Source organism: Muricoccus nepalensis, assembly GCF_006438825.1.
Classification (GTDB): domain Bacteria; phylum Pseudomonadota; class Alphaproteobacteria; order Acetobacterales; family Acetobacteraceae; genus Roseomonas; species Roseomonas nepalensis.
This window is the reverse complement of record NZ_RCZP01000009.1, coordinates 56,149-113,239: the sequence shown is the minus strand read 5'-3', so window position 1 is coordinate 113,239 and position 57,091 is coordinate 56,149. Positions and strand designations below refer to the sequence as shown.

Sequence of the window (57,091 nt, the reverse complement as noted above, 5' to 3'; positions counted from 1 at the left end):
ACGGGCAGGAGGTTCGCGCCGTAGCGCGCGTCGCTGTCGCCGAGGGGGCGCGTGACGGGCTGCTCGTCCTGGTCGAGGTGCTCGGCGAAGGAGGCATCGAGGAACTGCACGAGCGGGACGTCGAGGCCGTCGAGCCAGAAGATCGGCCGGTCGCTCTCGTTGCCGTGGTCGTGCCAGGCCATGGGGGGCGTGATGATGAAGTCGCCCTCCTGCATGATCGTGCGCTCGCCGTTCACGGCGGTGTAGGCGCCGCCGCCCTCGAGCACGAAGCGTAGCGCCGTCTGCGAGTGACGGTGGGCGGGCGCGACCTCGCCGGGCAGGACGAGCTGCACGCCGGCGTAGAGGGAGGTGGTGATGCGGGACTGGCCGCGCAGACCCGGGTTCTCGAGCACGAGGACACGGCGCTCGGCCTCCTTGGCGGTGATGAGGGTTCCGGCCTCCATCATGGCCGCGCGGATCTCGTCGAAGCGCCAGCTCGCCGGGCGGCAGGCGCTGCGGGGCTCGGGGGTGACGAGCTCGGCGAGGGAGAGCCAGAGGGGGGTGAGGTTCTGGTGGCCGATGCGGCCGTAGAATTCCTGGCGCTTCGCCTCCACGGCCGCATCCTGCGTGCCGGGCGCGGCCTTCACGTTGGCGTCCATGGTCGCCCTCCTCTTTGTTGTTTGACCGTACACGGACAATCCGTGTAGGGTCAATTCCTTCCCGCCGGTCCCGCGGGCGGCGCAGCGCGCTCCGCCCGCGTCCTTCCGGACCGCGCCCGGGAACAACGCCCGGCGCCAGACCGCGGCGCGACCATGCACCCGGAGGACCCAGGATGACCACTCGCCCGGAGAAGCCGATCCTCGTCGCGGGCGGCGGCATCGGGGGCCTCGCGGCGGCGCTGGGCTTGGCGCGCGCGGGCTTCGCGGTCACGGTGCTGGAGCGGGCGGCGGCGCTGGGCGAGATCGGGGCGGGCATCCAGCTCGGCCCCAACGCCTTCCAGGCCTTCGACCACCTGGGCATCGGCGACGCCGCGCGCGCCATGGCCGTCTACGTCGACCAGCTGCGGCTGATGGACGCGCTGACCGCCGAGGACATCGCGACGATCGACGTGACGGAGCCCTTCCGGCGCCGCTTCGGCAATCCCTACGCCGTCGTGCACCGCGGCGACCTGCACGGCGTCTTCCTGCGCGCCTGCGAGGCCGACCCGCGCATCACCCTTCGCACCGGCTGCGCCGTGGTGGACTACGAGCAGGACGGGCGGGCCGTGACGGCGCTGCTGAAGTCGGGCGAGCGGGTGGAGGGGTCGGTCCTCATCGGCGCGGACGGGCTGTGGTCGCGCATCCGCGCCCGCGTCGTGGGCGACGGACCGCCGCGCGTGACGGGGCACACCACCTACCGCTCCGTCATCCCGACGGAGATGATGCCCGAGGACCTCCGCTGGAACGCGGCGACGCTCTGGGCCGGGCCGAAGTGCCACATCGTCCACTACCCGCTGTCCGGCTGGAAGCAGTTCAACCTCGTCGTCACCTACCACAACGACGCGCCCGAGCCGGTGGCGGGGCTGCCGGTGGAGGAGGAGGAGGTGATGCGCGGCTTCCAGCACGTCCACCCCAAGGCGCAGAGCATCATCCGCCACGGGCGCGACTGGAAGCTCTGGGTGCTCTGCGACCGCGACCCGACGGAGAAGTGGGTGGACGGCCGCGTCGCGCTGCTGGGCGACGCCGCCCATCCCACGCTGCAATACCTCGCCCAGGGCGCCTGCATGGCGATGGAGGACGGCGTCTGCCTGGCGCAGGAGATGGCGGCGCGCCCGGGCGAGGCGGAGGCGGCGCTGGAGGCCTATCGCCGCCGGCGCGTGCTGCGGACGGCGCGCGTGCAGCTGCAGTCCCGCGCGGTGGGGGACCACATCTACCACCCGAACGGGGCGCACGCGGCGCTGCGCAACAGCATCATGTCCGCGAAGAGCCGGGACGAGTGGTACGACGCGATCGCCTGGCTCTACGGCGAGACGGGGCTCGGGGATGCGCCGGCCGAGGCGCGGGTGGCGGCGGTGGCCTGAGGGTGGGCCTGGGTCGTGGCGCGGGCGACTCCGGGAGGCGCTGCCTCCCGGGCCCTCCGCCGGGGAGCCGGCGGGCTCCCCGGACCCCGCGATCTGTCTTTCGGGTGCTGTAGGCTGCGCCTTGAATAAACCTTTGGACCGCCTGGGCTGATCGGTCAGTCGCCGGAGGTCCATGACCTCCGGCGCGCAACCAACCAGCCGCGGGGTCCGGGGGGGCCGTTGCCACCCCGGCGGAGGGTTCGGGAGGCAGAGCCTCCCGAGGGCCACAGCGAGCCACCCATTACCCGAAGGCGCCGCATTCCAGCGACACCACCGCGCTCGCCTCGCGCACCATGGCGAAGAGCTCGCGCAGCGGCTCCATCAGCTCCGCGTGCTCGCGCCCGTAGCCGCCATGGCGCGGGGACGGCGGCTCGCCGTAGTCCAGCGAGGCGCTGGGCGGCTCGTGGGCCGGGAAGACCTGGTCGAGCAGCTTGGCGGCCTCCTCCACGTCCAGGCGCAGCAGGCGGCGGAGCAGGCTGTCGCGGGTGACGCCGTGGCGGGGGGAGAACTCCGGCATGTTCACCGCGCGCATCCAGATGCGGTGGACGAGCAGCAGGCGCACGGCGTGGACCGCGAAGAGGCGGTCCGACATGCGCGGCGCCTCCCCTTCCGACGGCCAGGCGCGGCGGAGCGCGGTGTGGTCGGCCAGCAGGCTGCGGAAGACGCGGCGCACGGGGTCGCCGAGGCCCTGTTCCTCCAGCGCGGTGGCCACGGCGGTGAGGGAGGCGGCGTTGGCGGGGCTGCGGGCGCTGGCCGCGCGGTCGAGCCACATGCCGGGGTCGAGCGTCGCGACGTAGCCGCGCAGCACGTCGGCGTCCGAGAGGGTGAGGCCGGCGCGGGCGAAGGCCATGGCGCCGGCGAAGCGCGGGGACTTGCGCAGCAGCTCCGCGAAGCCCTCCGGCTCGCGCGAGGCGCCGGCGCCGAGGCCGTGGGTGAGGTTGGCGAGGAAGCCGAGCTGCTGCAGCACGGCGTTGTTCGGGATCGCCCGCAGCTCGCGCGCGTGGCGGATGGTGGCGGGGCCGCCCGTGTCGCTCTGGCGGGCGGCGGGGCGCGATCCCGTGCGGTCCAGCAGCGCCGGGCCGAAGCCGCCAAGGAGGCCCGCGTAGCCCGGGTCCTCCACGAGGACGGCCATGGCGCTGCGCATGCCCGCGAAGAGGTCCGCGGCGAAGCCGGCCTCGGCGTAGACGGGGTCCGCGACCTCGCCCGGCGGGGGCGCGAAGGCGTGCTCGGCGATGCGGGCGATGGCGGCGTGGGCGAGGGCCGGCGTGCCGAAGAGCTGGTAGCCGTCGCCGCCCTGGAAGCTCGTCTCGATGCGGGTGGGGATGCGGGCGGCGGCGAAGGCGGCGCGGACGGCGGGCGGGTCGAGGTAGTCGAGGCGGGCGGCGAGCCCGTCCGGGTGGCCGCCGCGGCCGAGGCCCTCGCCGTGGGTCTCGAAGAGGACGACTTCCAGCGCGCCCAGGCCGTGGCGGGCGAGCAGGTCGGCGACGCGGAGCTTCAGACGCTCGATGAGGTGGCTGGCCGCGGGCTGGCCGACGTAGCGGCCGGAATCCGAGTAGCCGAACTGCAGGCAGAGCCGGCCGATGCCGCGGAGGTAGGTCCGCCAGTGCGGGGAGCGCAGCGCCTCCTCGATCACGCGCTCGCCGCGCCGTTCCAGGGCCTCGGCGGTCTCGAAGAGGGGGCTGATCTCGACGTGGCGCTCCACGCCGCAGAGGCGCGCGAGGAAGAGGGCGGCGAGGAGGGTGAAGCCGCTCTCGGTCTCGGCCACGAGGAAGCGCACGGGCTGGGAGGCGTCCACGTGCTTCGTGATCTGCGCGACCGTCATCATCAGCCGCATGGCGCTGGCCGATTCCGAGAGGAGGCCGCCGGTGTCGACGGGCTCGGGCTTCGCCTCGTCGAGCGCGGCGTTGATCGCGCCGAAGAGGGCGCGGCGGCGGGCGGCGTCGTCCGGCGCGCCGCCGAGGGCGGGCACGCGGAGGCGGGCGGCGTTGTGGAGCTGGGCCGAGTTCAGCCGCGTGTGGGTCTGGGCGAGGGAGAGGCCGTGGGCGGCGAGCCCCGCGCGGGCGACGCAGAGGGCGAGGCGCGCCTGGTCGTCGGGGGCCGCCTCGATCGCCTCGGCGAAAAGCTCGAGGAGCGGGCCGGGCGTGGTCAGCGCCTCCTCGCGCCGGTCGATGAGGACCCGGGCGAAGCGCTGCGCCGCCTCCGGGTCGGGGGTGCCCGGGGGCGGGCAGGCGGCGATCTGGGCGCGCACCGCGTCGAGCGCGCCGGCGAGGCGCCCCCGCAGCGGGCCGCTGCCCTCGGGCGGCAAGGCCTCGATCTGCGCCTCGAGGCGGGCGAGGCCGAGCTCCTTCATCCGCAGGCGCAGGCGCAGCGTGTCCTGCCAGCCGATGTCGGTGCGCCCGTCCGTGTCGTAGCCGACCCAGGAGGAGAGGAGGACCGGCGCGGGCATGAGGGTGCGCCAGCGGTCCCGCCAGGTGTCGCGGGCGACGGCGAGGAAGGCGGCGGCGAGGCGGTCCAGCGCGTCGCGCCCGTTGGCGATGGCGACGACAGCCTGGGTGAACTCCTCCTCGAGGTCCGGCGCGACGGGGCGGAGCGGCAGGCCGGGCGGCGGGGCCGTGCCGCCGGCGGCCTCGGCGAGGGCGCGGTTGGTCTCGCGCGGGAGCGAGAAGGTCGGGTGGGCCGTGAAGACCGCGGCGGCGCGCGGGCGCTCGCAGGCGGCGCGGAAGGCGGCGAAGGGCACGGGGCTGTCGGCCGGGTCGGGGCGGGCGACGCGGCCGGCGACCGCGATCAGCGCGGCGTCGGTGCCGGCGGCGTCCGTGGCGCCGAGCTTGCGGGCGAGCGACGCCGCGCGGTCGGCGAAGGCGAGATCGCCGATGTGGCGGAGCGCGGCGCGGAGGTCGTCGAGGGTGAGGTCGCCGTCGTCGAGGCGGCGGCTGAGGGCAAGGGCCATGGCCAGGGCGGGGGCGGCGAAGGGATCGCCCCGGCCCTGGGCGCGCGCGGCCTCCGCCAGGGCCAGCAGGTCCGGCGCCTGGGCGGCGCGGGGATCGGGGGGCGTCGCGGGCTGATGGTCCATCGCTGTCTCTCCCTCTGCGCCGGGTCCGATGCAAAATCGGGACACGCCGCGCGACAATAGGCCCCAGCTTGGGTGCCGGGGCCGTTCTGGCAAAGCCCTTGCGTGTGCAACGCAGCACGCCGGGATAGGCCGGCATGCTTCTGGGGGTCGAAGGGCTGCGGGTCCTGCTGGTGGATGCGGATGCCGGGCGCGCCGCCCTGGTCACGGCCGGGCTGGAGGCGGCGGGCTGCGAGGTGGTGGCGCTGGTCTCGGACACGGGCGACCTGACGCGGCTGGCGCGGGAATCCGGGGCGGAGGTGATCGTCTGCGACCTGGACGACCCCGGGCGCGACGCGCTGGAGAGCATGCGGGCGCTGAACCGGGACGAGCCGCGCCCGGTGGTGCTCTTCGCCGAGCGGGGGGAGCCGGAGCAGATCGAGGCGGCGCTGGAGGCGGGGGTGGCCGCCTACGTGGTGGAGGGGCTGGCGCCCGGGCGGGTTCGGCCGGTGATCGAGGTGGCGATCCGCCGTTTCCGGGCGCACCACGCGATGCGGATGGAGTTGGAGGCCACCCGCGCCACCCTGGCCTCGCGGGCCGTCATCGACCGTGCCAAGGCCCGGCTGATGGAGCGAGGGCGGCTGAGCGAGGAAGAGGCCTACCGGCGGTTGCGGCGGGCCGCGATGGACCAGGGCCGGCGGCTGGTCGATATCGCACAGGCCATTATGAGCGAAAAATAGGCAAATAGCCTGTTATGAGTTCATGAATGGAGGATAGTGGATTCTGTTGCCCCTATAGAGAGCATTTTTCCCTTGCCGTGCTGCGCTGCGGCATGATGAATGACGGCACGGGGATGGATCGCAATGGCGCGGTCCCCTGCACTCCCCGATCGGTCAACCGGCGGTCCAATGGCGGCCCGCCTCCCGGTTCCCCAGGGAACCCCGGAGCGCGCGCTTGTCGGCATCCCCTCTGCGCATCGGCTATGTCCCGCTCACCGACGCTGCGCCGCTGGTGGTGGCGGAGGCGCTCGGCCTCTTCGCGCAGCACGGGGTCCGGGTCGCGCTGTCCCGGGAATCCGCCTGGGCGGCGGTGCGGGACCGGGTGGCCCATGGGCTGCTCGACGGCGCGCACATGCTGGCGCCCATGCCGATCGCCCTCGCCTGCGGGCTGGGCGGCGTGCGCGCGACGGTGTCGGTCGGCGCGGGGATCGGGCGCAACGGCAACACGCTGACCCTCTCGCCCGCCCTGGCCGGGGAGGCGGGGCTGGACCCGGCGGGGTCGCCGCTCTCGGCGGAGGCCTTCGCGGCGGCGGTGCGGCGCCGTGCCGCGGCCGGGCGGCCGATGGTGCGGCTGGCGGCGGTGTTTCCCTTCTCGTCCCACCACTACCTGCTGCGGCACTGGCTCGCCTCGGGCGGGCTCGACCCTGACCGGGACCTGCGGCTGGTGGTGGTGCCGCCGCCGCGCACGGCCGCGGCGCTGGCGGGCGGCGAGGTCGACGGCTTTCTCTCGGGCGAGCCCTGGGGCAGCCACGCGGCGGCGCTCGGCGTCGGGCGGGTGGCGCTGACGGGCGGGGACGTCTGGCCCGACCATCCCGAGAAGGTGCTGGCCTTCCGCGCGGGGCTGCCGGCCGGGCAGGCCGTCGCGGTGACCGCCGCCGTGATCGCGGCCGCGCGCTGGCTGGACGATCCCGCGAACCGCGGGGACGCCGCCGCCCTGATGCACGAGCGGGTCTTCCCGACGCTGGACGCCGCGACGGTGCGCCTGGCGCTGGACGGGGTGGTCCCGACCGCAGCCGGCACCCGCGCGCTGCCCGCGCCGATGCGCTTCCGCGAGGCGACGCTGGCCCGCCCCGAGGCCGCCGCCTGGTGGCTGCGGCAGATGCGCCGCTGGGGGCACGTGCCCGAGGCCGTGCCCGATTCCGAGGCCCTGTCCGCCTATGGCGACGCCACCTGGCGCGCCGCGGCCGCCCTGCTGGGCGAGGCCGAGCCCGAGACCGTCACCCTTCCCGAGGAGATCGCCGCGTGACCGTTAACCGCAGGCAAGCCATCGCCGCCACCGCCGCCCTTCTCGCCGCCGCCCGCGCGGCCGCCCCGCGCGGGGCCTTCGCGCAGTCCTCCACCGTGCCGGAGGTGCGGAAGGCGGTGCTCGGCTACATCGCGCTGACGGACGCGGCGCCGTTGATCATCGCGAAGGAGAAGGGCTTCTTCGCCAAGCACGGCATGCCCGACGTGGAGGTCTCCAAGCAGGCGAGCTGGGGCGCGACCCGCGACAACCTCGTGCTCGGCGGCGGCTCGGGCGGGATCGACGGGGCGCATATCCTGACGCCCCTGCCCTACCTCATGCACACCGGCCGCATCACCCAGAACGGCCAGCCGGTGCCGATGGCGATCATGGCCCGGCTGAACACCAACGGGCAGGCGATCTCGGTGGCGGAGAAGCACAAGGCGCTCGGCGCCCGGCTCGACGCCGCGCCGCTCAAGCGCGTGCTGACGCAGGAGAGCAAGGTCGCCATGACCTTCCGCGGCGGCACGCACGACTTGTGGATCCGCTACTGGCTGGCCGCCGGCGGCATCGACCCGGACCGCGACGTGCAGACCATCGTCGTGCCGCCGCCGCAGATGGTGGCGAACATGAAGGTCGGCACCATGGACGCCTTCTGCGTCGGCGAGCCGTGGAACGACCAGCTCGTGAACCAGAAGCTCGGCTACTCGGCCCTGGTCACGGGCGAGCTGTGGCGCGACCACCCGGAGAAGTCCTTCGCCCTGCGCGCGGACTGGGTCGCGGCCAACCCGCGCGCGGCCGAGGCGCTGACGGCGGCCGTGATCGAGGCGCAGCGCTGGTGCGACACGGACGCGAACCGGCAGGAGATGTGCACGGTCATCGGCCGCCGCGCCTGGTTCAACGTGCCGGTGGCCGACATCATCGAGCGCACGCGCGGCAACATCGACTACGGCGACGGCCGGAAGGTCGAGGGCTCGCCGCTGCTGATGAAGTTCTGGCGCGACCACGCCTCCTACCCCTTCCGCAGCCACGAGCAGTGGTTCCTGACCGAGGACATCCGCTGGGGCGTGCTCCCGGAAGGCACCGACACGGCGAAGCTGATCGGCGAGGTGAACCGCGAGGGGATCTGGCGCGCGGCCGCGGCGCGCGCGGGCGTGCCGAACGCCGAGATGCCCTCGGGCACGTCGCGCGGGCGGGAGACCTTCTTCGACGGCAAGGTCTTCGACCCCGAGAACCCCGCCGCCTACCTCGCCTCGCTTTCCATCAAGAAGACCGGAGCGGCCTGAGCATGAACGCGACTGTCCAGACCCCGGTGGCGGCGCCGCCGTCCGTCACGCGGCCCGCGCCCAGCTCGATGCCGGCGCTCACCCTCGGCGCACGCCTGCGCCCCTACGCGGAGCGCGTGCTGCCGCCGCTGGCGGTCGTGCTGGCGCTGATGGGGCTGTGGGAGGTGGTGGCGAGCGGCCCGGGCGCGACCCTGCCGCCGCCCTCGAAGGTCTGGGCCGACGCGCACGACCTCATCGTCGATCCCTTCTTCGACCGCGGCGGGCTGGACAAGGGGCTGTTCTGGCACCTTCTGGCCAGCCTCCAGCGCGTGGCGGTGGGCTTCGCGCTCTCGGCCGTCATCGGCATCGCGGTGGGGCTGCTGATCGGCACCTCGAAGCTCGCGATGCGGGGCCTGGACCCGATCTTCCAGGTGCTGCGCACGGTGCCGCCGCTGGCCTGGCTGCCGCTCTCGCTCGCGGCCTTCCGTGAGGCGCAGCCCTCCGCCATCTTCGTCATCTTCATCACCTCGGTCTGGCCGATCATCATCAACACGGCGGTGGGCGTGCGGAACGTTCCCGCCGACTACCGCAACGTGGCCGCGGTGATCCGCCTGCGCGGGCCGGCCTACTGGTGGCGGATCATCCTGCCGGCGGCCGCCCCCTACATCTTCACGGGGCTTCGCATCGGCGTCGGCCTCTCCTGGCTCGCGATCATCGCGGCGGAGATGCTCATAGGCGGCGTCGGCATCGGCTTCTTCATCTGGGACGCGTGGAACTCTTCCAACTTGTCCGACATCATCGTGGCCCTCGCCTATGTCGGCCTCGTCGGCTTCGCGCTGGACCGGCTGATGGCGCTGGCCGGGCATCTCGTCACCCGCGGCACCGCGACGGTCTGAGGAACGGCCCCCATGGCAATGCAGCCCTTCCTCGACATCTCCGACGTCACCGTCGCCTTCGGGCGGTCGCGCGTGCCCGTGCTGAACGGCATCGACCTGAAGGTGGCGCGCGGCGAGTACGTCTCCGTCATCGGCCATTCCGGCTGCGGCAAGTCCACGCTGCTGAACGTGGTGGCGGGGCTGCTGCCGGCTTCAGGCGGCGGCGTGGTGCTGGACGGCAAGGAGGTGTCGGACCCCGGCCCCGACCGCGCCGTGGTGTTCCAGAACCATTCCCTGCTGCCCTGGCTCACCTGCTACGAGAACATCCGCCTCGCGGTGGACCAGACGCTGTCGAAGTCCTTGTCGCGCGCCGAGCGGCACGAGTGGACGATGGAGAACCTGGCCCTCGTGCGGATGACGCACGCGAAGGACCGGCGGCCGAACGAGATCTCGGGCGGGATGAAGCAGCGCATCGGCATCGGCCGGGCGCTGGCGATGAAGCCCAAGGTGCTGCTGCTGGACGAGCCCTTCGGCGCGCTGGACGCGCTGACGCGGGCGCATCTGCAAGACCAAGTCATGGCGATCCACGCGGAGCTCGGCACCACCGTGATGATGATCACCCACGACGTGGACGAGGCGGTGCTGCTGTCCGACCGGATCGTCATGCTGACCAACGGGCCGAACGCCCGCATCGGCGAGATCCTGGAGGTCGGGCTGGCGCGGCCGCGCGACCGGCTGGCGCTGGTGGCGGACCCGCGCTTCATCGCGGCGCGCGCGGCGGTGCTCGAGTTCCTGCACCACCGCCACGCCGCGCCCGGGCTGGCCGCGGCATGAAGGTCCTGGTCGTCGGCGCCGGCCCGGCCGGCACGCGCTGCGCGCTCCGCGTCGCCGGGCGCCTGCCCGGGGCCGAGGTGGTGCTGGCGGGCGCCGAGCCGGCCCTGCCCTATGACCGGGTCGCGCTGTCGAAGTACCTCGCCGGCGACGTCGAGCAGGCGGCGCTCGTGACGCACTCGCTCGCGGAGCTCCGGGCCGCGGGGGTGCGCTACCGGCCGGGAACGCCGGTCGCCGCGCTCGACCTCGCGGCGCGCGTGGCCGTTACGGCGCGTGGCGAACGGATCGGCTACGATTGGTGCGTGCTGGCCACCGGCAGCAAGTCCTTCCGCCTGCCGCTGCCCGGTGCGGAGCTGCCGGGGGTGATCGCGTGGCGGGACCTGGCGGAGACGCGGCAGATGATCGAGGCGGCGCGCGCGGGCGGGCCGGCGGTGGTGATCGGCGGCGGGCTGCTGGGGCTGGAGACGGCGGCGGGACTGGCCGCGCGCGGGATGAAGGTGACGGTGCTGCACGCGGTGGGATGGCCGATGGAGCGGCAGCTCGACTACGACGCCGGCACGCTGCTGGCCGGCCGGTTGCGCGCGCGCGGGCTGACGCTGCGCATGCCCGCGGAGACGGTCGCGATCGAGGGGGTGGACCGCGTGGAAGCGGTGCGGCTGGCAGGCGGCGAGCGCATCCCGGCGCGGCTGGTGGTGATGTCCGTCGGCGTGCGGCCGAACATCGACCTGGCGCGGGCGAGCGGCCTTTCGATCGCGCGCGGGATCGTGGCCGACGCGGCGCTGCGCACGAGCGACCCGCACGTCCTCGCCGTGGGCGAGTGCGCGGAGGTGGAGGGGCGGACCATCGGCCTCGTCGCCCCCGCGCTGGAGCAGGCGGAGATCGCGGCCGCGACGATCGCCGGCGAGGCGATGGCCTGGGCGCCACGCGCGGATTCGGCGGCGCTGAAGGTGTCGGGCACGCAGGTCTGGTCGGGCGGCGAAGTCGCGCCGGCGGGCGCGGAGGCGGTGACGCTGCGCGCGGGCGAGAGCTACCGGCGGCTCTGGTGGCGCGACGATCGGCTGGTGGGCGCCGTGCTCTACGGCGACACGGCGGAGGCCGGCTTCTACCAGGGGTTGATCGCGAGCGGGCGGGCCGTGGCGTCGCGGGCGGACGCGGCGCTGGGGCAGGCCTTTCTTCAGGACGCGGCGTGATGGCGGATTTCTCGGGCGAGCAGCAGAACTACCTCAAGGGCTTCATGGCGGGCGTCGAGGCGCGCCGCGGCGCGCTCTCGCCCGGCGCCGAGGGGGGCGCGCCGCCGGACGCGATGCGCGCCGCGCAGGACGCGGCGGTCGCGGCCGGCGGCAAGCTCTCGGCCGAGGAGAGGATGAAGCGGGAACGTCACCCGCTGGACCGCTGGGACGAGGTGGAGGCCCGCGCGCGGGAGGGCCGGTTCCCGCACGGCCTCGAGAACCTCGCGACGCGCTGGCACGGGCTGTTCTACGTTGGGCCGACGCAGGATTCCTTCATGTGCCGGCTGCGCCTCCCGGGCGGCCTGCTCTCCTCCTGGCAGGCGCAGGGCGTGGCCGAGATCGCCGAGGAGTGCGGCGGCGGCTACGTGGACGCGACGACGCGCAACAACCTCCAGATCCGCGAGATCCCCGCGGACCGCGGCGTGGAGCTGCTGGAGCGGCTGGCGGACCTCGGCATCATCCCCAAGGGCACGGGCGCGGACAACATCCGCAACATCACGGCCTCCCCCACCGCCGGCATCGACCCGGGGGAGCTGATCGACACGCGCGCCATCGTGCGCAAGCTGCACCACCACATCCTGAACACGCGCGACCTCTTCGGCCTGCCGCGCAAGTTCAACATCTCGATCGACGGCGGCGGCCGCGTCGCGGTGGTGGAGGACACGAACGACATCGCCTTCACCGCGGTGCGGGTGGGCGAGGAGGTGGTGTTCCGCCTCGCGCTCGGCGGCATCACGGGCCACCGGGACTTCGCGCGCGACACGGGGCGCGTGGTGGAGCCGGGCGCGGTGGTGCGGGTGGCCGACGCCGTCATGCGCGTCTTTCTCGCGCACGGGGACCGCACGGACCGGCGCAAGGCCCGTCTAAAGTACCTGCTGGACCGTTGGGGCCTGCCGCGCTTCGTCGAGGCGGTGGAGGCGGAGCTCGGCGCGCCGCTGCGCGAGGCCGGCGCGGTCGAGCCAGCCCCGCCGCCCGACAAGCACGGGCATCTCGGCGTGCACGACCAGCGGCAGCCGGGGCTGCAATACGTGGGGGTGGTGCTGCCGGTCGGGCGCGCCACGGCGGCGCAGCTTCGCGGCCTGGCACGCATCGCCGACACCTTCGGCAGCGGCACGCTGCGGCTGACGGTGTGGCAGAACCTTCTTCTCTCCGACATTCCGCGCGAGCGGATGGCGGAGGCCTGCGCCGAGATCGAGGCGATCGGGCTCGGCACCTCGGCCAGCCATGTCCGCGGCGGGCTGGTGGCCTGCACGGGGGCGGCGGGCTGCAAATTCGCGGCGGCGCACACGAAGCAGCACGCGGCGTCGCTGGCGGACTACCTCGACGCGCGCATCGCGGTGGCGCGGCCGGTGAACATCCACCTCACGGGCTGCCACAACTCCTGCGCCCAGCACTATATCGGCGACATCGGCCTCATCGGCGCGAAGGCGGAGCGCGGCGAGGAGGAGGTGGAGGGCTACGACCTGCATGTCGGCGGCGGCGCCGGCGCGGAGCGGGCGATCGGGCGCCTCGTCCTCGCGAAGGTCCCGCATGACGAGATGCCGCCGATGGTTCTCAATCTGCTGCGCGCTTGGCAGGAGGGCGCGCCGGATCTTTCCTTCCAGGACTTCACCGCCCGCCACGACGACGCCGCGCTGCGGGCCATGGCCGGGCGCGAGACCGCGGAAGCCGACGCATGAACGCCATCTCCCCCATTCCCGGCGCCTTCCCGCAGCCCGCGCCCGTGCCGCTGATCCCGGAGAGCGCGCCCTTCTCGGCGGAGCAGCGGGCCTGGCTGAACGGCTTCCTCGCCGGGCTCTATGGCGGCGCGGCCGCCGGGGGCGCCGCGGCGCCCGCTCCGGAGCCGGAGGAGGAGTTCCCCTGGCACGACCCGGCGCTGGCGCTCGAGGAGCGGCTGGCGATGGCGGCGGGCAAGCCCTCCTCCCGCCAGCTGATGGCGGCCATGGCGCAGCTCGACTGCGGGCAGTGCGGCTATGTCTGCAAGAGCTACGCGGAGGCGATCGCCTCGGGGGCGGAGGGCTCGCTCTCCCTCTGCGTGCCCGGGGGCAAGGCGACGCAGAGGGCGCTGAAGGCGCTGGTGGCGGAGGCGCCCGCGGCAACACCCGTCGCCGCGCCCAAGGCCACCGGGCCGGCGCTGGTGCCGGTGCGCGTGCTGGCGGCCAGGCCCCTCTCGGGCGCGGGGTCGGTCAAGGACGTGCGCAACGTGGTGCTGGACCTCGAGGGCAGCGGGCTTCGTTACGAGCCCGGCGACAGCCTCGGGCTGCTCGCCCCGAACGACCCGGCGCTGGTGGAGGGGTGCCTTGCGATCCTCGGCGCCACCGGGGAGGAGATGGTGCCCTGCCCCGACGGCACGGCGCGGCCGGCGCGGGAGGCCTTCCTGTCGCACCTCGCGATCGCGCGGCCGCTGGACCGCACCTGCGACCTCCTGGCGGGCGCGGCGCGCGATCCGAAGGAGGCGGCGATGCTGCGCAAGCTCGTGGACGGCGACGACGATGCGTCGCCCGGGGACGCGGACCTGCTGGACCTGCTGGAGCACTTCCCCTCCGCGCGGCCGCCGCTGGCTGACCTCGCGGCCTCGCTGCCGGGGCTGAAGCCGCGCCTCTACTCCATCGCCTCCTCGCCGCTCGCGGTGCCCGGCAAGGTGGAGCTCTGCGTCTCCGTCGTGACGGCGGAGCGGCGCGGGCGGGTGCGGCAGGGGGTTGCCTCCTCGCATCTCGGCTTCCGCGCGCTGGCGGAGGGCGGGGCGCGCACGGTGCCCGGCGACAAGGAGCGGGCGCTGGCGGGGGTGATGCCGGCCCACATGCAGGTGAGCCACTTCCGCCTGCCCGAGGATCCCTCCACGCCCGTCATCATGTGCGGTCCCGGCACGGGCATCGCACCCTTCCGCGCCTTCCTGCAGCACCGCGCCTCGCTCGGGATCAAGGGGCGGACCTGGCTGTTCTTCGGGGACCAGCGCTCCGCCACCGACTACCTCTTCTCGGACGAGATCGAGGGATGGCTCGCGGACGGCACGCTGGAGCGGCTGTCGCTCGCCTGGTCGCGCGATCCCGGCACGAAGAAGACCTACGTGCAGGACCGGATGAAGGAGCAGGCGGCCGACCTGTGGCGCTGGTTCCAGGACGGCGCGCGCTTCTACATCTGCGGCGACGCCGCGCGGATGGCGAAGGACGTGGACACGACGCTGCGTGCCATCGCGATGGGTGAGGGCCGCATGGACGCGGACGCGGCGCGCGAGTGGATCGTGGCCCTCGCCCGGCAGAACCGCTACCAGCGGGACGTCTACTGAGATGGACGCCCTGCCCCCGCCCGCGGCGCTCACGCGCACGACCTGCCCCTATTGCGGCGTCGGCTGCGGCGTGCTGGCCGCGCCGGACGGGCGCGTCGTGGGCGACCCCGAGCACCCCGCCAACCGCGGGCGCCTGTGCAGCAAGGGCACGGCGCTGGGCGAGACGCTGGACCTGCCGGGGCGGCTGCTGCACCCGGAGGTGCGGGGGAAGCGCGCCTCCTGGGACGCGGCGCTGGACGCGGTGGCGGAGGGGCTGCGGCGCGCGCAGTCGGAGCTCGGGCGGGACGGCGTCGCGCTCTACGTGTCGGGGCAGTTGCTGACGGAGGACTACTACGCCGCGAACAAGCTCGCGAAGGGCTTCCTCGGCACGGGGAACATCGACAGCAACTCGCGCCTCTGCATGGCCAGCGCCGTGGCCGCGCACCGCCGGGCCTTCGGCGAGGACGTGGTGCCCGGCGTCTACGAGGACCTCGAGGAAGCGGACCTCGTCGTCCTCGTCGGCAGCAATCTTGCTTGGTGCCACCCGGTGCTGTTCCAGCGCATCGCGCAGGCGCGGGCGCTGCGGCCCTCGCTGCGGCTCGTGATCATCGACCCGCGCCGCACCCCGAGCGTGGAGGGCGCGGACCTGCACCTGGCGATCCGGCCGGGATCGGACGTCGCGCTGTTCAACGCGCTGCTCGCGCACCTCGACGCAGGCGGCCACGCGGACGCCGCCTTCGTGGAGGCGCACACCCGGGGGCTCGACCGCGCGCTCGCGGCCGCCCGCGCCGACGCGGCGAACGCGGCGGAGCGCACCGGGCTGGACCCCGCCGACCTCGACGCCTTCCTCGACCTCTTCGCGGGCACGCCCCGCGTCGTTACGCTCTGGAGCCAGGGGATCAACCAGTCCGAGACGGGGACGGACGGCGCGAACGCGATCATCAACGCGCACCTGCTGACGGGGCGGATCGGCAAGCCGGGCGCCGGTCCCTTCTCGGTCACGGGCCAGCCCAACGCGATGGGCGGGCGCGAGGTAGGGGCGCTGGCGAACATCCTGGCCGGGCACCTCGACTGGGCCGTGCCGGGCGAGGCCGAGATCGTGCGCGCGCACTGGAACGCGCCCAACCTGGCGGCGGGGCCGGGGCTGAAGGCGGTGGAGCTGTTCCAGGCGGTCTCGGCGGGACGGGTCGGCGCGCTCTGGGTGATGGCGACCAACCCGGCCGTCTCCCTGCCCGACGGCGAGGCGGCGAGGGAGGCGCTGGCGCGGGCGCCCTTCCTCGTCGTGTCGGACTGCATGGCGAACACCGACACGATGGCCCACGCCCATGTGCGCCTGCCCGCGCTCGGCTGGGCGGAGAAGAGCGGCACGGTGACGAACTCGGAGCGCGTGATCTCCCGCCAGCGCGGCTTCCTGCGCGCGCCGGGGGAGGCGCGGCCGGACTGGTGGATCGTGGCAGGGGTGGCGGCGCGGCTCGGCTGGGGCGCGGACTTCGCCTGGGACGGGCCGGCTGCGATCTTCCGCGAGCACGCGGCGCTGACTGGGCTCGGCAACCGCGGCCGCCGGGCCTTCGACATCTCGGGCCTCGCGGGCATGACCGACGCCGACTACGAGGCGATGGCGCCGACGCGCTGGCCGGTGCCGGCCGCGGGCCCGGCCCCCGCGCGCTTCTTCGCCGACGGCGCCTTCCCCGCGGGGCGCGCGCGCTTCGTCGCGGTGTCGCAGGCCGATCAGCCCGCGGATGACGGGCGGCTGACGCTGCTCACCGGCCGGCTGCGCGACCAGTGGCACACCATGACGCGCACGGGCGGCGTGCCGCGGCTGATGGCGCACGCGCCGGAGCCGGTGCTGGCCGTGCATCCCGCCGACGCGGCGGGGATCGAGGACGGCGCGCTGGCGCGCATCACCGGCCATGGCGGCGCGGGCGCCGTGCTGCGGCTGCGGCACGACACCGGACAGCGGCGCGGCACCGCCTTCGCGCCGATGCACTGGACGGCGCAGGCCGCGCCCGCCGCGCGGGTGAACGGCACGGTGCCGCCGGTTTTCGATCCTGTCAGCGGGCAGCCCGCGCTGAAGTCGGCGCGCGTGGCGCTCTCGGCCTTTTCGCCGGCTTGGCACGGCTTCCTGCTGGCGCGGCGGGACCTCGGCCCGGGGATCGCCGACTGGGCCGCGGTGGCGCTGGCGGGCGAGGGTCTGTGGCGGCACGAGCTGGCGGGGAAGGAGGCGCCGGCGGAGGCCTTCGCGCGGCTCCTGGCCCTGCTGCCGGCCGAGGGCGCGGACTGGGCGCGGCTGGAGGATCCCTCGGCGGGCCTGCACCGGGGCGTGCTGCTGCGGGAGGGGCGGGCGGAGGCCGTGCTCTTCGTCGGGCCGCACCACCGGCTGCCGGCGCGGGACTGGCTGGCGGCGGTGCTCGCCGGCGACGGCGCGGCGCCGCTGGGGGCGCTTCTCGCGGGGCGCGCGGCGGACGGGCCGCCGCCCTCCCCCACGCTCTGCGTCTGCCACGGAATTTCCCAAGCTGCGGTGCGGGGCGCGGTCCGCGGGGGCGCCTGCAGCGTGGCGGCCGTGGGCGAGGCGACGCGCGCGGGGACGGGCTGCGGCTCCTGCCGCCCGGAGATCGCGGCGCTGCTCGCAGCGGAGATGGCACCGGCCTGAGGCGGACCGATCGTTGCCGGGTGGCATGGGGCTTGCTGCGCGGCGGGGGCGGCGCGGGCGCCGGCCCGCGCGAGACGGGCGGCCCGGGCGCGCCAAGAGCCCGGAGCCCCCACCCTCGTGTTCCAGACCGTCCTGATCGCCAACCGCGGCGAGATCGCCGTCCGCATCGCGCGCACCCTAAAGGCCATGGGCATCCGCAGCGTCGCCGTCCACTCGACGGCGGACCGCAACAGCGCGCATGTGGCGGCCTGCGACGCGGCGGTGGAGCTGCCCGGGAACGGGGCGGCGGAGACCTATCTGCGGGGCGACCTGATCATCGCGGCGGCGAAGGCCGAGGGGGCGCAGGCCGTGATCCCCGGCTACGGCTTCCTCGCGGAGAACGCGGACTTCGCCGAGGCCTGCGAGGCGGCGGGGCTGGCCTTCGTCGGCCCCACGCCGCGGCAGATGCGCGACTTCGGCCTCAAGCACGCGGCGCGCGCCATCGCGGAGGCGGCGGGCGTGCCGCTGACGCCCGGCACGGGGCTGCTCGGCGGGCTGGAGGAGGCGCGGGCGGCGGCGGCACGGCTCGGCTATCCCGTGATGCTCAAGAGCACGGCGGGCGGCGGCGGCATCGGCCTCACCCGCTGCGCGGACGAGGCGGCGCTGGAGGAGGCCTGGGAGGCCGTGCAGCGCCTGGCCGCGAACTTCTTCAAGGACAGCGGCGTCTTCCTCGAGCGCTGCGTCGACGACGCGCGGCACGTCGAGGTGCAGATCTTCGGCGACGGGCGCGGCACGGTGGTGGCGCTCGGCGAGCGCGACTGCTCGCTGCAGCGGCGGAACCAGAAGGTGGTGGAGGAGACGCCGGCGCCGAACCTGTCGGAGGCGGTGCGGGCGCGGCTGCTCGACTCCGCGGCGCGGCTGGGCGAGGCAGTGGAGTACCGTTCCGCGGGCACGGTCGAATACATCTATGACCGTCAGCGCGAGGAGTTCTACTTCCTCGAGGTGAACACGAGGCTGCAGGTCGAGCACCCCGTGACGGAATGCGTGCTCGGCATCGACCTCGTGGAATGGATGATCCGCACGGCGGCGGGCGAGCCGCCGGCGCTGGACGCGCTGCCGGTGCCGCGCGGCGCCTCCATCGAGGTGCGGCTCTACGCGGAGGATCCGGCGCACGGGTTCCAGCCCTCCCCAGGCACGCTGACGGAGGTGCTCTTCCCGGCCGACGCGCGGGTGGACGGGTGGGTCTCCACGGGCACGGAGGTCTCGCCCTACTACGACCCGATGCTGGCGAAGCTGATCGTCCACGCGGAGGGTCGCCCCGCGGCCATCGCGAAGCTGCGGACGGCGCTGGAGGCGACGCGGCTCGGGGGCATCGCCACGAATCTCGACTACCTGCGCCAGGTCGTGGCCTCGCCGGGCTTCGCGGCGGGGGACGTCTCCACCCAGGCGCTGTCGCGCTTCGCCTACCACGCCATGGCGGCGGAGGTGCTGGAGCCCGGCACCTTCACCACCGTGCAGGACTATCCCGGCCGCGTCGGGCACTGGGACGTGGGCGTGCCGCCCTCGGGGCCGATGGACGACCTCGCCTTCCGGATCGGCAACCGCATCGTCGGCAACGGGGAGGACGCGGCGGGGCTGGAGTGCACGCTGGCGGGGCCGACGCTCCGCTTCCACACGGACGGCGTCGTGGCGCTGACCGGCGCGCCGGCGGAGGCCACGCTCGACGGCGAGGCCGTGGCGTGGTGGGCGCCCGTGCCGGTGCGCGCGGGGCAGGTGCTGGCGATCGGGCGGACGACGAGCGGGTGCCGCAGCTACCTCGCGGTGCGCGGGGGCTTCGACGTGCCGCTCTATCTCGGCAGCCGCTCCACCTTCGTCCTCGGCCAGTTCGGCGGCCACGCGGGGCGCGTGCTGCGGGCGGGGGACATGCTGCCGCTCGGGCGCGTCGCGGCAGGGGCGCCCGAGCCCGCGGCGGCGCCGGCCGGGCTGGTGCCCGCCTATTCTGCGGAGTGGGAGGTGGGCGTTCTCTACGGGCCGCACGGAGCGCCGGACTTCTTCACGACGGAGGCGATCGAGGCGTTCTTCGGCGCGGCCTTCGAGGTCCACTACAACTCCAACCGCCTGGGCATCCGGCTGATCGGGCCGAAGCCGAGCTGGACGCGGAGCGACGGCGGCGAGGCGGGGCTGCACCCCTCCAACGTGCACGACTGCGAGTACGCGATCGGCAGCGTGAACTTCACCGGCGACAGCCCGGTCATCCTGACGCGCGACGGGCCGAGCCTCGGCGGCTTCGTCTGCCCGGTGACCATCGCCAAGGCCGAGCTGTGGAAGGTGGGCCAGGCGAAGCCCGGCGACCGCATCCGCTTCCGGCCCATCCCCTTCGACACGGCGCTGGCGCTGGAGCGCGCGCAGGACCGGGCCGTGGCGTCCCTCGCCGCGCCCGAGGTGGTCGCGATGCAGGCGCCCTCCCTCGCGCCCGAGGGCACCGTCTCCGCCTGCGTGCTCGCCGAACTGCCGGCGGAGGGCGACCGGCCGGCGGTGGCCTATCGCCAGGCGGGCGACCGCTACATCCTGCTCGAGTACGGGCCGCCGGTGCTGGACCTGCGCTTCCGCTTCCGCGTCCACGCGCTGATGGAGGCGCTGCGGGCGGACCCGGTGCCGGGCATCTTGGAACTGTCGCCGGGCGTGCGCTCGCTGCAAATCAACTACGACAGCCGCGTGATCCACCAGCGCGCGCTGCTCGACGCGCTGGTGGCGCTGGAGGCGCGGCTGCCGCCGGTGGCGGCGATGAAGGTGAGGACGCGCGTCGTCCACCTGCCCATGGCCTTCGAGGACAGCGCGACGCTCGGCGCCGTGGACCGTTACCGCGAGACGGTGCGGGCGAGCGCGCCCTGGCTGCCGAACAACGTGGACTTCATCCAGCGCATCAACGGGCTGGCGACGCGGGACGAGGTGAAGAGCACGATCTTCGCGACGAGCTACATGGTCCTCGGGCTCGGCGACGTCTATCTCGGCGCGCCCTGCGCCGTGCCGGTCGACCCGCGGCATCGCCTGCTGACGAGCAAGTACAACCCCGCCCGCACCTTCACCGCGGAGGGCACGGTGGGGATCGGCGGCGTCTACATGTGCATCTACGGGATGGACAGCCCGGGCGGGTACCAGCTCGTCGGGCGGACCCTGCCGATCTGGAACAAGTTCCTCCGCAACCCCGTCTTTGCGCCGGGCGAGCCCTGGCTGCTGAAGTTCTTCGACCAGGTCCGCTACCACGAGGTGAGCGAGGCGGAGCTGGACCGGCTGCGGGAGGACTTCCGCGAGGGCCGCGCGACCATCCGCATCGAGGAGGAGGTCTTCGACCTGGGCGCGCACGAGGCCTTCCTGGCAGAGCAGGCGGAAAGCGTCGCGGCCTTCAAGGCGCGCCAGGCCGTCGCCTTCGAGCGGGAGGTGGCGCGCTGGCGCGAGGAGGACACCCAGCCCGCCGCCGAGGCGATGGAGGCGCCGGCCGAGGAGGAGACGGACGGGCGCAAGGTGGCGGCCGACATCCACGGCAGCGTCTGGAAGGTGCTCGTGGAGGAGGGGCAGGTGGTGTCCGCAGGCGACGCGGTGGTCATCCTGGAGGCCATGAAGACGGAGCTTCGCGTCTCCGCCCCGATCGGCGGCACCATCCGCAGCATCCGCTGCCGGCAGGGCCGCCCGGTGACGGCCGGGGAGACGCTGCTGGTGATGGAGGAGGCCTAGGAGAGGCCCAGCCGCCGCGCCACGCCCAGGCGCGACAGCAGGGCGAGCACCCCGAAGGCGCCTCCGGCCGCGAGGCCGACCGCCGGCAGGCCGACGGCGGCGGCGACCTGCCCCGCCATGGCCGAGCCGGCGACGTCCCCCATGTTCAGCGAGGCCATGAAGAGGGCGAAGCGCGTGGCCGCGGCCGGGCCGAGGCTCGCCTGCATCACGGCCGGGGCGAGGGCCACGAAGAGCAGCGCGGGCGTGACGGTGGAGAGGCCGAGGGCGAGCGGCCCCGTCATCGCGGCCCAGCGCGGGTCGGCGGAGAGCAGCAGCGCGGCCGCGCCGAGATGCGAGGCGGCGCAGAGGGAGAGCAGGATGGCGAGCGCGCGGGACGTGCCCTCGCGGTCCGTCCACCAGCCCACCAGCAGTGCGCCGGCGGTGCCGGTGACGAGCGCGGTCGCGGCCTGGAAGCGCGACAGGGCCTCGGCCTCCCACCCGCGGTTCTGGATAAGCTCCACGGTCAGGGGCAGGCGGAAGAGGGCGCCGAGGTAGTCGGTCGCGAAGCAGACCACGAGGAGGATCAGCGTCGCGCCGCCCGCAAAGCTGGCGGCGAGGCGGCGCAGCAGCCGGGGGAAGGTCTCGCCCGCCGCGTGCGCGGGCGCGGGGCGGAGCGAGAGAACGGCGTCCGTGGCCCTCTCCCGCACGAGGAGCGGCAGGAGCAGCGCCAGGGTGCCGATGCCCAGCAGCGCGGCCGCGGAGGCGTGCAGCCCCTGCGCCGGCAGCATCCAGGCGAAGAGCGCGGCGCCCAGGGCCGCGCCGCAGACGAAGCCGACGCGGGTGACGGCGTTGGCGGTGCCCAGGCGCTCGGCGGGCACGTTGTCGATGATCATCCCGTCGGTCGCCGTGTCGGTCAGGGCCGCGAAGGCGCTCTGCACGAGGAAGACGGCGCTGACCGCGGGGAGGCCGGCGACGCTCTCGTCCTCCACCAGCAGCAGGCGGGCGAGCGCGAGGAGGGAGAGGGCGAGGGCGGCGACGACCCAGAAGCGGCGGCGCCCCATGGCGAAGCCGCCGAAGCGGTCCACCACCGGGCCCCAGAGGGGCTGCAGGATCCAGGGCAGGCCGACGGTCGCGACATGGGCGCCGACCGCCGCGGTGGTCGCGCCCATGGCGGCGTAGTGGTTCGGCAGGGCGGTGATCGCGAAGCCGGCGACGAGCCCCTGGTAGGCGTAGAGCCCGCCGATGACGGCGTAGCGCCAGCCCGGCGCGGCGATGAGCGGCGCGCTACCCCGCATCGGGCGCGGCGGTCAGGACGCAGAAGGGAATGGCGAGCAGCAGCCCCGCCACGGCCGGCAACCCCGCCAGCACCGCGAAGGCGGAGCCGGAGGCGGCGAGCAGGGCGAGGATGGCGAGCCCCGCCGCGGTGTGCGGCCAGAGGAGGGACGCGGCCTCGCCCCAGGAGACGCGGCGCTCAGCGCGGTGCTGCGCGACCCAGGTGCCGCGGCGCAGGCCCAGGGCGTGGGCGAGCACCGTCAGCGTCTTGTCGAAGGCGATGATGGTGTCGAGGAGGAGGAGGAAGAGGCTCTCGGCGAGGGCCGTGCGGAGATAGGGCAGGCCGGCGCCCTGCACGAGCGCCACGGCGTGCCCGGCCAGGCGGGGCAGGTGCACCGTCGCGTAGCCAAGGACGAGCAGCGCGACGAGCGTGCCGCGCGGCGTGCCCTCCCCGTCCGTCGCGGCGTTGAGGGCGGCGAGTGGCAGCATGGCGAACCAGAGCGGGCCGAGGACGTAGTGCAGAATCGCCTGCAGCATCTGGAAGCGCCCGAGCGCGCCGAGCGAGGGGTCGCGCAGCAGGTGGCGGTACTGCAGGTTGCCGGCCGCCCAGCGGCGGTCCCGCACGAGGTACTCCGGCAGGTTCGGCGGGTGGGACTCGCGGGAGCCGGTGCCGTCGGGCGAGGGGTCCGCCCGCACGCGCACGGACCAGCCGGCGGCGTGCAGGCGCGCGGCCTCCACGTGGTCGTGCGAGAGGATGTGCGCGCCGTCTGGCAGGATGGGCAGGCGGCAGTGGCGGCGGAAGGGCGCGATGCGGAGAAGGGCGTTGTGGCCCCAGTAGGGTCCCTCCGCGCCCTGCCACCAGTCCTGCCCCACCGCCCAGGTGAGGGAGCCCGGGCGGTGCCCCGCGCCGAAGAGGCGGCCGAAGGGCGCCGCGGCCGGGCGGCCGGCGATGGTGGATTGCAGGATGGCGAGCTGGGGCTCGGCCTCCATGGCCGCGACCATGCGGAGAACGGCGTCCGGCGTCATCTCGGAATCCGCGTCCAGCAGCAGCATGAGGTCGAAGCCGGCGGCGTGGTGGTCGAGGAAGTCCATGACGTTGCCGGCCTTGTAGCCGGCGTTCTCGCAGCGGCGGCGGTGGAGGACGCTGCCGGGCGGGTAGGCCTTGGCGAGGCACCGAACCGCGGCCGCCTCGGCGCCGGCGCGGCGAGGGTCGGCCGTGTCGGAGAGGATGGCGATGGCGAAGAGCGCCCCGTGGCCCCGCGCCACGAGCCCGTCGAGCAGGCGCGCGAGAGGCGGCAGCACCGCCGCCGGGTCCTCGTCGCGGACGCAGACGGCGAGCAGGGTGCGAAGCCGGGGCGGCGCGGGCGGGGGGAGCGCCCCCTCCCCGCGCAGCCGGCGGGCGGCGCCGAGGAGGCCCGTCGCGGCGGCGAGGCCGAGCCAGGGCGCGTTGGCGGCGAGGCAGAGCAGGAGGAGCACCTCCCACGCGGTCCAACCGCCGGGGGAGAGGACGCGCAGGCCCAGGTCGAGCAGGAGGAGGGCGACGAAGGCGACGAGGGCGGCGAAGAGCCGGCGGCGCGCGCGGAGCTCCGCTGTCACGCCGGCGCGGCGCGCAGCAGGGCGGCGGCCTCGTCCAGCACGGCCGCGATGCGCGCGGGGATGGCCGGGTTGGTGCAGACATAGGTGGGGCTGGGATGCGGCATGGCGAGCACGGGCAGGGCGGCGCGCGCGACGCGGATGGCGGGCTCCGCCGCCGCGGCGAAGCGCCCGGCCAGCACCGCGACACGGAGGCGCGGCAGGAGGTCGAGCAGCGGGGGAAGGAAGTCGAGGCCGGCGCGCAGCTCCGTCCTCCGCGGCGCGCGGTTGAGGGCGCCGGGCGCGTGGATGATCCACGGCACGGCGTTCCAGATGAGCGTGTCCGCCCGCGCGATGCCGGCGGCGCCGAGGAAGCGGCGGAGGTTGGCGCCGGTGCCGCCGGACTTGTCGCGGGAGACGATGGCGTTCTCGTGCGACATCCGCGGGCCCGGCGTCTCGAGCAGCAGGAGGAGGCGCGCCTCCACCCCGCCGTCGATCGGGTCCGGGTCGGGCACGGGGCGGCCGGTCGTCTCGTGGATGCGGCGGGCGAGGGCGCGGATCGGAGCCGTGTGGGGCGCGGTTTCCAGCAGCGCGTGGCGGGCCGCGAGCTCGGCCGCGTTGGACAGGGCGCCGGCGTGCGGGCCGCGGGGCATCAGGCGGCCCGCGTCAGCGGCGGGGCCTGGCCCTGGGCGCGGGCGAGCTCCTCGCCGCCCGTAGCAGCCAGGGCGCGGGCCAGGCCGTCCGGGCCGCCGAACTGGTAGCCGAGCTGCGTCGCGTAGGCGGCGCAGGCCGCGTGCTTGGCGGCGGGGTCGGTGGGAAGCGCGGTCTCGGGGTAGCGCGCGAGCATCGCCTCGAAGGGACGGCGGGGGGTGTCGGCGCGCGTGGTGTAGGGGAAGTCGCGCCACCAGAGGACGGGCAGGCCGGGATCGAGGAGCTGGAGGGCGCGCACGGTGAGGACGTGGTCCACGTGGCCGCCGATGGCCTGGGGGGCGAGGAGCAGATCGGGGCGGAGTTCGGCCAGCAGCGGCTCGATCGCCGCGGCGGCGTCGAGATGCGCCATGTCGTCGGAGCGCGGCGCGGCGAAGAGGGCGGCGGCCGAGGCGTAGCCGCGGTGCGGCGCCTCCCGCAGCGGCAGGTGCAGGGGGCGGGCGCCGAGGGCCGCGCAGGCCGCGCGGTCCTCCGCGCGGCGGATCGCCATGTAGTCGGCCTCCGGCGGCAGGCCCTTGTCGGTCTGGCAGGCGAGGGCGAAGCCGGTGGGGTCCGGGACGGCGGCGGTGAAGAGCGTGGCGACCACCACCTCCCACCCCTGCCGCGCGAGCCGCGCGAGGGCGCCGCCGGCCGAGAAGGCGGCGTCGTCGAGATGGGGGGAGAGGGCGAGGGCGAGCGGCATCGGCGGGGCTTCAGAGAAGGTGCGGGGTGGCGCGGAAGCGGCACTCGGCGACGGGGAGGACGGGATCGAAGGCGGTGTCGGGCCGCGTGCCGCGCACCTCCTCGTAGATGCCCATGATCTGCCGGCCGACCGCGTCCCAGGAATAGGTGCGGCGGCACTCCTCCAGCGCCGTGCGGGCGAGGCGCGCGCGGAGCGGGGCGTCCTGGATGATGCGGCGGAGATTCGTGACGAGGGCGGGGATGTCGCCGGGATCGGAGAGAAGGCCGTTCTCCCCGTGGCGCAGGCAGTCCACTACGCCCACCGCGTTGCAGGAGACGGTCGGCAACCCGCTCGCCATGGCCTCGAGCACGGTGTTGGAGAAGCCCTCGGCGTAGGTCGGCGAGACGAAGACGTCGGCCTCGCGGTAGAGGGCGGGCGCGGCGGCGTAGTCGGCGTAGCCGGCGAAGCGGGTGCCGAGGTTCAGCGCGGCGTTGCGCTCGCGGCAGGCGTCGAGGTCGGGGCCGATGCCGCTGATGGTGGCGGCGAAGGGCACGCCCTCGTCGCGCAGGATGGCCAGAGCGTCGAGCATGTCGAGCGCGCCTTTCCGGCGGTCCACGCGGCCGTGGTAGAGCAGGCGCACCGGGTCCTGCGCGTCGCCGGGCTCGTGGCCGGGGGCGGGGTGGAAGCGGTCCACCTCCACCGCGCCGGGGACGATGGTGAAGCGGTCGCGCGCGACGCCGAGGCGGTCCACCACCTCCTGCGCGAAGCTGTCGCAGCCGATCAGCAGGCGGTCCGCGTGGTTGAGGACGCGGAGCATGGCCTCGCGGTGCGTCTCGCAGCAGGAGCCGACCCAATGGCCGTCGCCGCCCTGGATGGAGACGACCGTGGGCACGCCGATGCGCTGCGCCGCCAGCAGCACGGCCCAGCCGTTGGGGTAGCCGTACTGCGCGTGCAGCACGTCGAAGGGCTTCTTCGCGTGCTCGGCGAGGATGGTCTCCACCATGTCCTCGACGTCGCGCTCGAAATCGGCGCCGCCGGGCTCGGCGAAGGCTTCCTCGCCCAGGGAGCGGCGGCCGATGACGGTGACGCCGGGCACCTCCGGCGGCGGGCCGCCGCCGTAGACGCGGGTGCCCACGGGGTCGCCGCGGTACTGGCTCACCATGGTGACGTCGTGCCCCGCCGCCGCGAGCTGGCGAAGCAGGTTGATCGCGTAGACGCTCATCCCGGAGATCGCGGGGAAGAAGCGACGGGAGAGGAAGAGAACCCTCATCGCGCGCGGCAGGTCCGCAGCCAGGCGAGGGATTGCGGGATCATGCTGTCGGCGCGGTGGCTCTCGCGCGAGAGCTCGACGCAGACGAGGCGCCGGAAGTCGACTGCCTCCAGCGCGTCGAGGCAGGCGGGGATGTCCATGTCGCCCTCGCCGAAGGGAAGGTGGATGTGGGTGCCGCGCGCCATGTCCTCGATGGCGACGGTGCCGAGATGCGGCGCGAACTCGTGCACGGCCTTCGGCGGCTCGCGCTCGCCGGTGACCAGCAGATGGCCGAGGTCCAGCGCGAGGGTCAGCCCGGGAAGGCTGAGGGCGGACCAGTCGTCCACCGTCTCCACCAGCATGCCCGGCTCGGGCTCGAAGGCGGCGGTGACGCCGCGCGCGGCGGCGTGGTCGAGCACGCGGGAGACGCCGTCCCGCAGCCACTCGAGCGCCTGCCCGCGGTCGACGCCCGGGCGCGGCACGCCGGCCCAGAAGGAGACGGCCTCGGCGCCGAGGATGGCGGCGATGTCGACGGCGCGGTTGAGGAAGGTGACGCGGCGGTCGCGGCCCTCCGCGCTGGGCGTCAGCAGCGTCGGCTCGTGCTTCGCGCGGGGGTCCAGGAGGTAGCGCGCGCCGGTCTCGATGACGGAGCCGAGCTTGCGGGCGGAGAGGTCGCGCGCGAGGGCCTCGGCGCGGCGCTCCCAGCCGTCTTCCATGGGATCGAGGTGGTGATGGTCCAGCGTCAGCGCGACGCCGTCGTAGCCGGCGTCGGCGATGAGGGCGACGGCGTCCGCTAGGCGGTGGTTGGCGGCGCCGTTGGTGTTGTAGGCGAAGCGGAGCGTCACGCCGGCACCGCCTCCCCGCGCCGTTGCGCGAGGACCATCTGGGCGGAGAAGGTGCCGGTCTCGCGGTACATGGGGTAGAGGCGGCCGACGAGGCGGTCGGCCAGGGCGCCGTCGAACCAGGCGGGGCCGCCGGCGCGCGCCTCGTCCTCGGGGCGGAGCAGCACGCGCTTGGCGCCCTCGCGCGGGGCGTCGAGGATCAGCGGGTCCTGGCGCGCGCGCAGGCGGCGCACGCCGCGCCAGCCGACGCGGTGGTAGCTCATCGTCTCGATCTCGAGACCGGGAACGATAACCTTCACCGCGCGGACGGCGGCGCCGAGCGGCGAGCAGTCGACGTAGAGGACCTCGAGGCCCTCGGCCGCGAGGCGCTCCGTCAGCAGCGCGAGGCGGTCCTTCGAGCTCGCCACGGCCTCGGCGGGGACGGTCGGCAGTTCGGAGAGCTTGCGGTGGCGGCGGGCGGCGAAGACGCTGTTGGCGAGGCGCGAGCGCAGCCCGTCCGCGTCCTGCTCCATCCACTCCACCATGGCGTCCAGGGCGCGGGGCTCCTCCTCGTCGAGCATGGCAACCGCCATCTGGCGCTCGACGTAATCGAGCGGCAGCGCCTCGCGCAGCATGGGGATGGGGCCGTGCGTCGCGGCCTTGCGCGCGCGGGAGCCGCAGAACTCGAGCAGCGCCTTGCGCAGCGTGCGGTTGCGGTCGGGGTGCACGGCCTCGCCGCAGGCGGTGACCTGGATGGGGGCGGTCGGCCGGCCCCGGTCATCGCCGACGACGTAGAGGTTGGCCATGCCGAAGTCGTCCGCGGCCAGCTTCACCATGACGTTGATGCCGAGCGAGCGGAGGTGGTCCAGCAGGCCCTGCACCGGCGCGTCCTGCACGGCGTCGAGGTCCACCGCCACGCCCTGGTCGAGCGCGCGGTAGTTGATGACGTTTCCGTCGCGCTGCAGCGCCTCCATGATGCCGTGGGCGATGGCGTGCTCGAGGTCGAAGCCGGCGCCGAGGCCGTTGGTGATGGGGGTGATCAGCCGCGGCTTCTCGTCGCCGAGCTGGTAGGGATAGGCGGCCACCCACTCGCGCGGCACGAGGATCGTCTCGCCCGAGGGCCAGCGCTGGCCCTCGACCCAGGTGAGCGGCGTGTCAGCCGTGTAGTCGGAGCCGGCGGCGAGGCCGAGCGTGAGGGGGTCCACCACGGCACGCGTGCGGGAGAGCTCCGCGTAGCTGCCGGTGACGCGGGGCGCCTTCGCGACCCAGCGGCCGACATGAACCTCCTCGCAGAGCTCGCCGAGCGCGCCGACCTCGGCCTCGATGGCGCTGAAGCCGTAGCCGTAGCCGGTGGTGGCCGGGTAGTTCTCGACGAGGAGGTTGGCCTGCACCACGGGGATGCCGGTGCGGTCGAGGTGGTCGATGCGGAAGGTGGAGACGTGGGCGGTCTTCGGCATCGTGGCACGGAAGGCCTCGGCCACGCGATGCAGCTCGTCGCTCATGCGGTCCTCCTCTCCGCCCGGCGGCGGAGTTCGTCCATGGGGATGTGCCGCACGCCCGGGGGGCCGCGCAACTGGTCGTCCAGCACCGCGAGAGCGATGTCGGTGGTGATGCCGCGCGCGTGCTCGAAGGGGGTGCAGACGGTGTCGAACTCGACCGAGCCAATGACGTCGCGGTACTTCCGCACCTCGCCGGGCGAGAGCGGGATGTCCTTGTGGAAGGCCTTGTGCGTGGAGACCGCGAGGTTCTCGCCGCCCTCCCCCTGGTCCACCTTGAAGGCGTCGCCGCAGAAGAGGGTGCGGCGCGCCTCGTCGTAGAGCACGGCCTGGCCCTCGTAGTGGCCGCCGACATGCATCAGCGTCTGCCCCGGGCGAAGCTCCAGCGCCTCGTCATAGGGCCAGGTGACGCGGAAGGCCTTGGTCATCCGGAGGTCGTCCTTCTGGATGGCCATGACCTCCGGCTGGAACACGTCCTGCAACTGCCACAGCGCGCCGTAGCCGTGGCAGTGGGAGGCCGCGAGGAAGCGGATGCCGCCGAGGCGCCGGATCTCGTCGAGCATCTCCGGCGTGTAGTAGGGCGCGGCCTCGAAGGCGGTGTTGCCGTCCTCGTGCAGCAGCAGCCAGCCCGTGCCGTTCAGGCCGAAGGGGGGCGCGGTGCTGAAGGCGACCATGTCGCGGTCGAGCTGGCGCCAGGAGCCGGTAAGCTTCGCCGCCACCTCTTCCTCGCGCAGGAAGTGCCAGCCGTCATGCGGCAGGTCGTTGCGCGTGTCGTCGCAGACGGGGCAGGAGCGCGGCTCGAAGTGCTTCTGCCAGAAGCCGCAATTGGCGCAGGCCCAGGGGGTCAGCGGCATGCGGGGTCCTCCGAATAGGCGCGGTGGAGAAGGCGCATGGTGTGCAGGTCGCGGGCCGCGCTGAAGGTCTCGCGGTCGCCGGTCGCGATCGCGCGGGCGAAGGCGGCCATCTGGCGGGCGAAGGGCGAGGCGTCGGCGTCGGGTACCGGCAGGGGACGGCTGCGGCCCTGGGCGTCGGTGTGCGTCACGCGGCCGCCGGCATCCTGGCCCATCGTGTTCTCCGCCACGATCTGCCCGGTGGCGCCGAGGACCTCCAGGCGACGCCGCGGCAGGGCGTCGGGGCAGTTGTAGGCGACGTGGAGCTGCACCAGGGCGCCGCCGGCCGTGCGGCCGATCAGCAGCGCGCCGTCGTCCACGGCGTAGGGCTGCACGCGGCGCTGCGTAAGGGCGGCGATCTCCTGGATGGGCTCCCCGAGAAGATACTCCGCGAGGTCGAGGCCGTGCGGGGCGAGGTCCATCAGCGCGCCGCCGCCGGCGCGCGCGGGATCGGCGCGCCAGTTGTCGCCCTCGCCCGTCACGCTCCAGTCGGGGCCGAGCCAGCAGGCATAGGCGATGCGGATGACGGTGGGGGTGCCGATCAGGCCGGCGGCGACGGCCTGGCGCAGGGCGGCGTGGGCGGGGTGGTGGCGCTGGTCGAAGGCGGTGCCGAGGAGGATACCGGCGCGGGAGGCGGCCTCGGCCATGGCCTCGGCATCGGCCAAGGTGGCCGCCATCGGCTTTTCGCAGAGCACGGGCTTGCCGGCGGCCGCCGCGGCCTCGACAGCGGCGCGGTGCAGGTGGTTCGGGGTCGCGATGTAGATCGCGTCCACCGCGGGATCGGCGAGAAGGGGCGCGATGTCGGCGTGCGCGCCGCCTTCCAGGCGAAGCGAACTCCGCGCGGCGTCCCGCGCGGCCGGCGTCGGGTCGCAGACCGCGCGCACGGCGTGCCCGGCCGCGAGGATGGCGGGGGCCGCGTAGTCGCGCGCCACCCAGCCGTAGCCGACGATGCCCCACCCCATCGTGCGGGCGGCGAGCGCCGTCACCATCGCTCCGGCAGGTCCAGCAACTCGCGCCGCATCGCCCATTCCGCGGTCTCCGCCGTGGCGACGGCGTGCTCGGGGCAGGTGGTGCGCGCGGGGTAGGTGGCGCGCGGGCCGTACTCGCGCTCGTAGCGCTCAGAGGGCCAGGCGATCCGGCCGTCGGCGTAGAGCGGGTTGCGGCGCAGGAAGGCGCCCTCGGGCGGCAGGGCCAGGGCGCCGGTCACGGGCTGCGCCTCGATCGCGCCGGGCCCCGCGACGACGGAGAAGGCCTCGGCGCCGCGCAGCGCCGCGGGCGGCGCGGAGACCGGCGCACGGCGGTCGAGCGCGGCGCGCGTCAGCTCGGCGTCATCGTAGGCGATGGCGTCCGGGAAGAGCGACGCCAGCTCCTCGGCCGTCAGCGCGGCGCCGGCGGAGAGGTTCGGCCAGTCGCGGTTGTGGACGTGGCCGATGGCGAGCCAACCCTCGTCCCCGGCCATGCGGCGCAGGCGATCGAGGATCGGCCCCTTGGGCTCGAGAAAGTAGAAGGCGTCGTGGCAGGCGACCAGGTCGAAGCGGCGGCCCTCCCCGATCGGCCAGGGCTGCATCGCGGCATCGAGGCAGACGAGCTCCGCCTCGGGCGCGACCCAGTGGCGGGCGACCCAGAGCTTGGCGAAGACAACGTCGGCGCCGGTGGCGGCCACGCCGCGCTGCGTCAGCGCGCGCAGGTACTGGCCGATGCCGCAGGCGAGCTCGAAGGCGGTGCGGGGCGCGGTCCAGTGCGCCTCCATCAGCGCGAGGCCGGCCAGGAAGGTGGGATCGCTCCAGCGATGCGCGAAGTAGTCGCCGACCGGGCCCCAGGAGAGATGCGCCATCGCCTCGCGCAGCGTGAGGCCGGCGCGCCCGGCGACGAGGGCGCGGAGCGCCTGCGGGTCCGCCACGGGGCCGCGCCACCAGTCGTCCTGGTCGGCCAGCAGGAGGACGAGCGCGCCGTCGCGGTCGCCGGCGTCGAGCCGCGCGAGCGCCTCGGCCGCGAGCTCGGGGCGGGAGGCGCGCGCGAAGGCGATGCCGTCGATCACCGGCCAGCGACGCCCGCTGGCGTCCCTGGCCGAGTGCGCCGTGTCCGGTGTCATGCGGCGAGGCCGACGGCGGCGAGGAGACGGTCCTGGAAAGGCTTCACGGGACCCTCGTGCACGAGCGCCATGTCGTTCAGCACGTAAGACATGCTCGCCTTGCCCGCGCGCAAGTGCTGCTCGATCTGCAGCACGCGGTCGAGCGTGTCGGCGGCATGAAAGGCGCGCCCCTCGGGCGTCTCCGCGTCCGGCAGGATCGCTCGCGCCGCGCGCACGCGCTCCGCCAAGGGGGGCGGGAGTTCCGCCAGTGCCGCTTCCGTCGCGCGCGCAAAGGCGGGTTCCAGGTGATTGCCGAGAAGGACCTCACCGGCGAAGCCGGAGTCCGGGATCATCGCGTTGTGCAGGTGGTGCGCGAGGGAGGCGAGGTAGACCACCTCCGGGCGTGCGCCGTAGAGCGGGCTCAGCAACACGCCGTAGACCGCGACCATCAGGCAGTGCTCGGCGTGGTTCTCCGGCGGCTCCAGCAGAAGGCGCGGGCGGCCGGGGCAGGTGACGCCGGCGCGCGGCTGCTGCGCGAGGAGCGCGACGAAGGGCGGCACGGGTCCCGTCGCCTCGGCGGGCGCGGCGTCGCGGAGCGCGGGGAGGAGAGCCGGGTCCACCTCCTCGGCGGCTTCCTCGAGCGCCCGGCCGAGGATGGCCTCGGCCGCGTCGCCGTCGATGCCGAGCGAAGCCAGCACGCCGCGATCGATGTCGCCCATCCGCGTGGCCACAAGGGCCGCGGCGGTGGTGGCCCGCCAGCATTCCTCGGGCGAGCGTCCCTCGCCGAGGGCGGACCAGGCAGCGGAGAAGAGACGATCGGCAATGGAGCCGGCGCGACCGGCGGAGCGGATGCGTTTTAGTTCGCCAAGCTCGCGGAGAAGGCCGAGTATCCGTGCCGGCGGCGCTTCCACCACCGGCACAACGCCGTCCGTCACCGGCAAGAGCTCACTGAGGGGCCCCGAGCCAATCCATCAGCATGCGCTCCTGCGCATGGAAGGCGTGCTCGGGATCGTGGCCGTTGCCCACCATGGGGGCCTTGAAGAAGAGCGACAGCTGCTCCTGCACGCCGCCGTCACCGCGCTGCTGCGCGAGGTCCAGCACGCGCGCGATCTCAAGCGCGAGCGGCGCCGCGAGCACGCTGTCCTTGCAGAGGAAGTTCACCTTGATCTGCATCTTGTGGCCGAGGAAGCCGGAGATGTCGATGTTGTCCCAGGCTTCCTTGTCGTCGCCGCGCGGACGGTAGTAGCGGATGTCCACGAGGTGATCCTCGACGTGGTAGCCGAGGATGCTGTCGAGCACCTTGCCCTTGGTGTCGAGCTTCGACGCCAGGCTGTCCTTGTCGCGCAGCGCCTCGCCGTCGCGGTTGCCGAGGATGTTGGTGCTGAACCAGCCGTCGACGTGCAGGGCGCGGGAGCGGAGCGCGGGGGCCAGCACCGTCTTCATCATCGTCTGGCCGGTCTTGCCGTCCTTGCCGGCGACCGGGACGTTGCGGGCCTTGGCGAACTCCTTCAGCGCCGGCGCGTCGGCCGCGAGGGAGGGCGTGAAGTTGCCGTAGGGCACGCCGCTCTCGATCGCCGCATAAGCGTAGAGCATGGCCGGGCCGATGGAGGGATCGTCGCGGTCGAGCGCGCGCTCGAAGGCGTCGAGCGAGTTCAGCGCCTCGTCGTCGCCGGGCGTGCGCTCGGTCGACGCCAGGTTGATCATGACGATGCCGTCGGCGCCGCTCGTCTTGCGGAAGCGGCGGAGGTCGGAGGCGATAGCCTCGACGGCGGCGCGGTGGCCGGGCGCCTCGAACTTGTTCGCGCCCGTCACGCCGCGGCAGAACTCGCCGCTGCCGATGGCCGGCCAGGGCCGGATGGCGGAGAGCGCGTCGCTCGTCTCGCCGAGCTGCGAGTCGTTGAGGACGCGGTGGTTGCTCGCCGCCGAGGCGAGGTCGGAACCGTCGAGGTCCCAGCCGCCGAAGACCATGTCACGGTAGTCGACGAGCCCCGGCACCGACACGTCGGCGAGTGGCAGGCCATCCAGCCGGTTCGCGCCCCGTCGGATCACCTCGATCCCGGCCACGGCCGTGGTGGCCACGGCACCGCCGAGACCCACCACTGCGACACCAAGTTTCCGCCCCGATTGCGCAAGCGACATTCTATAACCTCAGGAAGCCTGGGTGGTAAGATGGGCTGGGCGCGCCGAGCGCCAATCACGAACCGGTGTGCCAAGTCCCTCTTTCCGTGAGGTTTCCTGGCGCCCGGGTCGTCGCCAGCCGGTTGATTGACCCCCCGGGACCTCGCTCCTAGCCTTGTTGCACAGGCATGAAAAAGGCGATGGGAGCGATGGCACGGCATCTCAAGGAGGGGCGTGACCCCGGGGCGATCGCGGAGGACGACGCCCGCGTCCGCGCGACCGTCGAGGGCATCCTCGCAGACATCGGAAGCCGCGGCGACGCCGCCGTTCGCGAGTATTCCGCGCGCTTCGACGGGTGGGACCGGGCGGATTACCGCCTTACCGACCGGGAGATCCAGGACTGCCTCGCGCAGCTCACGGCGCGCGATCTCGACGACATCCGCTTCGCGCAGGAGCAGGTGCGGAACTTCGCGCAGCACCAGCGCGCGGCGATCCGGGACATCGAGGTCGAGACGCTGCCGGGGGTGGTCCTGGGTCACCGTAACATCCCGGTGAACTCGGTCGGCTGCTACGTCCCAGGCGGGAAGTACCCCCTGCTCGCCTCCGCCCACATGTCGGTGATCACGGCGAAGGTGGCCGGTGTGGGGCGGATCGTCACCTGCGCGCCGCCCTACCAGGGCCGCCCGGCGCCGGCCATTGTTGCGGCGCAGCATCTCGCGGGCGCGGACGAGATCCTCTGCCTCGGCGGCATCCAGGCCGTCGGCGCCATGGCGCTGGGCACGGAGAGCATCGCCGCCGTCGACATGCTCGTCGGCCCCGGCAACGCCTATGTCGCGGAGGCCAAGCGGCAGCTCTACGGGCGCGTCGGCATCGATCTCTTCGCCGGGCCGACCGAGACGCTGGTGATCGCCGACGAGACGGTGGACGCCGAGATGTGCGCGACCGACCTGCTTGGCCAGGCGGAGCACGGGCCGAACTCCCCGGCCATCCTGCTGACGACCTCCGAGCGGCTGGCGCGCGCGACGATGGCGGAGGTGGAGCGTCTGCTCGCCATCCTTCCGACCGCGGCGATCGCGCGCAAGGCCTGGGAGGACTACGGCGCGGTGATCGTCTGCGCGGACGACGAGGAGATGGTGCGGGTCGCGGACGACATCGCCTCGGAACACGTGCAGGTCATGACGCGCGATCCTGACTTCTTCCTCGACCGCATGACGAACTACGGCGCGCTGTTCCTCGGGCCGCGCACGAACGTCTCCTTCGGCGACAAGGTGATCGGCACGAACCACACGCTGCCGACGAAGAAGTCCGCGCGCTACACGGGCGGCCTCTGGGTCGGCAAGTTCCTCAAGACCTGCACCTACCAGCGGGTGCTGACGGACGAGGCTTCCGCGATGATCGGGGAGTATTGCTCGCGGCTCTGCATGCTCGAGGGCTTCGTCGGCCACGCGGAGCAGGCGAACCTGCGGGTGCGGCGCTACGGTGGGCGCAACATCCCCTACGGGCAGGCGGCGGAGTGATGCTGCCGGTCACCCCGTCGTTCCGGCTCGACGGGCGGCGCGCGCTGGTGACGGGGGCGGGGCGCGGCATCGGCTTGGCCGCCGCGGCGGCGCTGGCGGGCGCGGGGGCGCACGTCACCCTCGCGGCCCGCAGCGGGCACGAGGTGGAGGCGGCGGCGGCGGAGATCCGGCAGGGCGGCGGCGCGGCGGCGGCGATGGCGCTCGACGTCCTCGACATGCCCGCGACCATGGCGGCGATCGAGGCGGCGGGACCCTTCGACATCCTCGTGAACAACGCCGGGACGAACCGCCCGAAGCCCTTCCCCGAGGTGCCGGTCGAGGACTTCGACGCGATCATGAACCTCAACGTGCGCGCCGCCTATTTCGCGGCGCAGGCCGTGGCGCGCGGGCTGATCGCGGCGGGGCGGGGCGGCTCCATCATCAACGTCTCCTCGCAGATGGGGCATGTGGGCGGGGCCAACCGCACGGTCTACTGCGCGTCGAAGTTCGCGATGGAGGGGATGACGAAGGCGATGGGGATCGACCTCGCCCCGCACCGCATCCGCGTGAACACGATCTGCCCCACCTACATCGAGACGCCGCTGACGCGCCCCTATTTCGAGGACGCGGCCTTCCGCGCCGCCGTGCTCTCCAAGATCAAGCTCGGGCGGCTCGGGCAGGTGGAGGACCTCATGGGCGCCATCCTCTTCCTCGCGGGGGACGGGGCGGCGCTGATGACCGGAAGCTCCGTCGTGATCGACGGGGGATGGACGGCGGATTGAGCGGGGCGCGGCGCTAGCCGAGGATCGCCCGCAGCGCCGCGACCGCGCTGTCCGGCGTGGTCAGCACCGGCACCCCCAGCCGCACCCGCACCGCCGGCGCGGCGCGCGCCATGGAGAACTGCGCGATGACGACGGCGTCCACCGGCGGCAGGCCGGCGGCCGCGGCGGCGGAGAGGGCGTCGTGCTCCTCCCCGCGCCCGGCCTGCAGGGCGGCGAGCGCGCCCTCCACCACCCGCGCCTCGATCACGGGCGTGATGCCCCGCGCCGCGGCCATGGCCTCCAGCTCCGCGACCGCGGGCGCGCGGGTGGGGGCGAAGGTGCAGAGAAGGCCGATGCGGGGGCCGTGGCGCAGGGCCTCGGCGAAGGCGGCCTCGTTGGGCTTGAGGACGGGGACGGCCTGGTCGCGCCGCACCGCCTCGATCGCCGGGCCGAAGGCGGAGCAGGTGAAGAGGATGGCGTCGCTCCCCCGCCCCTCCGGCCCGGTCGCGGCGGCGTAGCGGCCGAGGGCGCGGAAGCGCTCAGTCATCTTGCGGTCCAGCCGCCCGGCCGAGGCGGCGTGGTCGGCCGAGAGGGAGCTGTCGAGAAGGTCGTGCGTCTCCGCCTCCGGCCAGGCCGCGGCGAAGGCGGCGTGGATGGGGGCGAGGGACTCCCGGAGGGCGTGGACGAGCATCACGCGCTTGCGCGGGGCCGGCGGGGTCATGGCGCGTTCTCTCGGTCTGCGGTGTAGGGAGGTCCGGCGGGCGGCGCGTCGCCCGGCGCGTGGATGGACAAGCCGCGCTGCCCTGGCAAGGGCCAGGGGTTGAGAGGGCGCTTGCGGGGCGCCGCGCGCCCGGCCTAACCTTGGGGCGCGAGTAGAAGCGGTCAGGGCAGAGCGCCCCGGGCATTGCTCCGGCACGATCCAGCCGAGGCCCCGCATGACTCGCCACCCCCATTCCGCGCCACCCGGCCCGCCCTCGCGGCCACGCCGTCGCGCGGCCCCCTTCTTGCCAGGCTTGGCGCCGCACCCCCGGCCCCGCGTTCGCGCTCGGGCGGGGCGCCCCCCTTCCGTGCCGCCGGCGATCCCCGCCGGCGGGCGGCGACCCGGAGTAGAAGCCGTCGAGCGCCCCCTTTGCGCCGGACATTGCTCCTTCCCCCGGAGGCCGGCCCCGGCCTCCCCCGATCGAGGAGAGTAACGCGATGAGCAGCACCGAGCGCGGCTACGGCCTGGAGGAGCTGAACCGGGAGACCACCTTCGGGGGCCTCGGCACCACGAAGGAGCGCGCGGTCCCCCGAATCGACATGAGCGACTTCCACGCCCGCCGGGCGGAGATCGCCGACCAGCTCTGGGAGGCCTCGATCGACACCGGCTTCTTCCAGCTCGTGAACCACGGCATCACCCAGGCGCAGATCGACGAGGCCTTCGACCTCTGCGCGCGCTTCTTCGACCTGCCGATGGAGAGCAAGGCGAAGCTGCCCATGCTCAAGGGCACGAACACGGGCTGGGAGTACAAGGAGCAGGTCCGGCCCTCCACGGGCACGCCGGACAACAAGGAATCCTTCCAGATCACCGTGCCCCGCATGCGGGGCCTCTGGCCCTCGGGCGACGAGCTGCCGGGCTTCAAGGCGACCATGCTGGCCTTCGAGCGCGCCAACTGGGCACTGGGCATGAAGGTGCTGTCCTGCTTCGCCCTCAAGCTCGGCTTCGCGCCGGACTTCTTCACCGAGGCGCACGACCCGACCTCGCCGGAGTACCAGTGCACGCTGCGCCTCATCCACTACATGGCTATGGAGGGGGCCCGGCCCGAGGACTTCCAGGGCTGGCGGGCCGGCGCGCACACGGACTACGACTGCCTGACGCTGCTGCACCAGCGCACGGGCCAGGGCGGGCTGCAACTCTGTCCCGGGAAGGAAGTCTCGGGCGAGCTGGCCTGGACCGACGTGCCGCCCCTGCCCGGCGTCATCACCTGCAACATCGGCGACATGCTGATGCGCTGGAGCGACGACCGGCTGCAGTCCACCCTCCACCGGGTGCGGATGCCGCGGGCGGACGAGTATCTCGGCCCGCGCTACTCCCTGCCCTTCTTCTGCCAGGCGAACAAGGACGCGGTGATCCGCAGCGCGAGCGGCCGGTTCGAGCCGATCACCGCGCACGACTACCTGCAGCAGCGCATCGCCGCCAACTTCGCGCGGTAGCGCGGCCCGACGGGGGCCGCCCGCGTCCGGGCGCCCCTTTTCCGCGCCCCAGCGGCGGGGCGCCGTGCCGCGGGCGGCGGCTGCCGCGAGGGGCGGGGTGGGAAGGATCTCGAAAAACCATGGGGGGTCTCCGTCGTTGAGACCCCGCAATGCCGAGGACCTTTCCATGCCCGCACCCAAGCTGAAGCCCCTATCGGAGCAGGTGATCGTCATCACCGGCGCCACCTCCGGCATCGGCCTCTCCACCGCCCGGATGGCCGCGAGCCAGGGGGCGGCGGTGGTCGTCGTGGCCCGGAACGAGGACGCGCTGAACGCCCTGGCCGCCGAGATCCGCGCCAAGGGGGGCCGCGCCGAGCCCGTCGTGGCCGACGTCGCCGACATGGCCCAGGTGGAGGCGGTGAGCGCCGCCGCGATCAGCGCCTTCGGCGGCTTCGATTCCTGGTGCAACAACGCCGGCGTCGCCATCTTTGGCTCGCTCGAGGACGTGCCGCTGGAGGACCAGCGCCGCCTGTTCGACGTGAACTACTGGGGCATCGTCCACGGCACCCTCGTCGCCGCGCGGCACCTCAAGGGCAAGGGTGGCGCCATCGTCAACACGGGCAGCGTGCTGTCCGACCGTTCCATGGCGCTGCAGGGGCCCTACTCGGCCTCGAAGTTCGCCATCAAGGGCGTGACCGAGGCCTTCCGGACAGAATTCCTGGCCGAGGGTTATCCAATCAGCGTCACGCTCATCAAGCCGGGCCCGATCGACACGCCCTACATGGAGCACGCCCGCAACCTGATGGGCACGACGGGCACGCGCAACCCGCCGCCGAGCTACCACCCGCGCGTGGTGGCGCGCGCCATCCTCTACGCCTGCGAGAACCCCTCGCGCGACCTGGTGGTCGGCGCCGGCGGGCTCGCCGTTTCGCTGATAGGGCGCCTCGCGCCCAAGTTGACGGACCTGGTGATGAGCAAGATCGCGAAGCCCTCCCAATCGAGCAGCCAGCCCGGCCGCTCCGAGCGCCGGGACAACCTCTACGACGCGCGCGAGGACCTGGCGGAGACCTCCTCCCTCTCCGGCCCGCCCCCGCGGCGCACCTCCTTCCTGCTGGAGGCGCAGATGAACCCGCTCGGCCCGGCCGGGATCATGGTGGGCGCCGCCGCCCTCCTCGCGGGTGCCGCCTTCGGCATGTACACGCTGCGCCGGTCCAAGCCCCTGCCCCAGCGCTTCGCGGACCGCGCCCGCCGCGGCATCGGCAGCCTCGGCAACGAGGCGCAGCGGATCGCCGGCCGCGCCATCGGCTACGCCGGCAAGGAGGCGCGGCCCTATCTCCGGACGGCGCGCAAGGAGGGGAGCCGCTTCGCCGACCGCGCCAGCCGCTACGCTTCCTCCGCCTATGACGACGTGCGCGAGCGCGGCGCGGACCTCTACGACGAGGCGCGGAGCCGCGGGCGCGCGCTCTACAAGTCGGCGCGCGGCGGGGGCGAGGACCTCTACGACGACGCGCGCGACCGGGGCCGGGGCCTCTTCAAGCGCGGCCGCGACGCGGCGGAGGACGCGCGGGACACCGGCTGGAGCCTCTTCGGCCGGGCCCGCGACCGGGGCGAGGACGTCTACGAGGACGCGCGCGACACGGGCTGGAGCCTGTTCGGGCGGGCGCGCCACGAGGCGGAGCGGCAGCGGCGCCTCGCGGCCCGGCGGGGCGAGAGCCTGCTCGACCGCCTCGCCAACGCGCTGCGGGGCTGATCGCCGCCGGGCCGCCACGCCCGGCTCCGTAAAGCCTTGAGGGCCAGGGGGCCGGGGACGCGACGTCCCCGGCCCTCGTTCTACTTCGACTCGGAATAGGCCTTGAAGAAGGCCGTGGGCGCGACGATCCGGTTCTGCATCTCCTGCAGCACGCCGAGCTCGCCGGCCTTGGCGAGATAGGCCTGGAAGCCGGGATCGGCGGCCATGGCGGCGCGGCGCTGCTCGCGGTCCGCCTGGCTGTCATAGGCCCAGAGATGGACCACGCGGTTCAGCGGTCCCTCCACCGTCGTGTACCAGCCGAGGCAGCGGCCGAGGTACTTCTTCTGAATCTCCCAGGCCATGGTCTCGTACAGCTTCACGAACTCGGCCATGCGGTTGGGCTGGCAGGTGTAGATCCGCAGGTCCACGATCATCGCGTTCTCCTTGGGTGGGGCAGAGGCCCGAAGCAGGCCCGCGCACGTTCCCCGACCAGGGGCCGCGCGTCCAGGGTGCCGGGCCCGCGCCCGGGCACCGGGACGGACGCGGCCGGCAGGCCCGCCCTGGCATGGCGGTTGCTGATCCCGCCCCAGCCCTGCCGGAAGCCATCCCCGCGCGGTGACCGCCCCTGCGCCCGGCCGGCCCGGTTGGAGGAAAGCGCGGCCCGCCACGTCCATTACGGAGAGTGACGATGAACGACGCCAAGACCGAGCTCGGCCGGAAGATCCTTCGCATCAAGAGGAAGCAGGGGATGAAATGGACGGAGGTGGCGGCGCGGATCGGCATGAGCCCGACCTGGACCTGCGCCCTCTGCATGGGCCAGATGAGCGCCGAGCCGCACCACGCCCAGGGCATCGCGGACCTCTTCGGCCTGGACGAGGAGGAGCAGGCGACGCTGTGCGAGATCCCCTATCGCGGCGCCCAGCCGCTGCCGCCGACGGACCCGCTGATCTACCGCTTCTACGAGCTGGTCCTCGTCTACGGCACGACCTGGAAGGAGATGATCCACGAGGAGTTCGGCGACGGGATCATGTCCGCGATCGACTACGACATGGCGCTGGAGCGCCAGCCCGACCAGAAGGGCGACCGGGTGCGGATCACCATGTCCGGCAAGTTCCTGCCCTACAAGCGGTACTGAGGCAGGGCGGCGTCAGCGGGCGGCGAGGGCGGTGCCCGGGCCGGCCTGCCAGCCGCCGCCGAGTGCCTTGAAGAGGGCGACTACCTGGATGGTCCGCGCCGCCTCGGCCTGGGCGAGCGCGTCCCGCGTCTGGGTCAGGGCGCGCTGCGCGTCGAGCACCTGCAGGAAGTCGGTGGCGCCCGCGCTGTAGAGGGAGCGGGCGGTGTCGACCACCCTCTGCGCCGTCACGACCGTCTGCTTCAACTGGTCGCGGTACTGCGTCAGGCTCCCCACCTGCGCCATCGCGTCCTCCACCTCGCGCAGCGCCTTCAGCACCACGGTGCGGTAGGCATGGCGGGCCTGCTCCGCCTGGGCGCGGCGGATGTCGACCGCGGCCTCGCGCTGGCCGCCGTCCAGCACCGGCACGCGCAGGCTCGGCGAGAAGGCGAAGACCGGCATGGCCATGACGTTCGCCGCCGAGCTGCCGCTGACCGAGAGCGTGCCGGAGAGGCTGAGGCTGGGGTAGCGCTCGGCCATCGCGGCGCCGATGAGGGCGACGCCGGCGGCGAGTTGGCGCTCCGCGGCCCGCACGTCGGGCCGGCGGCGGAGGAGGTCGGCCGGCACGCTCGGGTCAGGCAGCGGGCCCTGCGGGATCGGCCCGGGCGGGGAGAGCAGCGGGGTCAGCGCGTCCGGCGCCTCGCCGCCGAGGGTGGAGAGGGCGTTGATAAGGATCTGCGCGCGCGCCCGCAGCACCGGCCGCTGCGCCTCCTGCTGCTGAAGGAGCGTGCTGCCCTGGAGGATCTCGAGCCGGCTGCCGTCGCCGCCGGCCATACGGCGGACCGCCAGCTCGTTCGAGCGGCGCTGGTTCTCGATCGTGAGGTTGTTCGTCTCGATGGCCGCCTGGGTGCCGCGCAGCTCGACATAGGTGCGCGCGACGTCGCCGAGCAGGGTGAGCCGGGCGTCGTCCGCCTCCGCCTCGGCGAGCTCCGCGTTGGCGGCGGCGGCCTCCACGGTGCGGCGGGTGCGGCCCCAGAGGTCGATCTCCCAGGAGGCGTCGAAGCCGGCGGTGCTGAAGCCCGCGGTGCGGCTGTAGTAGTTGGGCGAGGTGAAGGAGCGGCCGTAGCTGGCCGAGGCCCCCGCGTTGAGCTGCGGGCTCCCGCCGCCCTGCGCCTGGGCAAGGGCGGCGCGCGCCTCCGCGATCACCGCCTGCGCCCGGCCGAGATCCGGATTCGCGCGCTGCGCCCGCTCGACCAGGCCGTTGAGGACCGGGTCGTTCAGCGTGAGCCACCAGGGCGTGGTCGGCAGGACGGGGACGGTGCCGGCCCGCCCGGCGAAGGCGGCGGGCACGTCGTCTGGCGGCCGCTGGTAGGCCGGGCCGACGTTGCAGCCGGCCAGCAGCAGCGCCGCCGCGATCGCGAGGAGCCGGCGAGACATGTTTTTGTCGCCCTCGAACACGGCGCCAGATTGCCAGGCCGGGCCGAAGGATCGGTTAACCGCGGCGGGCCGGCGCCGCCCGCCCGATCTTCACCTTCTCTGAAGCATCCGGCGGTAGCCTTCGCGGCGCACTCAAAAGGAGTCGACCCCGTGCTGCCAGAAAACCCGGCCCGTTCCAGCTTCGGCGCCCTCACCGGGACCTCGGTGCCCCTGCACATCGTGGATGTCGGCGCCAACCCGATCGACGGAACGCCCCCCTACGCGCCGCTCCTGGCCTCCGGCAACGCGACGGTGCTCGGCTTCGAGCCAAATCCGGCGGCGCTCGACCGGCTGCAGGCGATGAAGGGCCCGCGGGAGACCTACCTGCCGCACGCGATCGGCGATGGCGGCCAGCACACGCTGCATGTCTGCGCCGCCCCGGGCATGACCTCGCTCCTCCGCCCGAATCCGGCCGTGCTGGGCCTCTTCCACGGCTTCCCCGACTGGGGGCGGGTGGTCGAGGAGATCCCCGTCGCCACCATGCGCCTCGACGACATCCCGGAGGCGCGGGGCGCGGACATGCTGAAGATCGACATCCAGGGCGGCGAGCTCATGGCCATGCGCCACGCCGAATCCCTCCTGCGCGACCTGCTGGTGATCCAGACCGAGGTGGAGTTCCTGCCCCTCTACGCCGACCAGCCCCTCTACGCCGACGTGGAGCAGCACCTGCGGGCGCGCGGCTTCGTGCTGCACCGCTTCTTCCCGACCGTCAGCCGCGTCATCGCGCCCATGCTCGTCAACAACAACATCTACGAGGGCATGAGCCAGCTCGTCTGGGCGGACGCGATCTTCGTGCGCGACTTCACCCGGCCCGAGCTCTTCTCCGACCGCCAGCTCCTGGCCGCGGCGACCATCCTGCACGACTGCTACGGCTCGCTCGACCTCGTGCTGCACCTGCTGACCGAGCACGACCGCCGCACCGGCGGCGCGCGCGCGCCCGGCTACCTCGGCAGCCTGCGGGCGCTGGGCGCGGCGCCCGTGCCGGAGGCGCTGGCCGCCTAAGCTCCGCCCGCGCCCCCTCGTCCCCCGGCACGGAGGCCGAAATTGCCGAATGACGGTCTTCCCGTGGCGGCGACGATCATGTCGCCGTTCCACACGGCGCTGCGCTGCCTGTTCATGGTCGCCATGTACCACGGCGTGCAGCTCCAGCCCGCGCATTTCGCCGTGGTGGCGGAGGCGGACGTGCTCGGCTCGATCCTCCGCATGCTGCGCAAGGTGGGGCTGCGCGGCCGCGTCCTGCGGCGCAGCAAGTGGCGCCACCTGACGGCCCTCAGCCACACCTTCCCCGTCATGGGCATGATGAAGGACGGGCGCTGGGTCATCGTGGTGAAGGCGACCGACACGGAGGCCGGGCCGGCCCTCTACGTGCTCAACCCGCTTGTCGAGCGCCAGGGCGTGCAGACCGTCCAGCGGGAGGAGTTCCTGCGGGACTGGAGCGGCGTGCTGGTGGTCTGCAAGGCCGACCGCCCGGCGCGGTCCGAGGCCTCCTTCGGCCTGCGCTGGTTCGTGCCGGACATCTGGCGCTACCGCAGCCTTCTCCGGGACGTGGTCCTTGCCGCCATCATGTCGGCGCTGATCGCCTTCGCGACGCCGCTGATGTTCCAGATCCTGATCGACAAGGTGATCGCCCACCAGAGCTACCAGACGCTGCTCGCGCTGATCGTCCTGTTCTGCACGCTGACCGTCTTCGACGGGCTGTTCAACTACGTGCGCCAGTACCTGATGACCGTCGTGACGAGCAAGATCGACGCGAAGCTCGCCTCGCGCACCTTCCAGCACCTGCTGACCTTGCCGCTCCATTTCTTCGAAGCCAACACCGCCGGCGTGCTGGCGCGGAACCTGCAGCAGACGGACACGATCCGCCAGTTCCTCACCGGCCGGCTGTTGCAGACGCTTCTGGACGCGATCTCGCTGCCGCTGATGCTGACGGTGATGTTCCTCTACAGTGTCAAGCTCACCGCGCTCGTGCTCGGCTTCTCCGTCGTCATGGCGCTGCTCATCGGCGTCATGGTGCCCACCTTCCGGCGCAACCTCGAGAGCCTGTACCAGGCGGAGGGCGCCCGGCAGGGGCACCTAGTCGAGACGATCCACGGCATGCGCACGGTGAAGTCCCTCGCGCTCGAGCCCGCGCGGCAGACGATGTGGAACGAGAAGATCACGACCGGCATGGAGCGCCGGGCGAAGGTCGGCCGGCTCTCGGCCTTCGCGGGGGTGATGATGCAGGGGCTGGAGAAGCTGATGCAGATCAGCGTCCTCTCGCTCGGCGCCATGGAGGTGTTCGACAACGCCCTCAGCATCGGCGCGCTGGTCGCCTTCAACATGGTGTCGGGGCGCGTCACCGGGCCCCTGGTGCAGATCGTCGGCCTCCTGAACGAGTACCAGGAAACGATGCTGGCCGTGCGGATGCTGGGCACCGTGATGTCCCACCCCGCCGAGCGGGAGCCGGGGCAGCAGGGCCTGCAGCCCGCGATCACCGGCCGGATGAGCTTCGAGGAGGTCACCTTCGCCTACCGCCCCGGTGCCCCGCCGGCGCTCGACCGCGTCTCCTTCGCCGTGGCGCCGGGCCAGGTGATCGGGGTCGTCGGCCGTTCCGGCTCGGGCAAGACCACCGTCACCCGGCTGATCCAGGGCATCCAGACCGCGCAGGGCGGCGTGATCCGCCTCGACGGCGTTGACATCCGCCACATCGACCTCGTCCATCTCCGGCGCAGCATCGGCGTGGTGCTGCAGGAGAACTTCCTCTTCCGCGGGACGCTCCGGGAGAACCTCTCCGTCGTGCGGCCGGACGCCACGCTCGAGGAGATCATGGAAGCCGCGCGGATCGCGGGGGCCGACGAGTTCATCAACCGGCTGCCGCACTCCTACGACACCCTCATCGAAGAGAACGGGGCGAACTTCTCGGGCGGCCAGCGCCAGCGCCTCGCCATCGCCCGCGCCCTGCTGACGCGCCCCAACCTCCTCATCTTCGACGAGGCCACCAGCGCGCTTGATCCCGAGAGCGAGGCGGTCATCCAGGACAACCTGGCGGAGATCGCCCGCGGCCGGACGCTGATCATCGTCTCCCACCGGCTGACCTCGCTCGCCGGCGCCGACGCGATCCTCGTCCTGGAGCACGGCCGCGTGCTGGACTTCGCGCCGCATCGCGTCCTCCTGCAGCGCTGCGCCGCCTACCAGAACCTGTGGCGGCAGCAGACGAAACACTTCGCGTGAGCACGACGATCGACCACGCCCCGACGCCGCCCGCGCCCGACCGGCCCGCGGCCCCCCAAGGTCCCTCGCTGGCCTCGCGGCTGCTCGTTGCCGTCACGCCGCGCCGGCCGCGCCGCTGGTCCACCGAAGCGGCGACGGAGAAGCAGTGGCTGAAGGAGGGCTTCGCGCCGCCGCAGCCGGACCTCGAGGATTTCCTCGGCCAGGCGACCCCGTCCCTGCTGTGCAACACGCACCGCTTCGCGGTAGCGCTGTTCCTGGCGCTCATCGCCCTGGCCAGCGTGCTGCACGTCGACATCATCGTCGCGGGCACCGGCCGGCTGTCGATGGATTCGCCCACCATCGTGCTGCAGCCGATGCAGCTCTCGGTCATCCGCCAGATCCGGGTGAAGCCCGGCGACGTGGTGCGCCGGGGCGACGTGCTGGCGTCGCTGGATCCGACCTTCGCGCAGGCGGACCGCGCCGTGCTGCTGGCCCAGCAGAGCGCCGTCCGCGCGCAGCAGGCACGGCTGGAGGCGGAGCTGGACGGGACCGCCTTCGACCCCGAGGCGGGCCCGCCCGAGCTGATGCTCCAGCGGGCGCTCTACCGCCAGCGCCAGGCGCAGTTCACCTCGCGCCTGGCCGACATCGACCAGCGGCTCCGCAGCCACGAGGTGGAGGTGGCGACCGCCCAGCAGAACCGGGAGCTCCTGACCCAGCAGGTCGCCCTGGCGCGGGAGGTGGAGGCGATGCGCAACACCCTGTTCCGCGCCCAGAGCGGATCGCGGCTGAGCTATGTCGAGGCCCAGGCCGCCCGGGTGCGCAACGAGCGGGAGCTGCAGGCCGCGATCGCGCAGATCAACAGCGCGCAGCAGGCCATCCTCAGCCTGCAGGCGGAGCGGCAGGCCTTCATCGATTCCTGGCGGCGCGAGCTGACGGAGACGCTCGTCCGGACGAGGGCGGAGGCGCTCGCCATCGACGAGAGCCTCACGAAGGCGAACATGGTCAACCGGCTGGTGGAGCTCGTCGCGCCGGAGGACGGCGTCGTGCTGGAGGTGGCCAAGCGCTCGGTCGGTTCGGTCCTGAACGCGGCGGAGCCGCTCGTCACCATGATCTCGAGCGGCGCCGCCATGGTCGCGGAGATCGCGATCGGCTCCGGCGACGTCGGCTACGCCAAGCCGGGCGACGAGGTGCAGGTGAAGGTCGACGCCTTCCCCTACCAGCGCCACGGGCTGCTGACCGGGCGGCTTCGCGCGATCGTGGCGGATTCCATGCCCGCGAGCGGCGGCAACGCCGGCTCGACGGCCTATCACCGCGGCGTGGTGGAGCTCGGCACCACCACCCTGCAGTCCATGCCGGAGGGAACGCGCCTGATCCCCGGCATGACGCTCGCCGCGGAGATCAAGGTCGGGACGCGGAGCGTGATCTCCTACCTTCTCTACCCCATCACGCGCGGCATGCGGGAGAGCCTGCGCGAGCCCTAGGCAGGCCGCGCCCGGCCGCGCGGGCGGGGCGTCACGATGCCGGCGCCGGCGCCGCATCGGCGGCAGGGCGCACGGAGGGAAGGCGGATTTCGACGATCAGCCCCTCCGCCGCCCAGTCCCAGCGCACGGTGCCGCCGAGCTGGTGGCCCAGCGTGCCGTCCACCACGCGGGATCCGAAGCCCTTGCGCGCGGGGGTGCCGACCGCCGGGCCGCCGGTCTCGGCCCAGCGGAGGTGCAGCCCGCCGCCCTCCCGCCTCCAGGAGACCCGCAGCACCCCCGTCCGGGCGGAGAGGGCGCCGTACTTGGTCGCGTTCGTCGCCAGCTCGTGCAGGGCCATGGTGAGCGCCTGCACGGCCGCCCCGGGGATGACGACCTCCGGCCCCTCGAGCAGCGCGCGCGGCGCGGTGCCGGGGTCGAGGAAGGGGGCGAGGGTCGATTCCAGCACGGCCCGCAGCCCCGTGCCCGCCCAGTTCGTCTCCGCGAGGAGGGATTGCGCCCGGGCCAGCGCGTCCACCCGGCCCTCGATCGCGACGCGGTAGACGGGGTCGTTCCCGGGTGTCAGGCGCAGCGCCGCCTTCACCACCGCGAGGGCGTTCTTCCCGCGGTGGTCGACCTCCCGCATGAGCAGCGCCTGCCGCTCCTCCGCGAGGCGCCGCGCGGTGACGTCCAGCAGCCCGCCGAGCGCCCGGACCGCGCGCCCGGTGGCGGGGTCGCGGAACACCCGCCCGCGGTCCCAGACCCAGGCCCAGCTCCCGTCGGCCCGCCGCACCCGGTACTCGGCGGAGTAGCGGTCCTGCGCGGGGTCGGCGATGGCGGCCGTGACCCGGGCGTCGAAGATGGCGCGGTCCTCGGGGTGGATCCGGTCGAGCCAGGCCGCGGCGGCCTCCGGGAGGTCCTTCCCGAGCAGCGCCAGGACGCCGGCCGTGCGCGTCGCCCGGCCGGTGTTCAGCTCCCGCTCGTAGACGAAGCCGTCGATGGCGCCCACGGCCGCCTCGAAGCGCTCCCCGATCCGGCGCCGGTCGGTGATGTCGACGTGGATGCCGACGAGCGTCGCCGGGGCCTCCTCGCTCGCGGGGTAGAGCCGGGCGCGGCAGAGGAGCCAGCGCTCCTCCTGCCCCTCCGGCCCGCGCCGGAACACCCGCATCTCGAGCGTCATCGTGCCGTCCCGGAGCGCCCCCTCGATCGCGTCGTGCAGGCGGGGGCGGTCGTCCGGGTGCAGCGCCGCGAAGAAGGTCTCGGCGCTCGCAAGCCCGGCCTCGCGCTCGGCGTCCAGGCCGAGCAGGTCGTACATCTCCGGTGACCAGCTCGCCCGCCCCGTCCCGGGCTCCCAGGACCAGGAGGCGACCCGCGCGGCCTGCTGGGCGAGCTGCATCAGGCGCGAGCTCTCGGCCAGGGCGCGGGTGCGGTCGGCGACGCGGCTCTCCAGCGCCTCGTTCGACCCCTCCAGCTCCCGCTGCCGCCCGAGCACGGCCCGGGCCAGGGCGAGCAGCAGCGCCGAGGAGGCGAGCGCGAGGATGGCCTGCGGCAGCACCTCCTGCCGCCAGGCCGCCGAGACGAGCGAGCGCGCCCGCGCGGCCGAGACATAGACCGGCCAGGGCCCGCCGACGCGGCGGTAGGCGACCACGCGCTCCACCCCGTCGATGCTCGAGACCTCGCGCGAGACGGAGCGCTCCTCGCCCCGCCGCATCGTCTCCAGCATGGCGCCCGGCCCGATGCGCGCCTCCGCCTCGGGCCGGTTGCCGAGGCCGGAGGAGCGCGCGAGCAGCGCGCCGTCCGTGCGCACGAGCGAGACCACGTTCTCCGGCGAGGCGGCGAGGGCCTGCAGGGAGCGGTTCACCTGCTCGTGGTAGAAGGAGGCGTTGACCACGCCGTCGTAGGTGCCGGGCGGCAGGCCGTTGCCCGTGCGCTCGCGCCGCGCGCTGAGGGCGAAGTAGGGGCGCCCCGTCTCCCGCCCGACATAGACAGGGCTGATGTGGAAGGGGGGCGCGTCGTTCGGCCGCAGCGCGCGGTTGAACTCGCGCTCCATCATGGAGCGCCCGGCCGCCACCGGCAGGATGTTGCTCGCCACCAGCGCGCGCGCGTCGCGGTCGTAGACGGTGATGTAGAAGACGTCCCCCTCCGGGGTCGCGCTGCCGCTGACGACCCGGTCCAGCGCGACGTGCCAGTCGGCCTCCTGCGCCCGGATCTCGGCGTCGGACAGGCCGGCCAGCACGTCGTTCGCCCGCTGCAGCCGGAGGAACTGGCCCTCGAGCAGGCGCCTGGCGTACTCGGCCGCGGCGTCGGCGGTCCGCGCCACCTCCGCCTCCGCCCCGCGCGAGGTCGCGTCCCAGGCGCCCCAGGCCGAGAGGGCCGCCAGCAGCGGCGGCGCCAGGACGGCGGCGCCGAGGCTCAGGAGCAGGCCGGCCCGCGGCCAAGAACGCCCCCGGCGGGCCGCCGCGGGAGGAGGAAGGGCCTGGATGGCCGAGGTCTCGTTCACGGCACGCCCTGGCATGGGCGTTACTTACGATGGGATGCCGGTCTTGTAACTCCTGGGTTCTTTTACCCCGGGCGGGCCGTGCCGTTTCCCCCGCGACGCGCCAGACGAGGACCCCTCATGCCCAGACCCGAAGCCGGACCGGACACCCCGCTGCGCGTGAACCGCGCCCCCGTCCTCACCCTCTGGGCGGCCGTGGTGGCGGAGCGCCTAGGGCATCCCCCCGACACCGCGCTGAGCCTGGCCAGCCACGTCGCCGGCACCGCCGCGCGGGCGAAGGCCCGCCGCCTGGGCATCACGGAATCGCACCCCGAGGAGGCCCGCGCGCCCCTGGCGCCCCGCCACGAGACGGTGCGGCTCCTCGGCCGGGACGTGCCGGTGGTGCGGGACGCGGCGGGCACGCTCCTCGCCGCCTCCGGCGGGGAGGCGCCGACCCCGGCCGCCCCCGCCCGGGCCTATGTCGCCAAGGCCTTCGGGCCGCGCCTCGGCGAGGCGCGCGAGGCCCTGGAGGCGCTCGCCGCCTCGCTGGACCCCGAAAGGCTGAACCGCGAGGGCTTCCGCCTCTACGAGGCGTTCCGCCCGGAGGTGCCCCCGGACGCGCGCGGCTGGGGGGCGAAGGGGGAGCTGCACCTCCGCCGCATCCGCGAGGCCGCCGGGTAGTGCGGCGCCCCGGGTGCACCACATCGCGCCTCGTGCGTTGTCCGTTCTTTCAGCAGGGTACCCGATGCCGCCGCTAAACCCCCTCGTCCTCGACACCGGAACCCCGCCCATCCCGGAGATCCAGGCCTGCGGCGCCCGCTATGACGGATCGCGCGGCCCCTTGCTGAACCTCTGCCAGGCGGTCCCGGCCTACCCGCCGCCGCCCGCGATGCTCGCGCGGCTCGCCGAGGCCGCGGGGAGCCCCGACGCCGCCCGCTACGGCCCCATCGCCGGCGACGACGCGCTGCGCGAGGCCTACGCCGCCCATCTCGGCGCGATCTACGGCGGCGACCTCTCGGCGAAGGACGTGGCCATCACCGCGGGGTGCAACCAGGCCTATTTCGTGGTCATGGCGGCGCTGGCGCAGCGCGGGGACGCGGTGCTGCTGCCCACGCCCTGGTACTTCAACCACAGCATGACGCTCGACATGCTGGGGATCGAGGCGCGCCCCCTTCCCTGCCGCTCCCAGTCCGGCTTCGTGCCCGACCCGGAGGACGCGGAGGCGCTGATCGACGAGCGGGTCCGCGCGATCGTGCTGGTGACGCCGAACAACCCGACCGGGGCGGTCTACCCGGCGGAGGTCATCCGGCGCTTCCACGACCTCTGCCGGCAGCGCGGGATCTGGCTCGTGCTGGACGAGACCTACCGCGACTTCCTACCCCCCGGGCAGGACCGCCTGCACGACCTGCCCGAGGGCGGCGCCTGGCCGGACAACCTCGTGCAGCTCTACAGCTTCTCGAAGTCCTTCGCGGTCCCCGGCCACCGGCTCGGCGCCGTGGCCGCGCCGGCCCCCTTCCTGGCCGAGCTCAGCAAGGTGATGGACTGCGTGCAGATCTGCGCCTCCCGCGCCGGGCAGGCCGCCGTCGCCTGGGGCCTCGGCGCGCTGGCGGAGTGGCGCGCGGCGAACCGGGCGGAGATGAACGAGCGCGCGGCCGCCGTCCGGACCGCCTTCGCCCGGCTGCCGGGCTGGCGGCTGGAGGCGCTAGGCGCCTATTTCGCCTATGTCCGCCACCCCTTCGGCAGCACCTCCGCCTGGGAGGTGGCGCGCCACCTGGCGGAGGAGCACGGGTTGATGTGCCTGCCCGGCCCGGCCTTCGCCGGCGAGGAGGCGCACCTGCGCATCGCCTTCGCCAACGTCGACGCCGCGGCGATCGACGGCATGGTCGAGCGCCTCCGCGCAGCGACGCCCTGAGGGTGGGCGGGCGAGTGGACGCCCGCCGCCCTCCGTCCTAGCCTTTCCGCCATGAGCGATGCCGCCAGCGCCCCGCCCCCGGCCGAGGCCCCGATCCCCGCCACGCACGACATGGGCGGCGCCTCGCGCTTCCGCTGCACGGCCGTGGAGCGCGACGAGGCGCCGCCGGACGACTTCGGCAAGCGCGTGGACGCCTTGCGCCAGCTTCTCGCGCAGAAGGGGCTGATGACGGTGGACGAGCTCCGCCGCGGCATCGAGGCCATCCCGGAAAGCGAGTACCTGGCGCTCACCTACTACGAGCGCTGGCTCCGCTCCATGACGGCGCTGATGGTCGAGAAAGGGGTCGTCGCGGAAGGGGACCTGCGGTGACCCCGGCCGAGGGCACCAGCGCCGCGGCCTCCGATCCGGCGCCGCAGCCCGCCCCCGCCGCGCCGCGCTTCGGGCCCGGCGAGCGCGTTCGGGTCCGGGACGACTGGCCCGAGCGCCGGGGGCCCTGCCACATCCGCACGCCGCACTACCTGCGGGGCCGCGTCGGCACGGTTCAGCGCCTGCTCGGCCGCTTCGCCAACCCGGAGGAGCTCGCCTTCGGGCACCCGGCGCCGGCGCGGGCCCTCTACCACGTCCTGTTCGAGCAGCCGCCGATCTGGCACGAGGGCCATCCGGGCGACGAGGTGCTGGTCGAGCTCTTCGAGCACTGGCTCGAGCCCGACGGGACCGCGAAGAGGAGCGCCTGAATGAGCACCCCTGCCCGCCCCGACTCACCCGCCCGGCTGGAGGCGCTGATCGGCGCCCTGAAGGCGCGGGGCCTCCTGACCGAGCAGGAGCTGGCCGAGCGCCAGGCCCAGACCGACCGCGCCAGCCCCGAGATCGGCGCCCGCATGGTGGCCCGCGCCTGGCTCGACCCCGCGTGGCGCCGGCTGCTGCTCGCCGACGGCGGGGCCGCGGCCGAGGCGATGGGCGTCTCCATGGCCGGCGCGCCGCCGCTCGGCGTGCTCGAGGACACGCCGCGGCGGCACCACTTGGTCGTCTGCACGCTCTGCAGCTGCTACCCGCGGGCGGTGCTCGGCTATCCCCCCCACTGGTACAAGAGCTTCGCTTACCGCGCCCGCGCCGTCCGGGACCCGCGCGGCGTGCTGGAGGAATGGGGCACGGCGCTCCCCGCGGGCACGGACGTCCGCGTCGTGGACAGCACCGCCGACTACCGCTGGATGGTCCTGCCCCTGCGCCCGGCCGGGACCGAGGGATGGTCCGAGGACCGCCTTGCCGGCATCGTCACGCGCGACGTGCTGGTCGGCGTCGCGCTGCCGCGAGTGCCGTCGACCGAGGCCGCCTGACCGCGGGCCGTGCCGACGCGGGCGAGCCTCGGCCCAATCGGGTTCTTCCATGGCCGGCGCCGTCGTGGCGGTATCTCAGGAGGGGGCCGTCGGCCGGGAGCGCGTGGATCGCGCGGTCCGGCCTCGCGGCCGTGGCGGTAAACCCTGGTCAGCCCTGTCTGACGTAGAGGGGCCTGGCGGAGGGCTAGGCGGGCGACGGCGACCCTGGCCTGGGGCGTCTTGGCCCGGCGCCAGTCGAACCTCAAGCGCCATGATGGCGTCCATCACAAGGCGGCCGCCCCTTGCCGCGGGCGGCCCCGACCGCCTCAATGGGCGGACCACATCGCCGGCCCGCCGTGTCCCACCACCTTCCGCTCAGCGCCCTAAGGGCCTTCGAGGCCGCCGCGCGCACCGGGTCCTTCCGGCGCGCGGCGGAGGATCTCGGCCTGACGCCGAGCGCGGTCAGTCATGCGATCCGCGCGCTCGAGCGCGACCTCGGCACGGTGCTCTTCGAGCGGGAGGGGCGCTCGGTGCGGCTCACGCCCGAGGGCGACACGCTGATCCGGCACGTGGAGCGCGGCTTCGGTGAGCTGCAGCTCGGCATCAGCAGCGTCGCCGCGCGGCGGCCCGAGCTTCTCAAGCTGCACAGCGCGCCGAGCTTCGCCGCGCAGTGGCTTGTCCCGCGGCTCGGGCGGCTGCTCACCGATTGCGAGGGGCTGGAGCTGCGCATCTCGGCCGGCACGGACTACACGCGCTTCCTGGCCGACGAGTTCGACGCTGACGTGGTCTATGGCGCGCCGTCCTCCGACTTCCTCGGCAGCGCCGGGCCGCAGGGCCTGGTCGTGCTGCCGCTCGGCACCGAGGTGGTGACGCCGCTCTGCGCCCCGTCCCTCGCGCCGATGATCCGCGACGCGCGCGATCTCCTCGGCCAGACGCTGATCGAGAGCGACAACAAGCGCGTGCGCTGGCCCGCCTGGTTCGCGGCCAACGGCCTCGCGGCGCCGCCACCGCGTGGGCCGCGCTTCGACCGGAGCTTTATCTCCATCAGCGCGGCGGCGGACGGCCTCGGCGTGGCGCTGGAGTCCACCATGTTGGCGGAACGCGAGCTCGCCTCCGGCCGCTTGGTGCGGCCGCTGGAGGGGACCTGCGAGGACGTGGTCTACACCGGGCACTGGCTCATCTACCCGGCCACGCGCCGCTACGCCCGATCAATGGTGCTCTTCCTGCGATGGCTCGGGAGGGAGCTGGAGCTCGACGTCGGCCTCGACGAGGCGAACCGGCCGGCGCCCGGAAGCCGCCCGTCGGATAGCCCGGCTTCGCCAAGGAAAGGTGAAATCAGTTCACCATAAGGCGCAAATTTCTCGCTTGTCGATGAACCGCCGGACATCTCACAACCCCATCAACGAATGATGGAGGACGTCGGATGCTGCTCAAGGGCAAAACGGCCGTGATATCCGGCGCGGCGAGCGCGCGGGGCATCGGGCGGGCTACGGCGAGGCTCTTTGCCGAGCACGGCGCGCGGGTCGCCATCCTCGACCTCGATGGCGCGGGCGCCGCCCAGGCCGCGGCGGAACTCGGCCCGGACCATGCCGGCCTTGCCTGCGACGTCGCCGACCCCGCCAGCTGCCGGCAGGCCGCGGAACGCGCCATCGCCGCCCTCGGGCAGGTCGACATCCTCATCAACAACGCCGGCATCTCTCAGCCCATGAAGACGATGGAGATCGGGCCGGAGGACTGGCGGCGCATCGTCGACGTCAACATGACGGGCGTGCTCCTCCTCAGCCAGGCCTTCATCCCGCACATGCGCGAGCGCCGGCAGGGCTCCATCGCCTGCATGTCCTCGGTCTCGGCGCAGCGCGGCGGCGGCATCTTCGGCGGCCCGCACTACTCCGCGGCAAAGGCGGGCGTGCTGGGTCTCGCCAAGGCGATGGCGCGCGAACTGGGACCGGACGGCATCCGCGTGAACAGCGTGACGCCTGGCCTCATCCAGACCGACATCACCGGCGGCAAGCTGACCGACGAGATGCGGGCGGACATCCTCAAGGGCATCCCGCTGAACCGCCTGGGCGACACGATCGACGTGGCGCGCATCTACCTCTTCCTGGCGTCCGACCTGTCCTCCTACGTCACGGGCGCGGTCATCGACGTCAACGGCGGCATGCTGATCCACTAGGGACCGCGCGGCGGCCGGGCCGCCTCTGTGCCAACAAGGGAAGGAAACGCGACATGGAAGCGCGAACGACGACACGCGCCAACGCGCCGGCGCTCGAGGAGCGCGCCTGGCGCATCCGGCGCAACGCGCTGCGCATGGGCGAGGTGCAGGGCCAGGGCTACATCGCCCAGGCGCTCGGCGTGGCCGACGTGCTGGCCGTCTCCTACTTCCACGCGCTGCGCTACCGCCCGGAGGAGCCGGACTGGGAGGGGCGCGACCGCTTTCTCCTCTCGATCGGGCACTACGCCATCGCGCTCTACGCCGTGCTGATCGAGGCCGGGGTCATCCCGCAGGACGAGCTCGAGACCTACGGCACGGACGACAGCCGCCTGCCGATGTCGGGCATGGCCAGCTACACGCCGGGCATGGAGATCAGCGGCGGGTCGCTCGGCATCGGCCTCGGGATCGCGGTCGGCATCGGGCTCGGCCTCAAGCGCAAGGGCTCCGACCGCTTCGTCTACAACCTCATGTCGGACGGCGAGCTGGACGAGGGGCCGACCTGGGAGGCCGCGATGTCCGCGGGGCACTGGCGCCTGGACAACCTCATCTGCGTCGTCGACGTGAACCGCATGCAGGCGGACGGCGTCTCGACGGGCGTCCTCAACTTCGAGCCGCTTCCCGCCAAGTGGGAGGCCTTCGGCTGGCACGTCCAGCGCGTGGACGGCAACGACATCCCGGCCCTCGTGCGCGCCTTCGACGCGGCGCGCCACCTCGCCGAGCCGAAGCCCCGCGTCATCATCTGCGACACGCGCATGGCTAAGGGCGTGCCCTTCCTCGAGGCGCGGGAGAAGTCGCACTTCATCCGCGTGGAGGCGGACGAATGGGCGCTGGCGATCGAGGCGGTGGACGCGGGGAGGACGGCATGAAGCGCGTCAAGCGGGGCCCCTGGCGGGCCGGCACCATCGGCACGGCCATGGCCGCGGCCGACCCGTCGCGGCCGCGGCTGACCACCTCGGCCATGATCGCCTCCATCGCCGCCGAGGGGCAGCGGACCGAGGCGGCGCCCTTCGGCCACGCCCTCGTCGAGGCGGCGCGGGAGCGGCCGGAGATCCTCGGCATGACCGCGGACCTCGGCAAGTACACGGACCTGCACGTCTTCGGCGCTGCCTACCCGGACCGCTACTACCAGATGGGCATGGCCGAGCAGAACCTGATGCTCGCCGCCGCCGGGCTGGCGCACGAGGGCTTCGTGCCCTTCGTGACGACCTACGCCGTCTTCGCCTCACGCCGCACCTACGACTTCATCAGCCAGGCGATCGCCGAGGAGGGGCTGAACGTCAAGATCTGCTGCGCCCTTCCCGGCCTGACGACCGGCTATGGCCCGAGCCACCAGGCGACCGAGGACGTCGCGATCTTCCGCGGCATGCCGGACCTGACGATTGTCGATCCCTGCGACGCGCTGGACATCGCCCAGGCCACCCACGCGATCGCGACGCATGACGGCCCGGTCTACATGCGGCTGCTGCGCGGCAAGGTGCCGATGGTGCTCGACGAGTACGACTACCGCTTCGAGCTCGGCCGCGCGAAGCTGCTGCGGGACGGGGCGGACGTGCTCGTCGTCTCCTCCGGCCTGATGACGATACGCGCCCTGGAGGTCGCGAAGCTGCTCGAGGCGGAGGGCGTGGCGGTCGCCGTCCTGCACTCGCCGACCATCAAGCCGCTCGACGAGGCGACCATCGTGCGCGAGGCCGCGCGCGCGGGCCGGGCGGTCGTGGTCGCGGAGAACCACTCCGTCATCGGCGGGCTCGGCGAGGCCGTGGCCGGGGCGCTGCTGCGCAACGGCGTGGCGCCGCCGCTCTTCCGGCAGGTCGCCCTCCCCGACGCTTTCCTCGATGCCGGCGCCCTGCCGACGCTTCACGACCGCTACGGCATCTCGGCCGAGGCGATGGCGCGGAGCCTTCGCGGGTGGCTCCAGCACCGTCGCCCCTGACGCAAGCAACAAGAACCGGAGGAAAAGAATGACCCCGTCCAGGACCACCCGCCGCGCCGCCCTTCTCGGC

Annotated in this window: 47 protein-coding genes (2 of these 47 running past the window's edge); 29 read left to right on the top strand and 18 right to left on the bottom strand. The window is 73.8% G+C overall.

The features are described 5' to 3' along the window. A protein-coding gene (gene gtdA / locus EAH89_RS11980; protein WP_140883264.1) for a gentisate 1,2-dioxygenase crosses the window boundary here: on the bottom strand, positions 1-638 show its 5' portion. The gene continues 436 nt to the left of window position 1, outside the view; the window shows 638 of its 1,074 coding nt (coding positions 1-638); the start codon lies at positions 636-638; the stop codon falls past the left edge of the window. A gap of 173 nt (positions 639-811) precedes the next feature. Here gtdA and EAH89_RS11975 point away from each other — a divergent pair, with 173 nt between their 5' ends. After that, positions 812-2,038, top strand: a complete 1,227-nt coding sequence (locus EAH89_RS11975) for a 3-hydroxybenzoate 6-monooxygenase (RefSeq protein WP_140883263.1) — start codon at positions 812-814, stop codon at positions 2,036-2,038. 280 nt (positions 2,039-2,318) lie between these two features. Here EAH89_RS11975 and EAH89_RS11970 read toward each other — a convergent pair whose 3' ends face one another. Further along, a complete protein-coding gene (locus tag EAH89_RS11970) occupies positions 2,319-5,147 on the bottom strand; it encodes a phosphoenolpyruvate carboxylase (RefSeq protein WP_140883261.1) in 2,829 nt (942 codons plus the stop codon). A 134-nt stretch (positions 5,148-5,281) separates the two neighbouring features. On the opposite strand from EAH89_RS11970, the gene EAH89_RS11965 reads away from it, so the two are divergent. The 10 genes from EAH89_RS11965 (at position 5,282) to uca (ending at position 20,950) form a co-directional block, all read left to right on the top strand. Next, the gene (locus EAH89_RS11965; RefSeq protein ID WP_241666986.1) at positions 5,282-5,863 is read left to right on the top strand and encodes an ANTAR domain-containing response regulator; all 582 of its coding nucleotides are present in this window, start codon (positions 5,282-5,284) and stop codon (positions 5,861-5,863) included. A 214-nt stretch (positions 5,864-6,077) separates the two neighbouring features. Next, entirely contained in the window at positions 6,078-7,148 is a 1,071-nt protein-coding gene (locus EAH89_RS11960) for an ABC transporter substrate-binding protein (RefSeq protein ID WP_140883259.1), read from the top strand. Continuing rightward, a complete protein-coding gene (locus EAH89_RS11955; RefSeq protein WP_140883257.1) occupies positions 7,145-8,410 on the top strand; it encodes a CmpA/NrtA family ABC transporter substrate-binding protein in 1,266 nt (421 codons plus the stop codon). Before EAH89_RS11960 ends, EAH89_RS11955 begins: the two co-directional genes overlap by 4 nt. 2 nt (positions 8,411-8,412) lie before the next feature. After that, on the top strand, positions 8,413-9,285 hold the full coding sequence (gene ntrB, locus EAH89_RS11950; RefSeq protein ID WP_140883255.1) for a nitrate ABC transporter permease: 873 nt from the start codon (positions 8,413-8,415) through the stop codon (positions 9,283-9,285). A gap of 12 nt (positions 9,286-9,297) precedes the next feature. Then, complete coding sequence (locus tag EAH89_RS11945; protein WP_140883253.1) at positions 9,298-10,098, top strand: ABC transporter ATP-binding protein; 801 nt, start codon at positions 9,298-9,300, stop codon at positions 10,096-10,098. Continuing rightward, positions 10,095-11,285, top strand: a complete 1,191-nt coding sequence (locus EAH89_RS11940; RefSeq protein ID WP_140883251.1) for an NAD(P)/FAD-dependent oxidoreductase — start codon at positions 10,095-10,097, stop codon at positions 11,283-11,285. Before EAH89_RS11945 ends, EAH89_RS11940 begins: the two co-directional genes overlap by 4 nt. Further along, positions 11,285-13,003, top strand: a complete 1,719-nt coding sequence (locus EAH89_RS11935; protein WP_241666985.1) for a NirA family protein — start codon at positions 11,285-11,287, stop codon at positions 13,001-13,003. The genes EAH89_RS11940 and EAH89_RS11935 overlap by 1 nt, the downstream gene beginning before the upstream one ends. Beyond that, positions 13,000-14,610, top strand: a complete 1,611-nt coding sequence (locus EAH89_RS11930; RefSeq protein ID WP_140883247.1) for a sulfite reductase subunit alpha — start codon at positions 13,000-13,002, stop codon at positions 14,608-14,610. The genes EAH89_RS11935 and EAH89_RS11930 overlap by 4 nt, the downstream gene beginning before the upstream one ends. Position 14,611: 1 nt before the next feature. After that, positions 14,612-17,239: a nitrate reductase gene (locus tag EAH89_RS11925; protein WP_140883245.1), complete on the top strand. Its 2,628-nt coding sequence runs from the start codon at positions 14,612-14,614 to the stop codon at positions 17,237-17,239. Positions 17,240-17,356: 117 nt separating this feature from the next. After that, positions 17,357-20,950 (top strand): urea carboxylase, encoded by a 3,594-nt coding sequence (uca, locus tag EAH89_RS11920; RefSeq protein ID WP_140883243.1) that lies wholly within the window; start codon positions 17,357-17,359, stop codon positions 20,948-20,950. On the opposite strand, the gene EAH89_RS11915 is transcribed toward uca, so the two are convergent. Genes EAH89_RS11915 through EAH89_RS11865 form a run of 12 tightly spaced genes read right to left on the bottom strand, consistent with a single transcriptional unit; the run spans position 20,947 to position 33,748 of the window. Then, a complete protein-coding gene (locus tag EAH89_RS11915; protein WP_140883241.1) occupies positions 20,947-22,224 on the bottom strand; it encodes an MFS transporter in 1,278 nt (425 codons plus the stop codon). The two genes, uca and EAH89_RS11915, sit on opposite strands and share 4 nt — an antisense overlap. Then, positions 22,214-23,797 carry a glucans biosynthesis glucosyltransferase MdoH gene (mdoH, locus tag EAH89_RS11910; RefSeq protein WP_161993557.1) on the bottom strand — a complete coding sequence of 528 codons (1,584 nt, stop codon included), beginning with the start codon at positions 23,795-23,797 and terminating at the stop codon, positions 22,214-22,216. Before mdoH ends, EAH89_RS11915 begins: the two co-directional genes overlap by 11 nt. After that, positions 23,794-24,426, bottom strand: coding sequence for a uracil-DNA glycosylase family protein (locus tag EAH89_RS31215; protein ID WP_161993556.1), 633 nt, complete (start codon positions 24,424-24,426; stop codon positions 23,794-23,796). The genes mdoH and EAH89_RS31215 overlap by 4 nt, the downstream gene beginning before the upstream one ends. After that, positions 24,426-25,163, bottom strand: coding sequence for a PIG-L deacetylase family protein (locus tag EAH89_RS11905; protein ID WP_140883237.1), 738 nt, complete (start codon positions 25,161-25,163; stop codon positions 24,426-24,428). The genes EAH89_RS31215 and EAH89_RS11905 overlap by 1 nt, the downstream gene beginning before the upstream one ends. 10 nt (positions 25,164-25,173) lie before the next feature. Continuing rightward, entirely contained in the window at positions 25,174-26,412 is a 1,239-nt protein-coding gene (locus EAH89_RS11900) for a glycosyltransferase family 4 protein (protein WP_140883235.1), read from the bottom strand. Further along, positions 26,409-27,236: a sugar phosphate isomerase/epimerase family protein gene (locus EAH89_RS11895; protein WP_140883234.1), complete on the bottom strand. Its 828-nt coding sequence runs from the start codon at positions 27,234-27,236 to the stop codon at positions 26,409-26,411. The genes EAH89_RS11900 and EAH89_RS11895 overlap by 4 nt, the downstream gene beginning before the upstream one ends. Beyond that, a complete protein-coding gene (locus EAH89_RS11890) occupies positions 27,233-28,714 on the bottom strand; it encodes a YcaO-like family protein (RefSeq protein ID WP_206667526.1) in 1,482 nt (493 codons plus the stop codon). Before EAH89_RS11890 ends, EAH89_RS11895 begins: the two co-directional genes overlap by 4 nt. Continuing rightward, positions 28,711-29,562: an MBL fold metallo-hydrolase gene (locus tag EAH89_RS11885; protein WP_140883232.1), complete on the bottom strand. Its 852-nt coding sequence runs from the start codon at positions 29,560-29,562 to the stop codon at positions 28,711-28,713. The genes EAH89_RS11890 and EAH89_RS11885 overlap by 4 nt, the downstream gene beginning before the upstream one ends. Further along, positions 29,553-30,584 carry a Gfo/Idh/MocA family protein gene (locus EAH89_RS11880; RefSeq protein WP_206667525.1) on the bottom strand — a complete coding sequence of 344 codons (1,032 nt, stop codon included), beginning with the start codon at positions 30,582-30,584 and terminating at the stop codon, positions 29,553-29,555. Before EAH89_RS11880 ends, EAH89_RS11885 begins: the two co-directional genes overlap by 10 nt. Continuing rightward, on the bottom strand, positions 30,581-31,690 hold the full coding sequence (locus EAH89_RS11875; RefSeq protein ID WP_140883228.1) for a methyltransferase domain-containing protein: 1,110 nt from the start codon (positions 31,688-31,690) through the stop codon (positions 30,581-30,583). The genes EAH89_RS11880 and EAH89_RS11875 overlap by 4 nt, the downstream gene beginning before the upstream one ends. Beyond that, positions 31,687-32,604, bottom strand: a complete 918-nt coding sequence (locus EAH89_RS11870) for an HD domain-containing protein (protein WP_206667524.1) — start codon at positions 32,602-32,604, stop codon at positions 31,687-31,689. Before EAH89_RS11870 ends, EAH89_RS11875 begins: the two co-directional genes overlap by 4 nt. 10 nt (positions 32,605-32,614) lie before the next feature. Continuing rightward, on the bottom strand, positions 32,615-33,748 hold the full coding sequence (locus tag EAH89_RS11865) for an inositol-3-phosphate synthase (RefSeq protein WP_206667523.1): 1,134 nt from the start codon (positions 33,746-33,748) through the stop codon (positions 32,615-32,617). 248 nt (positions 33,749-33,996) lie between these two features. On the opposite strand from EAH89_RS11865, the gene hisD reads away from it, so the two are divergent. Then, positions 33,997-35,304: a histidinol dehydrogenase gene (hisD, locus tag EAH89_RS11860; protein ID WP_140883224.1), complete on the top strand. Its 1,308-nt coding sequence runs from the start codon at positions 33,997-33,999 to the stop codon at positions 35,302-35,304. Beyond that, positions 35,304-36,065, top strand: coding sequence for an SDR family NAD(P)-dependent oxidoreductase (locus EAH89_RS11855; RefSeq protein WP_140883222.1), 762 nt, complete (start codon positions 35,304-35,306; stop codon positions 36,063-36,065). Before hisD ends, EAH89_RS11855 begins: the two co-directional genes overlap by 1 nt. A gap of 13 nt (positions 36,066-36,078) precedes the next feature. Here EAH89_RS11855 and EAH89_RS11850 read toward each other — a convergent pair whose 3' ends face one another. Then, a complete protein-coding gene (locus tag EAH89_RS11850) occupies positions 36,079-36,765 on the bottom strand; it encodes an aspartate/glutamate racemase family protein (protein WP_140883220.1) in 687 nt (228 codons plus the stop codon). 476 nt (positions 36,766-37,241) lie between these two features. Between EAH89_RS11850 and EAH89_RS11845 the strand changes: the two genes are divergently transcribed. Beyond that, positions 37,242-38,237, top strand: a complete 996-nt coding sequence (locus EAH89_RS11845) for an isopenicillin N synthase family dioxygenase (RefSeq protein ID WP_140883218.1) — start codon at positions 37,242-37,244, stop codon at positions 38,235-38,237. Positions 38,238-38,403: 166 nt separating this feature from the next. Further along, positions 38,404-39,966, top strand: coding sequence for an SDR family oxidoreductase (locus EAH89_RS11840; protein ID WP_140883216.1), 1,563 nt, complete (start codon positions 38,404-38,406; stop codon positions 39,964-39,966). Between the two features lie 80 nt (positions 39,967-40,046). Here the strand turns inward: EAH89_RS11840 and EAH89_RS11835 are convergent, their stop codons facing one another. Continuing rightward, entirely contained in the window at positions 40,047-40,379 is a 333-nt protein-coding gene (locus tag EAH89_RS11835) for an NIPSNAP family protein (protein WP_140883214.1), read from the bottom strand. 254 nt (positions 40,380-40,633) lie between these two features. On the opposite strand from EAH89_RS11835, the gene cynS reads away from it, so the two are divergent. Continuing rightward, positions 40,634-41,080, top strand: a complete 447-nt coding sequence (gene cynS, locus EAH89_RS11830) for a cyanase (protein WP_140883212.1) — start codon at positions 40,634-40,636, stop codon at positions 41,078-41,080. Between the two features lie 12 nt (positions 41,081-41,092). Here the strand turns inward: cynS and EAH89_RS11825 are convergent, their stop codons facing one another. Then, a complete protein-coding gene (locus EAH89_RS11825) occupies positions 41,093-42,493 on the bottom strand; it encodes an efflux transporter outer membrane subunit (RefSeq protein WP_140883210.1) in 1,401 nt (466 codons plus the stop codon). A gap of 150 nt (positions 42,494-42,643) precedes the next feature. Between EAH89_RS11825 and EAH89_RS11820 the strand changes: the two genes are divergently transcribed. The 3 genes from EAH89_RS11820 to EAH89_RS11810 are packed head-to-tail and all read left to right on the top strand — an operon-like array spanning position 42,644 to position 47,202. Next, complete coding sequence (locus EAH89_RS11820; protein ID WP_241666984.1) at positions 42,644-43,534, top strand: FkbM family methyltransferase; 891 nt, start codon at positions 42,644-42,646, stop codon at positions 43,532-43,534. A 42-nt stretch (positions 43,535-43,576) separates the two neighbouring features. Beyond that, the gene (locus EAH89_RS11815) at positions 43,577-45,742 is read left to right on the top strand and encodes a peptidase domain-containing ABC transporter (RefSeq protein WP_206667522.1); all 2,166 of its coding nucleotides are present in this window, start codon (positions 43,577-43,579) and stop codon (positions 45,740-45,742) included. Then, a complete protein-coding gene (locus EAH89_RS11810; RefSeq protein WP_161993555.1) occupies positions 45,739-47,202 on the top strand; it encodes an HlyD family type I secretion periplasmic adaptor subunit in 1,464 nt (487 codons plus the stop codon). The genes EAH89_RS11815 and EAH89_RS11810 overlap by 4 nt, the downstream gene beginning before the upstream one ends. A gap of 31 nt (positions 47,203-47,233) precedes the next feature. Here EAH89_RS11810 and EAH89_RS11805 read toward each other — a convergent pair whose 3' ends face one another. Next, positions 47,234-49,678 carry a PAS domain-containing protein gene (locus EAH89_RS11805; protein ID WP_140883204.1) on the bottom strand — a complete coding sequence of 815 codons (2,445 nt, stop codon included), beginning with the start codon at positions 49,676-49,678 and terminating at the stop codon, positions 47,234-47,236. Positions 49,679-49,795: 117 nt separating this feature from the next. Between EAH89_RS11805 and EAH89_RS31955 the strand changes: the two genes are divergently transcribed. The 10 genes from EAH89_RS31955 to EAH89_RS11755 form a co-directional block, all read left to right on the top strand. Further along, positions 49,796-50,335: a hypothetical protein gene (locus EAH89_RS31955; RefSeq protein ID WP_140883202.1), complete on the top strand. Its 540-nt coding sequence runs from the start codon at positions 49,796-49,798 to the stop codon at positions 50,333-50,335. Positions 50,336-50,399: 64 nt separating this feature from the next. Then, complete coding sequence (locus tag EAH89_RS11795; RefSeq protein WP_140883200.1) at positions 50,400-51,566, top strand: aminotransferase; 1,167 nt, start codon at positions 50,400-50,402, stop codon at positions 51,564-51,566. A gap of 51 nt (positions 51,567-51,617) precedes the next feature. Continuing rightward, positions 51,618-51,935 carry an SH3-like domain-containing protein gene (locus EAH89_RS33055; protein ID WP_140883198.1) on the top strand — a complete coding sequence of 106 codons (318 nt, stop codon included), beginning with the start codon at positions 51,618-51,620 and terminating at the stop codon, positions 51,933-51,935. Then, positions 51,932-52,300, top strand: a complete 369-nt coding sequence (locus tag EAH89_RS33050; RefSeq protein ID WP_140883196.1) for an SH3-like domain-containing protein — start codon at positions 51,932-51,934, stop codon at positions 52,298-52,300. The genes EAH89_RS33055 and EAH89_RS33050 overlap by 4 nt, the downstream gene beginning before the upstream one ends. Then, a complete protein-coding gene (locus tag EAH89_RS11780; RefSeq protein ID WP_140883194.1) occupies positions 52,301-52,900 on the top strand; it encodes a nitrile hydratase subunit alpha in 600 nt (199 codons plus the stop codon). Between the two features lie 335 nt (positions 52,901-53,235). Next, positions 53,236-54,228: a LysR family transcriptional regulator gene (locus tag EAH89_RS11775; protein WP_140883192.1), complete on the top strand. Its 993-nt coding sequence runs from the start codon at positions 53,236-53,238 to the stop codon at positions 54,226-54,228. Positions 54,229-54,302: 74 nt separating this feature from the next. Beyond that, positions 54,303-55,052, top strand: a complete 750-nt coding sequence (locus EAH89_RS11770) for an SDR family NAD(P)-dependent oxidoreductase (RefSeq protein ID WP_140883190.1) — start codon at positions 54,303-54,305, stop codon at positions 55,050-55,052. A 53-nt stretch (positions 55,053-55,105) separates the two neighbouring features. Beyond that, entirely contained in the window at positions 55,106-55,957 is an 852-nt protein-coding gene (locus EAH89_RS11765) for a transketolase (protein WP_140883188.1), read from the top strand. Continuing rightward, a complete protein-coding gene (locus EAH89_RS11760; protein ID WP_241666983.1) occupies positions 55,954-57,021 on the top strand; it encodes a transketolase family protein in 1,068 nt (355 codons plus the stop codon). Before EAH89_RS11765 ends, EAH89_RS11760 begins: the two co-directional genes overlap by 4 nt. A gap of 28 nt (positions 57,022-57,049) precedes the next feature. Beyond that, positions 57,050-57,091, top strand: partial view of a TRAP transporter substrate-binding protein gene (locus EAH89_RS11755; protein WP_140883186.1) — the beginning only. The gene runs 954 nt beyond the window's last position; 42 of the gene's 996 nt are visible here — the first part of the coding sequence; its start codon is at positions 57,050-57,052; the stop codon falls past the right edge of the window.

Excerpts from the sequence above, each read along its gene's own strand:
- EAH89_RS11975 (WP_140883263.1), top strand. The coding sequence starts at position 812 with ATGACCACTCGCCCGGAGAAGCCGATCCTCGTCGCGGGCGGCGGCATC.
- EAH89_RS11970 (WP_140883261.1), bottom strand. The coding sequence starts at position 5,147 with ATGGACCATCAGCCCGCGACGCCCCCCGATCCCCGCGCCGCCCAGGCG.
- EAH89_RS11965 (WP_241666986.1), top strand. The coding sequence starts at position 5,282 with ATGCTTCTGGGGGTCGAAGGGCTGCGGGTCCTGCTGGTGGATGCGGAT.
- ntrB (WP_140883255.1), top strand. The coding sequence starts at position 8,413 with ATGAACGCGACTGTCCAGACCCCGGTGGCGGCGCCGCCGTCCGTCACG.
- EAH89_RS11945 (WP_140883253.1), top strand. The coding sequence starts at position 9,298 with ATGGCAATGCAGCCCTTCCTCGACATCTCCGACGTCACCGTCGCCTTC.
- EAH89_RS11940 (WP_140883251.1), top strand. The coding sequence starts at position 10,095 with ATGAAGGTCCTGGTCGTCGGCGCCGGCCCGGCCGGCACGCGCTGCGCG.
- EAH89_RS11935 (WP_241666985.1), top strand. The coding sequence starts at position 11,285 with ATGGCGGATTTCTCGGGCGAGCAGCAGAACTACCTCAAGGGCTTCATG.
- EAH89_RS11930 (WP_140883247.1), top strand. The coding sequence starts at position 13,000 with ATGAACGCCATCTCCCCCATTCCCGGCGCCTTCCCGCAGCCCGCGCCC.
- EAH89_RS11925 (WP_140883245.1), top strand. The coding sequence starts at position 14,612 with ATGGACGCCCTGCCCCCGCCCGCGGCGCTCACGCGCACGACCTGCCCC.
- EAH89_RS11915 (WP_140883241.1), bottom strand. The coding sequence starts at position 22,224 with ATGCGGGGTAGCGCGCCGCTCATCGCCGCGCCGGGCTGGCGCTACGCC.
- EAH89_RS31215 (WP_161993556.1), bottom strand. The coding sequence starts at position 24,426 with ATGCCCCGCGGCCCGCACGCCGGCGCCCTGTCCAACGCGGCCGAGCTC.
- EAH89_RS11905 (WP_140883237.1), bottom strand. The coding sequence starts at position 25,163 with ATGCCGCTCGCCCTCGCCCTCTCCCCCCATCTCGACGACGCCGCCTTC.
- EAH89_RS11900 (WP_140883235.1), bottom strand. The coding sequence starts at position 26,412 with ATGAGGGTTCTCTTCCTCTCCCGTCGCTTCTTCCCCGCGATCTCCGGG.
- EAH89_RS11890 (WP_206667526.1), bottom strand. The coding sequence starts at position 28,714 with ATGAGCGACGAGCTGCATCGCGTGGCCGAGGCCTTCCGTGCCACGATG.
- EAH89_RS11885 (WP_140883232.1), bottom strand. The coding sequence starts at position 29,562 with ATGCCGCTGACCCCCTGGGCCTGCGCCAATTGCGGCTTCTGGCAGAAG.
- EAH89_RS11875 (WP_140883228.1), bottom strand. The coding sequence starts at position 31,690 with ATGACACCGGACACGGCGCACTCGGCCAGGGACGCCAGCGGGCGTCGC.
- hisD (WP_140883224.1), top strand. The coding sequence starts at position 33,997 with ATGGCACGGCATCTCAAGGAGGGGCGTGACCCCGGGGCGATCGCGGAG.
- EAH89_RS11855 (WP_140883222.1), top strand. The coding sequence starts at position 35,304 with ATGCTGCCGGTCACCCCGTCGTTCCGGCTCGACGGGCGGCGCGCGCTG.
- EAH89_RS11850 (WP_140883220.1), bottom strand. The coding sequence starts at position 36,765 with ATGACCCCGCCGGCCCCGCGCAAGCGCGTGATGCTCGTCCACGCCCTC.
- EAH89_RS11845 (WP_140883218.1), top strand. The coding sequence starts at position 37,242 with ATGAGCAGCACCGAGCGCGGCTACGGCCTGGAGGAGCTGAACCGGGAG.
- EAH89_RS11840 (WP_140883216.1), top strand. The coding sequence starts at position 38,404 with ATGCCCGCACCCAAGCTGAAGCCCCTATCGGAGCAGGTGATCGTCATC.
- EAH89_RS11835 (WP_140883214.1), bottom strand. The coding sequence starts at position 40,379 with ATGATCGTGGACCTGCGGATCTACACCTGCCAGCCCAACCGCATGGCC.
- cynS (WP_140883212.1), top strand. The coding sequence starts at position 40,634 with ATGAACGACGCCAAGACCGAGCTCGGCCGGAAGATCCTTCGCATCAAG.
- EAH89_RS11825 (WP_140883210.1), bottom strand. The coding sequence starts at position 42,493 with ATGTCTCGCCGGCTCCTCGCGATCGCGGCGGCGCTGCTGCTGGCCGGC.
- EAH89_RS31955 (WP_140883202.1), top strand. The coding sequence starts at position 49,796 with ATGCCCAGACCCGAAGCCGGACCGGACACCCCGCTGCGCGTGAACCGC.
- EAH89_RS11795 (WP_140883200.1), top strand. The coding sequence starts at position 50,400 with ATGCCGCCGCTAAACCCCCTCGTCCTCGACACCGGAACCCCGCCCATC.
- EAH89_RS33055 (WP_140883198.1), top strand. The coding sequence starts at position 51,618 with ATGAGCGATGCCGCCAGCGCCCCGCCCCCGGCCGAGGCCCCGATCCCC.
- EAH89_RS11780 (WP_140883194.1), top strand. The coding sequence starts at position 52,301 with ATGAGCACCCCTGCCCGCCCCGACTCACCCGCCCGGCTGGAGGCGCTG.
- EAH89_RS11770 (WP_140883190.1), top strand. The coding sequence starts at position 54,303 with ATGCTGCTCAAGGGCAAAACGGCCGTGATATCCGGCGCGGCGAGCGCG.
- EAH89_RS11765 (WP_140883188.1), top strand. The coding sequence starts at position 55,106 with ATGGAAGCGCGAACGACGACACGCGCCAACGCGCCGGCGCTCGAGGAG.
- EAH89_RS11760 (WP_241666983.1), top strand. The coding sequence starts at position 55,954 with ATGAAGCGCGTCAAGCGGGGCCCCTGGCGGGCCGGCACCATCGGCACG.